The 55323-nt window shown below is 71.3% G+C and carries 55 protein-coding genes (1 of these 55 only partly in view); 23 read left to right on the forward strand and 32 right to left on the reverse strand.

Going from position 1 to position 55323, the window contains the following annotated elements:
* The 5 genes from MKK69_RS03475 to mutL all read left to right on the forward strand — a co-directional run.
* Positions 1–525, forward strand: a 525-nt coding sequence (locus tag MKK69_RS03475; protein ID WP_243965479.1) for an ABC transporter substrate-binding protein, incomplete at its 5' end; no start/stop codon positions are given.
* A 28-nt stretch (positions 526–553) separates the two neighbouring features.
* Positions 554–1441, forward strand: a complete 888-nt coding sequence (locus tag MKK69_RS03480) for a branched-chain amino acid ABC transporter permease (RefSeq protein ID WP_243965487.1) — start codon at positions 554–556, stop codon at positions 1439–1441.
* A 21-nt stretch (positions 1442–1462) separates the two neighbouring features.
* Positions 1463–2449, forward strand: a complete 987-nt coding sequence (locus MKK69_RS03485; RefSeq protein ID WP_243965489.1) for a branched-chain amino acid ABC transporter permease — start codon at positions 1463–1465, stop codon at positions 2447–2449.
* A gap of 73 nt (positions 2450–2522) precedes the next feature.
* Complete coding sequence (locus MKK69_RS03490; protein WP_243965498.1) at positions 2523–2873, forward strand: hypothetical protein; 351 nt, start codon at positions 2523–2525, stop codon at positions 2871–2873.
* Positions 2874–2961: 88 nt separating this feature from the next.
* Positions 2962–4923: a DNA mismatch repair endonuclease MutL gene (gene mutL / locus MKK69_RS03495; RefSeq protein ID WP_243965502.1), complete on the forward strand. Its 1962-nt coding sequence runs from the start codon at positions 2962–2964 to the stop codon at positions 4921–4923.
* A 3-nt stretch (positions 4924–4926) separates the two neighbouring features.
* Here the strand turns inward: mutL and MKK69_RS03500 are convergent, their stop codons facing one another.
* The 6 genes from MKK69_RS03500 to MKK69_RS03525 form a co-directional block, all read right to left on the reverse strand.
* Complete coding sequence (locus tag MKK69_RS03500; protein WP_243965505.1) at positions 4927–5250, reverse strand: DUF6285 domain-containing protein; 324 nt, start codon at positions 5248–5250, stop codon at positions 4927–4929.
* 2 nt (positions 5251–5252) lie between these two features.
* Positions 5253–6263 (reverse strand): phosphotransferase family protein, encoded by a 1011-nt coding sequence (locus tag MKK69_RS03505; protein ID WP_243965507.1) that lies wholly within the window; start codon positions 6261–6263, stop codon positions 5253–5255.
* 3 nt (positions 6264–6266) lie between these two features.
* Positions 6267–7034: an SDR family NAD(P)-dependent oxidoreductase gene (locus tag MKK69_RS03510; protein ID WP_243965512.1), complete on the reverse strand. Its 768-nt coding sequence runs from the start codon at positions 7032–7034 to the stop codon at positions 6267–6269.
* A gap of 1 nt (position 7035) precedes the next feature.
* On the reverse strand, positions 7036–8214 hold the full coding sequence (gene bktB, locus MKK69_RS03515; protein WP_243965514.1) for a beta-ketothiolase BktB: 1179 nt from the start codon (positions 8212–8214) through the stop codon (positions 7036–7038).
* Between the two features lie 16 nt (positions 8215–8230).
* On the reverse strand, positions 8231–9436 hold the full coding sequence (locus MKK69_RS03520; RefSeq protein WP_243965516.1) for an acyl-CoA dehydrogenase family protein: 1206 nt from the start codon (positions 9434–9436) through the stop codon (positions 8231–8233).
* 344 nt (positions 9437–9780) lie between these two features.
* Positions 9781–11433 (reverse strand): AMP-binding protein, encoded by a 1653-nt coding sequence (locus tag MKK69_RS03525; protein ID WP_243965522.1) that lies wholly within the window; start codon positions 11431–11433, stop codon positions 9781–9783.
* Between the two features lie 221 nt (positions 11434–11654).
* On the opposite strand from MKK69_RS03525, the gene MKK69_RS03530 reads away from it, so the two are divergent.
* The 3 genes from MKK69_RS03530 to MKK69_RS03540 all read left to right on the forward strand — a co-directional run bounded on the left by MKK69_RS03530 (position 11655) and on the right by MKK69_RS03540 (position 13967).
* Complete coding sequence (locus MKK69_RS03530) at positions 11655–12194, forward strand: phasin family protein (protein WP_243965535.1); 540 nt, start codon at positions 11655–11657, stop codon at positions 12192–12194.
* A complete protein-coding gene (locus MKK69_RS03535) occupies positions 12191–13129 on the forward strand; it encodes an alpha/beta fold hydrolase (RefSeq protein WP_243965544.1) in 939 nt (312 codons plus the stop codon). Before MKK69_RS03530 ends, MKK69_RS03535 begins: the two co-directional genes overlap by 4 nt.
* 391 nt (positions 13130–13520) lie before the next feature.
* On the forward strand, positions 13521–13967 hold the full coding sequence (locus tag MKK69_RS03540) for a helix-turn-helix domain-containing protein (RefSeq protein WP_243965546.1): 447 nt from the start codon (positions 13521–13523) through the stop codon (positions 13965–13967).
* 228 nt (positions 13968–14195) lie between these two features.
* On the opposite strand, the gene rsmD is transcribed toward MKK69_RS03540, so the two are convergent.
* The 4 genes from rsmD to MKK69_RS03560 all read right to left on the reverse strand — a co-directional run bounded on the left by rsmD (position 14196) and on the right by MKK69_RS03560 (position 17314).
* On the reverse strand, positions 14196–14753 hold the full coding sequence (rsmD, locus tag MKK69_RS03545; protein WP_243965563.1) for a 16S rRNA (guanine(966)-N(2))-methyltransferase RsmD: 558 nt from the start codon (positions 14751–14753) through the stop codon (positions 14196–14198).
* Positions 14750–16663 (reverse strand): pseudouridine synthase, encoded by a 1914-nt coding sequence (locus tag MKK69_RS03550; RefSeq protein ID WP_243965576.1) that lies wholly within the window; start codon positions 16661–16663, stop codon positions 14750–14752. Before MKK69_RS03550 ends, rsmD begins: the two co-directional genes overlap by 4 nt.
* 204 nt (positions 16664–16867) lie before the next feature.
* Positions 16868–17044, reverse strand: coding sequence for a DUF1328 domain-containing protein (locus MKK69_RS03555; protein ID WP_243965578.1), 177 nt, complete (start codon positions 17042–17044; stop codon positions 16868–16870).
* A gap of 78 nt (positions 17045–17122) precedes the next feature.
* Positions 17123–17314, reverse strand: a complete 192-nt coding sequence (locus MKK69_RS03560; protein ID WP_243965580.1) for a CsbD family protein — start codon at positions 17312–17314, stop codon at positions 17123–17125.
* Between the two features lie 150 nt (positions 17315–17464).
* Between MKK69_RS03560 and MKK69_RS03565 the strand changes: the two genes are divergently transcribed.
* Positions 17465–17944, forward strand: a complete 480-nt coding sequence (locus tag MKK69_RS03565) for a nucleoside deaminase (RefSeq protein ID WP_243965582.1) — start codon at positions 17465–17467, stop codon at positions 17942–17944.
* A gap of 70 nt (positions 17945–18014) precedes the next feature.
* Here the strand turns inward: MKK69_RS03565 and MKK69_RS03570 are convergent, their stop codons facing one another.
* Positions 18015–19817 (reverse strand): outer membrane beta-barrel protein, encoded by a 1803-nt coding sequence (locus MKK69_RS03570; protein ID WP_409564774.1) that lies wholly within the window; start codon positions 19815–19817, stop codon positions 18015–18017.
* Positions 19818–20138: 321 nt separating this feature from the next.
* Between MKK69_RS03570 and MKK69_RS03575 the strand changes: the two genes are divergently transcribed.
* Complete coding sequence (locus MKK69_RS03575) at positions 20139–20642, forward strand: MucR family transcriptional regulator (protein ID WP_243965586.1); 504 nt, start codon at positions 20139–20141, stop codon at positions 20640–20642.
* Between the two features lie 287 nt (positions 20643–20929).
* The gene (locus MKK69_RS03580; protein ID WP_243965588.1) at positions 20930–22105 is read left to right on the forward strand and encodes an MFS transporter; all 1176 of its coding nucleotides are present in this window, start codon (positions 20930–20932) and stop codon (positions 22103–22105) included.
* 71 nt (positions 22106–22176) lie between these two features.
* Here the strand turns inward: MKK69_RS03580 and MKK69_RS03585 are convergent, their stop codons facing one another.
* On the reverse strand, positions 22177–27021 hold the full coding sequence (locus tag MKK69_RS03585) for an NAD-glutamate dehydrogenase (RefSeq protein ID WP_243965590.1): 4845 nt from the start codon (positions 27019–27021) through the stop codon (positions 22177–22179).
* A 260-nt stretch (positions 27022–27281) separates the two neighbouring features.
* Here MKK69_RS03585 and MKK69_RS03590 point away from each other — a divergent pair, with 260 nt between their 5' ends.
* The 4 genes from MKK69_RS03590 (at position 27282) to MKK69_RS03605 (ending at position 30961) form a co-directional block, all read left to right on the forward strand.
* Complete coding sequence (locus tag MKK69_RS03590; protein WP_243965593.1) at positions 27282–27698, forward strand: MarR family winged helix-turn-helix transcriptional regulator; 417 nt, start codon at positions 27282–27284, stop codon at positions 27696–27698.
* 29 nt (positions 27699–27727) lie between these two features.
* Entirely contained in the window at positions 27728–29014 is a 1287-nt protein-coding gene (locus MKK69_RS03595; protein ID WP_243965601.1) for an MFS transporter, read from the forward strand.
* A gap of 192 nt (positions 29015–29206) precedes the next feature.
* A complete protein-coding gene (locus MKK69_RS03600; protein WP_243965971.1) occupies positions 29207–30373 on the forward strand; it encodes a multidrug effflux MFS transporter in 1167 nt (388 codons plus the stop codon).
* 72 nt (positions 30374–30445) lie between these two features.
* Positions 30446–30961: a DoxX family protein gene (locus MKK69_RS03605; RefSeq protein ID WP_243965610.1), complete on the forward strand. Its 516-nt coding sequence runs from the start codon at positions 30446–30448 to the stop codon at positions 30959–30961.
* Between the two features lie 7 nt (positions 30962–30968).
* Here MKK69_RS03605 and MKK69_RS03610 read toward each other — a convergent pair whose 3' ends face one another.
* The gene (locus tag MKK69_RS03610) at positions 30969–32429 is read right to left on the reverse strand and encodes an MFS transporter (RefSeq protein ID WP_243965973.1); all 1461 of its coding nucleotides are present in this window, start codon (positions 32427–32429) and stop codon (positions 30969–30971) included.
* 207 nt (positions 32430–32636) lie between these two features.
* On the opposite strand from MKK69_RS03610, the gene MKK69_RS03615 reads away from it, so the two are divergent.
* Positions 32637–33524 carry a DUF3313 domain-containing protein gene (locus tag MKK69_RS03615; RefSeq protein WP_243965612.1) on the forward strand — a complete coding sequence of 296 codons (888 nt, stop codon included), beginning with the start codon at positions 32637–32639 and terminating at the stop codon, positions 33522–33524.
* A gap of 164 nt (positions 33525–33688) precedes the next feature.
* Complete coding sequence (gene guaB, locus MKK69_RS03620) at positions 33689–35182, forward strand: IMP dehydrogenase (protein ID WP_243965620.1); 1494 nt, start codon at positions 33689–33691, stop codon at positions 35180–35182.
* Between the two features lie 30 nt (positions 35183–35212).
* Here the strand turns inward: guaB and MKK69_RS03625 are convergent, their stop codons facing one another.
* Positions 35213–35374 carry a hypothetical protein gene (locus MKK69_RS03625; protein WP_243965622.1) on the reverse strand — a complete coding sequence of 54 codons (162 nt, stop codon included), beginning with the start codon at positions 35372–35374 and terminating at the stop codon, positions 35213–35215.
* 59 nt (positions 35375–35433) lie between these two features.
* Between MKK69_RS03625 and MKK69_RS03630 the strand changes: the two genes are divergently transcribed.
* Positions 35434–35811, forward strand: a complete 378-nt coding sequence (locus MKK69_RS03630) for a type II toxin-antitoxin system VapC family toxin (RefSeq protein ID WP_243965631.1) — start codon at positions 35434–35436, stop codon at positions 35809–35811.
* Between the two features lie 93 nt (positions 35812–35904).
* Positions 35905–36849, forward strand: coding sequence for a 2-dehydropantoate 2-reductase (gene panE / locus MKK69_RS03635; RefSeq protein WP_243965638.1), 945 nt, complete (start codon positions 35905–35907; stop codon positions 36847–36849).
* 12 nt (positions 36850–36861) lie between these two features.
* On the opposite strand, the gene MKK69_RS03640 is transcribed toward panE, so the two are convergent.
* On the reverse strand, positions 36862–37035 hold the full coding sequence (locus MKK69_RS03640) for a hypothetical protein (RefSeq protein WP_243965640.1): 174 nt from the start codon (positions 37033–37035) through the stop codon (positions 36862–36864).
* Between the two features lie 211 nt (positions 37036–37246).
* Here MKK69_RS03640 and MKK69_RS03645 point away from each other — a divergent pair, with 211 nt between their 5' ends.
* Both MKK69_RS03645 and MKK69_RS03650 read left to right on the forward strand, forming a co-directional pair.
* Complete coding sequence (locus tag MKK69_RS03645) at positions 37247–38548, forward strand: RsmB/NOP family class I SAM-dependent RNA methyltransferase (RefSeq protein ID WP_243965975.1); 1302 nt, start codon at positions 37247–37249, stop codon at positions 38546–38548.
* A 104-nt stretch (positions 38549–38652) separates the two neighbouring features.
* A complete protein-coding gene (locus MKK69_RS03650; RefSeq protein WP_243965642.1) occupies positions 38653–39660 on the forward strand; it encodes an alpha/beta hydrolase in 1008 nt (335 codons plus the stop codon).
* Positions 39661–39663: 3 nt separating this feature from the next.
* Here the strand turns inward: MKK69_RS03650 and MKK69_RS03655 are convergent, their stop codons facing one another.
* The 4 genes from MKK69_RS03655 to MKK69_RS03670 all read right to left on the reverse strand — a co-directional run bounded on the left by MKK69_RS03655 (position 39664) and on the right by MKK69_RS03670 (position 43268).
* Complete coding sequence (locus MKK69_RS03655; RefSeq protein WP_243965644.1) at positions 39664–40902, reverse strand: peptide ABC transporter permease; 1239 nt, start codon at positions 40900–40902, stop codon at positions 39664–39666.
* 105 nt (positions 40903–41007) lie between these two features.
* Entirely contained in the window at positions 41008–41532 is a 525-nt protein-coding gene (locus tag MKK69_RS03660; protein ID WP_243965646.1) for a DUF2937 family protein, read from the reverse strand.
* 51 nt (positions 41533–41583) lie between these two features.
* Positions 41584–42597 carry a WD40 repeat domain-containing protein gene (locus tag MKK69_RS03665; protein ID WP_243965650.1) on the reverse strand — a complete coding sequence of 338 codons (1014 nt, stop codon included), beginning with the start codon at positions 42595–42597 and terminating at the stop codon, positions 41584–41586.
* Positions 42594–43268 (reverse strand): YoaK family protein, encoded by a 675-nt coding sequence (locus tag MKK69_RS03670; protein WP_243965652.1) that lies wholly within the window; start codon positions 43266–43268, stop codon positions 42594–42596. The genes MKK69_RS03665 and MKK69_RS03670 overlap by 4 nt, the downstream gene beginning before the upstream one ends.
* A gap of 207 nt (positions 43269–43475) precedes the next feature.
* On the opposite strand from MKK69_RS03670, the gene MKK69_RS03675 reads away from it, so the two are divergent.
* A complete protein-coding gene (locus MKK69_RS03675) occupies positions 43476–43907 on the forward strand; it encodes a response regulator (RefSeq protein ID WP_409564771.1) in 432 nt (143 codons plus the stop codon).
* 24 nt (positions 43908–43931) lie between these two features.
* Entirely contained in the window at positions 43932–44291 is a 360-nt protein-coding gene (locus tag MKK69_RS03680) for a photosystem reaction center subunit H (RefSeq protein WP_243965654.1), read from the forward strand.
* Between the two features lie 114 nt (positions 44292–44405).
* Here MKK69_RS03680 and MKK69_RS03685 read toward each other — a convergent pair whose 3' ends face one another.
* The 13 genes from MKK69_RS03685 to obgE all read right to left on the reverse strand — a co-directional run.
* The gene (locus MKK69_RS03685) at positions 44406–45035 is read right to left on the reverse strand and encodes a DUF2939 domain-containing protein (protein WP_243965657.1); all 630 of its coding nucleotides are present in this window, start codon (positions 45033–45035) and stop codon (positions 44406–44408) included.
* Positions 45036–45059: 24 nt separating this feature from the next.
* Positions 45060–45614 (reverse strand): RNA pyrophosphohydrolase, encoded by a 555-nt coding sequence (locus tag MKK69_RS03690; RefSeq protein WP_243965659.1) that lies wholly within the window; start codon positions 45612–45614, stop codon positions 45060–45062.
* A 95-nt stretch (positions 45615–45709) separates the two neighbouring features.
* A complete protein-coding gene (locus MKK69_RS03695) occupies positions 45710–46945 on the reverse strand; it encodes a divergent polysaccharide deacetylase family protein (protein ID WP_243965660.1) in 1236 nt (411 codons plus the stop codon).
* Between the two features lie 170 nt (positions 46946–47115).
* Positions 47116–48456, reverse strand: coding sequence for a S41 family peptidase (locus tag MKK69_RS03700; protein WP_243965662.1), 1341 nt, complete (start codon positions 48454–48456; stop codon positions 47116–47118).
* Positions 48456–49853 carry a murein hydrolase activator EnvC family protein gene (locus MKK69_RS03705; RefSeq protein WP_243965664.1) on the reverse strand — a complete coding sequence of 466 codons (1398 nt, stop codon included), beginning with the start codon at positions 49851–49853 and terminating at the stop codon, positions 48456–48458. Before MKK69_RS03705 ends, MKK69_RS03700 begins: the two co-directional genes overlap by 1 nt.
* 12 nt (positions 49854–49865) lie before the next feature.
* Positions 49866–50360 carry a 23S rRNA (pseudouridine(1915)-N(3))-methyltransferase RlmH gene (gene rlmH / locus MKK69_RS03710; protein ID WP_243965666.1) on the reverse strand — a complete coding sequence of 165 codons (495 nt, stop codon included), beginning with the start codon at positions 50358–50360 and terminating at the stop codon, positions 49866–49868.
* A 14-nt stretch (positions 50361–50374) separates the two neighbouring features.
* Positions 50375–50824: a ribosome silencing factor gene (rsfS, locus tag MKK69_RS03715; protein WP_409564772.1), complete on the reverse strand. Its 450-nt coding sequence runs from the start codon at positions 50822–50824 to the stop codon at positions 50375–50377.
* The gene (locus MKK69_RS03720) at positions 50821–51495 is read right to left on the reverse strand and encodes a nicotinate-nucleotide adenylyltransferase (RefSeq protein WP_313900823.1); all 675 of its coding nucleotides are present in this window, start codon (positions 51493–51495) and stop codon (positions 50821–50823) included. The genes rsfS and MKK69_RS03720 overlap by 4 nt, the downstream gene beginning before the upstream one ends.
* A 19-nt stretch (positions 51496–51514) precedes the next feature.
* Positions 51515–52813 (reverse strand): glutamate-5-semialdehyde dehydrogenase, encoded by a 1299-nt coding sequence (locus MKK69_RS03725; RefSeq protein ID WP_243965668.1) that lies wholly within the window; start codon positions 52811–52813, stop codon positions 51515–51517.
* Positions 52814–52972: 159 nt separating this feature from the next.
* The gene (proB, locus tag MKK69_RS03730; protein WP_243965686.1) at positions 52973–54088 is read right to left on the reverse strand and encodes a glutamate 5-kinase; all 1116 of its coding nucleotides are present in this window, start codon (positions 54086–54088) and stop codon (positions 52973–52975) included.
* 104 nt (positions 54089–54192) lie between these two features.
* Positions 54193–54597, reverse strand: a complete 405-nt coding sequence (locus tag MKK69_RS03735; protein WP_243965688.1) for a type II toxin-antitoxin system VapC family toxin — start codon at positions 54595–54597, stop codon at positions 54193–54195.
* Positions 54594–54860, reverse strand: coding sequence for a type II toxin-antitoxin system VapB family antitoxin (locus tag MKK69_RS03740; RefSeq protein ID WP_243965690.1), 267 nt, complete (start codon positions 54858–54860; stop codon positions 54594–54596). Before MKK69_RS03740 ends, MKK69_RS03735 begins: the two co-directional genes overlap by 4 nt.
* A gap of 47 nt (positions 54861–54907) precedes the next feature.
* Positions 54908–55323: the 3' end of a GTPase ObgE gene (gene obgE, locus MKK69_RS03745; RefSeq protein WP_243965692.1), read on the reverse strand. The gene runs 613 nt beyond the window's last position; 416 of the gene's 1029 nt are visible here — the last part of the coding sequence; the start codon falls outside the window, past its right edge; it ends in the stop codon at positions 54908–54910.

Raw genomic sequence — 55323 nt, forward strand, 5'->3', positions numbered from 1 at the left:
ACGATCAATTCGATCAAGCAGGCCGGCGAGTTCGGCATCACCGAGGGCGGGCAGGCTCTGGCCGGCCTCCTGGTGTTCTCCTCCGACGTGCACTCGCTCGGCACCAAGGTCGCGCAGGGGCTGGTGCTCACCGAGCCGTTCTACTGGGACCTGAACGACCGTACCCGCGCCTTCTCCGACCGCTTCGCCAAGCAGATGAAGGGCGGCTCGAAGCCCACCGCCAACCATGCCGGCGTCTACTCGGACGTGCTCCATTACCTGAAGGCGGTGGCCGAGCTGAAGTCGACCGCCGACGGCGCCGCCACGGTCGCCAAGATGAAGGCGATGCCCACCGACGATCCGCTGTTCGGCAAGGGCATCGTCCGGGCGGACGGGCGCAAGATCCACGACATGTACCTGTTCGAGGTCAAGAAGCCCGCCGAGTCCAAGGGCGAGTGGGACCTCTACAAGACGCTCGAGACCATCCCCGGCGATCAGGTCTTCCGCCCGCTCAACGAGGGCAACTGCCCCCTCGTGAAGGGTTGAGGCACGGTCGCGGCGCGGAGGGGAGCCCATGACCACGATCTTCGGCGTTCCAATGCAGGCCCTGTTCGGGCAATTGCTCCTCGGCCTGATCAACGGCTCGTTCTACGCGATCCTGTCGCTGGGGCTGGCGATCATCTTCGGGCTCCTGAACATCATCAACTTCGCCCACGGCGCGCTCTACATGATGGGCGCGTTCGTGGCCTGGATGCTGCTCACCTACGTGGGCTTGGGCTACTGGTGGGCGCTGGGGTTGGCGCCTCTGGTGGTGGGTGCCTTCGGCATCGTTCTGGAGCGCGTGCTGATCGCCCGGCTCTACAAGCTCGACCACCTCTACGGCCTGCTCCTGACCTTCGGCCTCGCGCTGATCATCCAGGGCCTGTTCCGCAACCAGTACGGCGTCTCGGGCCTCCCCTACGCGATACCGCCCGAACTCTCGGGCGGCCAGCGCCTGCCGTTCATGTTCCTGCCGAACTACCGGGCCTGGGTGGTTGTCGCCTCGCTCACCGTCTGCATCGCCACCTGGCTCGTCATCGAGAAGACCAAGCTCGGCGCCTATCTCCGCGCCGCCACCGAGAACCCGACCCTGGTCCAGGCCTTCGGGGTGAACGTGCCGCTGTTCCTGACCCTGACCTACGGGTTCGGCGTCGCCCTTGCCGGTTTCGCCGGAGTGCTCGCGGCACCGATCTACTCGGTCAATCCGAACATGGGCGCCGACATCATCATCGTGGTCTTCGCCGTGGTGGTGATCGGCGGCATGGGCTCGATCATCGGCTCGGTGATCACCGGCTTCGCCCTCGGTCTGGTCGAGGGGCTGACCAAGGTCTTCTATCCGGAGGCGTCGGCCACCGTGATCTTCGTGATCATGGTGCTGGTGCTGCTCGTCAAACCCGCCGGCCTGTTCGGGCGCACGGCCTGACCGCGAACTGAGGCTCCACCCATGGCCGACACCGCCGCCATCGACGCCCCCCCGATCGCCGCCGCGCTGCCGGTGCGCCGGGACGACAAGGCGCTCCATCGCCTGATCTTCGTGGGCATCGCCCTGCTGCTGATCGGGGCACCGATGCTGCTGTATCCGGTCTACCTGATGAAGGTGCTGTGCTTCGCGCTGTTCGCGCTGGCCTTCAACCTGCTGCTCGGCTACGGCGGCCTGCTCTCCTTCGGCCACGCCGCCTATTTCGGCATGGCGAGCTATCTTTGCGCCTATACGGCCAAGAGCCTCGGCTTCACGCCGGAATTGGCGATCCTGTCGGGCACCGCCACGGCGGCGCTGCTCGGGCTCGTCTTCGGTTCGCTGGCGATCCGGCGGCAGGGCATCTACTTCTCGATGATCACCCTGGCGCTCGCCCAGATGGCGTTCTTCTTCGCGCTCCAGGCGAAGTTCACCGGCGGCGAGGACGGCATCCAGGCGGTGCCCCGGGGCAATCTGTTCGGAATGATCAGCCTCGCGGACGACCGGGCGATGTACGGCCTCGTCTGCGTGATCTTCATGGCCGGGATGCTGCTGATCTACCGCATCGTCCACTCGCCCTTCGGCCAGGTGCTGAAGGCGATCCGCGACAACGAGCCGAGGGCGATCTCCCTGGGTTACCGGGCCAGCCAGTACAAGCTCGCGGTGTTCGTGCTCTCGGCGACGCTGGCGGGGCTTGCGGGCTCCACCAAGGCGATCGTCTTCCAGCTCGCGTCGCTGACTGACATCCACTGGTCGATGTCGGGGGAGGTGGTGCTGATGACCCTGGTGGGCGGCATGGGCACGGTGTTCGGGCCGATCGTCGGCGCGTTGGTGATCGTCACCATGGAGACCTACCTCGCCCAGTTCGGCGCCTGGGTGACGATCATCCAGGGCTGCGTGTTCGTGCTCTGCGTCCTGCTGTTCCGGGAGGGGATCGTCGGCCTGATCGCCCGGGTCACGCGCAGGCCGCTCTGACCATGCCCGTGGTGACGGTTCGTTAACCAAGAACGGCACAACCTGCAGTTCCAAAGCTGTCAGGTTCGCCATCATGAAGGCCCGCTCCCTGAGCATCGACGATCCGGCGCTCGATTGCCCGATCCCGCCTGAGACGGTCGGACGCCTGATCAAGGCGGATCCGGACGGCGCCGCCTCCCTCCTCGACGGTATCCCCGAGGCGACCCGGGCCCGTCTGGCGGTCTGGCTCTACGGCCGCAGCCACACGCACGAGATCGGCGTCCGGGTGGCGGCGACCTGCGACGGGGCGACCCTGCGCCGGGCTGCCGGCATCGTCGGCAACGCCCTCTACGACCTGTCCCGGCGCCCCTACGCGGCGCCGAGCCACGGGACGCGGGCCGGCACGGGCCGCATCACCCTGGGCGGGGCGCAAAGGCGCGCCTGAGCGCCGCTGTCGCGGATCGGGGCTGCAACGCGTCGAACGTGGGCAGCCGCCTTCCGGGACGATGCGCCAGGGTCTATCCTCGCGGCCGATGTCCACCCCCGCACCCTCCGTCCGACGCCTCGACCCCGTGCTCGTCGACCGCATTGCGGCGGGCGAGGTGGTGGAGCGCCCGGCCTCGGCCGTGAAGGAACTGGTCGAGAACGCCATCGACGCCGGCGCCCGCGCCATTGAGGTCACTGTGGAGGCGGGGGGCCGCCGGCTGATCCGGGTGGTCGACGACGGCCGCGGCATGAGCCCGGACGACCTCGAACTCGCCGTCGAGCGCCACGCCACCTCCAAGCTCCCCGGCGGCGATCTCACGGCGATCGACACGCTGGGCTTCCGCGGCGAGGCGCTGCCGTCGATCGGCGCGGTGTCGCGGCTGACCCTCGTCACCCGGACCCCGGAGGCCGAGGCGGGGGCGAGCCTGACCGTGGCGGCGGGCCTCAAGGGTCCGGTCCGCCCGGCGCCGGCGCAACGCGGCACGCGGATCGAGGTGACCGAGCTGTTCGCCGCGACCCCGGCCCGGCTGAAATTCCTGAAATCCGACCGGGCCGAGAACGCCGCCATCGCCGATAGCCTACGCCGGCTCGCCGTGACGCAGCCCGGCATCCGCTTCACCCTCCGGGCCGATGCCGGCCAGCCCCTGGTGCTGCCGGCCGAGACCGGGCCGGAGGCGGAGCTGCGCCGCCTCGCCGCGGTGCTGGGGCCGGATTTCGCCGCCAACGCCCTGCCGGTCTCGCTGGCCCGGGAGGGTTTTTCGGTGACCGGCCATGTCGGCCTGCCGACCTATCACCGGGGGGCGGCCAACCACATCCACCTCGCGGTCAACGGCCGCCCGGTCCGCGACCGGCTGCTGCTCGGGGCGGTGCGCGGCGCCTACGCCGACACCCTGGCGTCCGATCGCCACCCGGTGCTGGGCCTCACCATCCTGTGCGATCCCGAGCATGTCGACGTGAACGTCCACCCGGCGAAGACCGAGGTCCGCTTCCGCGAGCCGGGCCTCGTACGGGCCCTGGTGGTGAGCGCGATCCACGACGCCCTGCGCCGCGGCGGTGTCCGCTCGGCCACGACCGGTGCGGCCCGGACCCTCGACGTTCTGCGCCCGGCCGGGCCGGGCCTGGCGATCCATACGGGCGCGGCCGTGCCGAGCCTGTTCCAGCCGTCGCGTCCGAGCTCCTTCGCGGTCGGCGCACCCTCGGTGGCGGCGCCGCCGGGCTACCGGCGGTCGGATTCCTGGAGGCCGGCGCCGGTTCCGGACGTGGCGGCCTTCGACCCGATCGGGGAGGGTGGCTTCGGCGAGGCGGCCCAGGCCGTGTTCGAGCGGTCCGGATCGAGGTCCGACGCGGCGGCCCCGCCGCAGGCGGATGTCCGCCCCCTCGCCGAGGCTGCCGAGGCGCTCGACCATCCGCTCGGGGCGGCGCGGGCGCAGATCCACGGGACCTACATCCTCGCCCAGACCCGCGACGGCCTCGTGATCGTCGATCAGCACGCCGCCCACGAGCGCCTCGTCTACGAGCGGATGAAGGCCGAGCGCGCCGCTGGCGGCATCGCCCGCCAGGGCCTGCTCATCCCCGACGTGGTCGAGATGAACCCGGACGAGGCCGACCGGCTGGTCGCCGCCGCGCCCGACCTCGACCGGCTCGGCCTCGCCGTCGAGGCGTTCGGGCCCGGCGCCGTGCTGGTGCGCGAGGTGCCGGCCGCGCTCGTCGGCGCCTCGGTGAGCGATCTCGTGACCGACATCCTCGACGCCCTCGCATCGAGCGGCGACGAGGAGGGGGGCGCCCCCGCCGCGGAGGGCGGCCCGCTGGGGCGCCGCCTCGACGCGGTCCTGTCGCGGATGAGCTGCCACGGGTCGGTCCGCGCCGGCCGCCGCCTGCGGCCCGAGGAGATGAATGCGCTCCTGCGCGCCATGGAGGCGACGCCGAATTCCGGCCAGTGCAACCACGGCCGCCCGACCTCGATCGAATTAAAACTCTCCGACATCGAGCGCTTGTTCGGCCGCCGGTGACGCTCAACCGCCCGGCGCGGGCGGCTTCCAGATCTGCGCCGCCACCTCCGCGGCCGCGCTCAGGGCGGCGTGGAGATCGGGATCGGCATCGCGCGCGCCGGCGCGGATCGCCCGGACCAGGGCCTCGACCGGCACGCCGGAGAGGACGTTTTCGCCGGCCGCGTGCAGGCGGTCGGCCTCGGCGATCTCGCGGGCCGCGATGCCGATCGCGTTGGCCACCATCAGGGCGACGTAGCGCGGGCGCCCGGTCAGGCCGGGGACCACCTCCTCGGTCAGCGCCCGGCGGGCGGCGTCGAGGAGGGCCGCGCCGGAGGGATCGTCCCGCATGCTCATCTCCACGCCCCGGGGGCCGTCGCCCGCAGGATCGCCCGTTCGAGATCCGGCACCATCCGGCCGGTCAGCGCCAGTTCCAGGGAGAATTCCCGGCCGGAGACGTGCCGCGCGCCCTGCTCCAGGGCGATCACCGCCCAGCGCAGATGCGCCATCACCTCCCAGTAGGCGACGCGCGCCGGATCGATGGCGCGCCCCCCGGCCTCCGCGTAGCCCCGGTAGAAGGCCGCGCGGGATCCGATGCCGCCGGCCTCCAGATCGGGGCGACCGAATCGCCAGCAGGCGGCGCAGAACCAGCCGAGATCCTGGGCCGGATCGCCCCAGCCGGCGAATTCCCAGTCCAGCACCGCGGTGAGCCCGGCGGCGTCGACCATGTAGTTGCCGGTGCGGAAGTCCCGGTGCACCAGGGTCGAGGCGGCGCAGTCCGGCGCGCAAACCTCGCCCCAGCGCAGGCCCCACTCGATCGCCGGCCTCGAGGCCCCGATCCCGTCGAGGCTGGCCCGCAGCCGCGCGATCTCGGCCCGTGCCGGGTCCGGTTCGGGCGCGCCCAGGAAGGCCAGCGCGGCGGGGGGCGCCCGCGGGTCGAGGGCCGCGTGGATCCGGGCGAGTTCCCCGCCCAGGGTCTCGGTGAGGCGTTCGCGGTCGCCGCCCAGGGTCAGGTCCTTGGCGATGCGCGGCCCCAGCCCGATCCCCTCGACCAGTCCCATCAGCGCGAACGGCGCGCCGATCACCCCGGGATCGTCGCAGACGCCGACCGGCTCGGGAACCTTCACCCCGGCGGCCCAGACCGCCTCCAGGATGTGGAACTCCTCGGCGCGGGACCGGCTCGACGCGATCGTCGCGGGGGCGTCCATGCGCAGCACGAAGGCCCGCGTCCCGCCGTCGAGCCGGCAGCGGACCAGGCGGTTCTCCTGGATCGAACCGCCGCCGAGGGGGCGGATGTCCTCGATCACCAGGTCCGGGCAGCCGAGATGCCCGGCGATCCAGGCGCGCAGCCGATCCTGATCCATCGGCTACAGGCCCGAGACGAGGTGGCCGCCGTCGACCGCGACGACGCTGCCGGTCATGTAGGCGCCGGCCTCGGAGGCGAGGAGCAGAAGCGGGCCGTCGAGCTCGGCCGCCTCGCCGAGCCGGCGCTGCGGCACGCGTTTGATCAGCGCCTTCCCGGCGTCGGACTCGAAGAACGCGTCGTTCAGCTCGGTCTTGATGTAGCCGGGCGCCAGGGCGTTCACCCGAATCCCGTGGCGCGCCCATTCCAGCGCCAGGCTCTTGGTGAGCTGCACCACCCCGGCCTTCGAGGCCGCGTAGGGCGTGAGACCGCCGGTGACGCGCAGGCCAAGGATCGAGGCGATGTTGACGATGCTCCCGCCGGTGCCGTGCATAACCATGCGCCGGCCCGTCGCCTGCGCGACCAGCCAGACGCCCTTCAGGTTCGTGTCGAGCACGGCGTCCCAATCGGCCTCGTCGAGGTCGAGGGCGGGCTTGGTCGCGGTGATCCCGGCATTGTTGACGAGCACCCGGACCGGGCCGAACCGTGCCTCGGCAACGTCCAGCGCCCGCTCGATGCTGCCGGCGTCGGTCACGTCCATGACGACGGCGTGGGCCTGACCGCCCGCGGCGGCGACCCGCGCGACGGTGTCGGCGAGGGCCTCCGCCCGCCGGGCGCAGAGGGTCAGCTGCGCCCCGGCGCGCGCGAGCGTCCCGGCGAAATGGCGGCCGAGGCCGCTGGAGGCGCCGGTGACCAGGACGTGCCGGCCGGCGAGATCGAAAAGGTTCGACATCTCAGTGCATCCGTTCGAGGGCGAGGGCGATGCCCTGGCCGCCGCCGATGCACATGGTCACGAGCCCGTAGCGGCCGCCCGTGCGGGCCAGCTCGTAGAGGGCCTTCACCGTGATGATCGCGCCCGAGGCGCCGATCGGGTGGCCCAGCGCGATGGCGCCGCCGTTCGGATTGACCTTGGCGGGGTCGAGATCGAGGGCGCGGGCGACCGCGCAGGCCTGGGCCGCAAAGGCCTCGTTCGACTCGATCACGTCGAAATCGGCGGCGCGCAGGCCGGTCCGGTCCAGAAGGCGCCGCACCGCGGGGACCGGGCCCATGCCCATCTCGGACGGGTCCACCCCCGCATGGGCATAGCCGACGATCCGGGCGAGCGGCGTCGCGCCCGTGCGCTCGGCCTGCGCGGCGCTCGACAGGACCAGGGCGGCGGCGCCATCGTTCAGGCCCGAGGCGTTGCCGGCGGTGACGCTGCCGGTCTTGGAGAAGGCCGGGCGCAGCTTGGCGAGGTCCTCGACGCCGGTGAGCTTCGGGTGCTCATCGGTGTCGAACGCCACGGTCTCGCGCTTGCGTTGGACCGGGACCGGCAGGATCTGCTCGCGGAACCGGCCCTCGCGGATCGCCCGGGCGGCCCGGGCCTGGCTCTCCGCGGCGAAGGCGTCTTGCTCGCCCCGGGAGACCGCGTAGCGCTCGGCCACGTTCTCAGCGGTGACGCCCATATGGCCGTGGCCGAACGGGTCGCTCAGCACACCGACCATGTAGTCGACGAGGCTGACATCGCCCATCCGCTGGCCGATGCGGCCGGAAGTCAGGAGATGCGGCGACCGGCTCATGCTCTCGGCGCCGCCGGCCAAGGCCGTGTCGGCGTCGCCCAGCAGGATGGATTGCGCGGCCGAAACGATCGCCTGCAGACCGCTGCCGCAGAGGCGGTTGACGGTGAGGGCCGGCACTTCCTTCGGTACCCCGCCCTCGATGGCGGCGACGCGGGCGATGTAGGCGTCCCGCGGCTCGGTGGGGATGACGTTGCCGAACACCACATGTCCGACGGTCTCCGGCGCCGTACCGGACCGCTTCAACGCCTCCGCCACGCAGAGCGCCGCCAGCTTGGAGGTTGGCGTGCCCGCGAGGCTACCCCCGAAGGTGCCGATCGCGGTCCGCACCGCGCCTGTGATCACGACATCGGTCATCGTTTCGCTTTCCGGCTCACGCCTCGACCGCCCAGCTCCAGAAGGCATCGCCTTCGGCTTCCAGGCTGCGGTTGAGCACCATTTTGTGGACCTCGTCAGCCCCGTCCACCAGCCGGGCCTGCCTGGCGTAGCGGTAGATCCATTCCAGCGGCGTGTCGGTGGAATAGCCCCGGGCGCCGTTGATCTGAATCGCGACATCGGCGGCCGCGTGCAGGAGGTTTGCCACGTGCACCTTGGCCATCGAGACCTCCTTGCGGGCGAAGCTCCCCTGATCCAGCGCCCAGGCGGCCTTCATCACCAGCAGGCGGCCGATCTCGATCTTCATGGCGAGGTCGCCGAGCATCAGCTGGATGCTCTCGCGGTCGGCGAGCCGGATCCCAAACCCGTGGCGCTCGGCGGCGTAGGCCCGGGCAACCTCGACGCAGCGCTTCGACAGGCCGAGCCAGCGCATGCAGTGGGTCAGCCGCGCCGGGCCCAGGCGGATCTGCGTCAGCTTCAGCCCGTCGCCCTCGTTCATCAAAACGTTCTGGGCCGGGATCTCGATCCCGTCGAAGAGCAATTCACAATGGCCGCCATGCTCCTCCGGGCCCATGATCGGGATGCGGCGCAGGATCTCCCAGCCGGGCTGGTCCCGGTGGAACAAGAAGGCGGTCAGGCCCTTGCGCGCGTCGTCCGAGGTCCGGGCCATCAGGATGAAGTGCGCCGCTTCCTCGGCGCCGGTGATGTACCATTTGCGGCCGGTGACCACGTAGGTGTCGCCCCGCCGCTCGGCCCGGGTCTGGATCATGCCCGGGTCGGAGCCGCCGCCGGGATGCGGCTCGGTCATGGCGAAGGCCGAGCGGACGGCGCCGCGCACGATCGGGGCGAGCCAGCGCTCTTTCTGGGCGGGCGTGGCGACCTTCTCCAGCACCATCATGTTGCCGTCGTCCGGCGCCGCCGAATTGAACACCACCGGCCCGAAGATCGAGCGGTTCATGGCCTCGTAGCAGACCGCCATGCCGACCTTGTCCAGGCCGGCGCCCCCGGTCTCCGGCCTGAGCTGGAGGCACCAGAGCCCCTCGGCCTGCGCCAGGCCGCGCAGCCGGGCGAGGTCCGGCAGGCCGATATTGCCGTGGCCGTCATAGGCGGAGGGGTCGGATTCCAGCGGCAGGATGTGGGTGTCCACGAAGGCCGCGATCCGGGCGCGGTAATCCTCCACGCGGGGGGAGATGGTGAAATCCATGTCGGGTCGCGGCCTCCGGCCGATGCCTCTAGCGCCGTGCGGACCGGTATTCTTACAGGATCGGCCGCCGTTATCTGCACCGCGACGAACACGAACCGGGTCGGTGAAACGTATCCCTTCGACGCGGCTCCCGCGCGGTTCATCCAGGACCCGGCCGGCTCGGTTCGGTCGCGGATCGATCCTGCGGGCTGGCGGCCGGGGTCGCGCCGGGAGAGTTGTCGGTCCAGCCGGTCGACATGTCGAGGCCGCAGCGGAGCGGCGGTCTGCGCTCATGACAACCCCGGTACGCCCGGGTGGCAGGCGGGACATCGACGGCATCCGACGCGGCGACGTTGCGGCTCCGGTCAGAAATCCCGCGCCCGGTCCCGGAGGACGAATTTCTGGATCTTCCCGGTCAAGGTCTTGGGCAGGGGACCGAAAACCACGGTCTTGGGCACCTTGAACCGCGCCATCCGCCCGCGGCAGAAGACGATCACGTCCTGCGCGCTCGGCGCTTCCGTGCCGGGCTTCACCTCCAGGAACGCGCAGGGGCTCTCGCCCCAGGTCGGGTCCGGCCGTGCCACCACGGCCGCCAGCATCACCGCGGGATGGCGCATCAGCACCTCCTCCACCTCCAGGCTGGAGATGTTCTCGCCCCCGGAGATGATGATGTCCTTCGCCCGGTCCTTGATCTCCACGGATCCGTCCGGATGCCAGACCGCGAGGTCGCCGGTCCGGTACCACCCGCCGGCGAGCGCCTGCGCGGTGGCATCGGGATTGCCGAGATAGCCCTTCATGATGGTGTTGCCGCGCAGACAGATCTCGCCCACCGCCGTTCCGTCCCGCTGCACCGGCCGGTCAGTGGCCGGGTCGATGACGGTCACGTCTTCGAGGGTCGCGAGCGGCACGCCCTGGCGCGCCATGCGGGCGTAGCGGTCGTCCTCGGACAGGTCCGCCCAGTCCGGCTGCGCCAGGCAGACGGTCGCCGGTCCGTAGCTCTCGGTCGCGCCGTAGAGATGCAGCACCTCGAAGCCCAGTTCCTCCATGGTGCGGATGATCGTCGAGGAGGGCGCCGCCCCGCCGACGGCGCACCGGACCCGCTGCGGGAAGGCGCGCCGGTCCGCGGCCGGGGCGTGCGCGATCATCGAGAGGACGATCGGGGCGCCGCAGAGATGCGTCACCCCGTGTTCGGCGATCAGGCGGAAGATCGCGGCCGGCTCGACCTTGCGCAGACAGATCTGGGTCGCGCAGGCGGCGACGCTGGCCCAGGGATAGGACCAGCCGCTGCAATGGAACATCGGCAGCGTCCAGAGATAGACGCTGTCGGCGGTCAACCCGAAGGTGACGGCGTTGCCAAGCGCCTGAAGATAGGCGCCGCGGTGGCTGTAGACCGCGCCCTTCGGATCCCCGGTCGTGCCGGAGGTGTAGAGCAGGCAGAGGGACTGCCATTCGTCGGCGGGTCCGGTCCAGGCGTGGTCCGGATCGCCGGCCGCGAGCAGCGCTTCGTAGGGGATCGCACCGGGTATGCCGGTCTCGCCGATCGCCACCACCAGGATCGGCTCGGGACAGGCGCTCAGGGCCTGGGCGGCCAGCGGGGCGCAGTCGGCCTCGACGAGCAGCACCCGGGCGCCACCATGGGCCAGCGAGAAGGCGATCGTCGCTGGATCGAGGCGGGTGTTCAGCGGGTTCAGCACGGCGCCGAGCATCGGCACGGCGAAATGGGCCTCGATCATCTCGGGGACGTTCGGGGCGAGGATCGCCACGGTGTCGAGGCGCCCGATCCCGTGCCCGGCCAGGCCCGAGGCCAGGCGGCGGCAGCGCGCGTAGAGTTCGGCATAGGTCAGGCGCCGGGCGCCGTCGATCACCGCAATCCGCCCGCCCGCCGCCGCCGCGGCGCGCGCCAGGAGGCTCACCGGGGTCAGGGGGACGTGATTGGCTGGAGTCCGGTCGAGGTCGGTCTCGAACGGGTGACGGCCGGCGGCGCCGGACCGTGCGGGGCGCGGATGGGACTCCGTCATCGTTGTGCCTTCTGGTCGGGCGCGAAATCGTTGTGGCGCGTGGCGTTCGCTCCGACGGAGGATGATTTCCCGCCCGACCCGGCTGTCAATCGCCGCCGCGTCCCGGGCCGGTGCCCCCGTCCGGTTCTGTCACCCCGCATGGTTGACGGCGGGGCGACCCTGGCCGATGCCCGTAACCTGGGGTCGGGCCGATCCGGGCCGGCGATGGAGGGAAGGCGACCGTGGGGAACGACAACGGGCCGATGGTCTCCACGCAGGCGGGACGGGCCATGGCCGAGGGCGGCGTGGCGCGGGCGCGCGAAGCCTACGAGCGCTTTGCCGAGGCCGGCGAGATGGCGTTGAACGCCTTCGAGGCCTCGATGGCCCAGACCTTCGAGGGGTGGCGCTCGGTGATGGGCTCCAGCCGCGAGACCGCCAACCACCTCAGCGAGAGCAACGCGGCGGGCGCCCGGCGGATGCGCGAGCAGTGGGAGGCCGCTGGTGCGCGCCTCTACAACGCCTTCGAGGACAACACCGTGCACACGCTGGCGGCGATGCGCGAGATCGGGCATCGCGTGCTCGTCGCCTCGGACACGAACGTCCGCGCCACCCTGGACTATGCCGAGCGCGTCGCGCAGGCGGCCGATGCCCGGGAGGCGGCGGCCCTGAACGCGGCCTTCCTGCAGGAGCAGGCGCGCCGGCTGACGGACCAGATGGTCGACATCCACCAGACCACCGGCCGGCTCGCCCGCGAGGCCGCGGCGCGCACGGAAAAACCGTGACGGCCGACCCGGCGGCGCGCGCGCTTCCGGTGACGGCGATGCCGCGGCTCGACGATCTCAGCCAGGCCGACGTTCCGTTCCGGACCGGCGATTTCCTCGCCTACGCGCCCCACGATTTCCACCGCATCGCCTATGTCGAGTGGGGCGACCCGGACAGCGCGCGCGTGGTCGTGTGCGTCCACGGACTGAGCCGCCAGGGCCGGGATTTCGATCCCCTCGGCTACAGGCTGGCGAAGATGGGCTACCGGGTCGTCTGCCCCGACCTGCCGGGGCGCGGGCTCAGCGGCTGGCTCAGGGATCCGGAACTCTACGGCCTGCCGCAATACGCCGCCGACATGGCGGCGCTCATCGCGCATCTGCGGATCCGCGGACCGATCGACTGGGTCGGCACGTCCCTCGGCGGCCTGACCGGCATGGTCCTGGCCGCGTCGGCCAACACGCCGATCCGCCGCATGGTGATCAACGATATCGGTCCGTTCCTGCCCTGGGCGCCGATCCGCCACATCGGCTCGCGCCTGCGCGACGCGCCGCGGCTGCACCACAACCTCGCCTCGGGCGAGTCGCGCCTGCGCACCGTCCTCGGATCCTTCGGGCCGCTGACCGACGAGCAGTGGCGCCACATCGCCAAATACAGCTTCTTCCGGGAGCCGAACGGAGGCTGGCGGCCCCATTACGATCCGGGCATCGGCGACGCGTTCAGGCCCGGACGGGTCTACAGCGTCAGCATGTGGCGCGACTGGGACGCGATCACCTGTCCGGTCCTGCTGTTGCGCGGGGCGCAATCGGAACTCCTCCTCGCCGCCACCGCCGACGAGATGACCCGGCGGGGGCCGCCGACGGAGCGCGTCGAGATTCCGGATTGCGGCCATGCCCCCGCCCTCCTGGACGATCGCCAACTCGCGATCGTGACGGATTGGCTCGGGCCGGCATCCTAGCCCTGCGACGACGGCGGGCATGATGCGGCGGGGCTGCGCCCAGCGGAATCGCGTCAGTCGAACTCTTGGGCGATGCCGGCGCGAATGTGCATCTCCGTCGCCGCTTCAAATATTCATCCGCCGATCCCTGCGTAGTTTAATCGGTGCACAATAAGTTCAATACAATGCGCGCGCCGAGGCGCGGACGGGCATTGCACAGATCGCGCAACCATCTTCGATATCTCAGATGTCGCCGCCGCGACCTTTCGTTGCGTGCTGGGCTTGGCTGTGGCATCTACTGATCGCAGGCCAGATTCCCGGCCGCACGATATGGCAGCTGTGTGTTGTGGTCGGCGGTTCGGGGTGCGGTTGTGCATGCCCGCCAACAGAGACGACGTTCGGACCCCGACCCATGGCCAAGTCCAGTCCAAAGCCGAAGCAGACGACGGCGATCGATCATGGCGTCGGCAGCCGCATCGCGTTCCTGCGCGCGGCGAACGGGCTGAGCCAGTCCGCCTTGGCCAGCGCGCTCGGGGTGAGCTTCCAGCAGGTCCAGAAATACGAGACGGGCAAGAACCGGGTCGGGGCTGGCCGCCTGCAGGCGATCGCCGAGCGGCTCGGCGTCCCGGTATCGAGCTTCTTCGAGCCGGAGGCCGAGAACGCGGCGGATAACGGTCCGGCCTTGCTGCGCGTGTCCGGGGCCGTGGAACTCCTGCGCGCCTACAATCAGATCGCCGACGATCAGATGCGCCGCGATGTTCTGAGCCTCGTGAAATCCGCGGCGCGGATCGGCCACCAGCGGGCCATCGAGGCCGCCGCCGCGGACAATGCCTCCCACAGTGCGGCTCCGGGCGCCTGAGGTCGACCGGCGCGCTCGGCCGAGACGGGCCCCGCAGACGCGATGGGACCCGGGTAGGGTCGTCGCGAAGCCTCACCATCGGCCGCTGTCGGGAAGGGTGCCTCGAAGCGACCGGTCCGTCGACCGTCCGGCTCCCGCATCGTCTGCTCCGAAAGCCGGAGGGTCACCCCGCGGGACGGTGTTGGCCCGATCCGGCGGGTGAGCTGACCGACGGCGCAGTTCGCGCGGTCAGGCGGCGAACCGCGCCAGGGCGACGGCGGTCTCGCCGTAGGCGCGCCGCTCCAGTTCGGCGAACCCGTCCGGCCAGTCGAAGCGCACGGTCTCGGCCTCCTCGACCACCACGAGGGCGCCCGGCGTGAGCCACCCACCCGCGGCTGCGCTCGCCAGAGCCCGGGGCGCGAGATCGCGATGATAGGGCGGATCGCAGAACAGGAGCGAGAACTGACCCGCCGTCCCGGCCGCGCCGAGCCGGGTCGCGTCGCGCCGGAACAGGCGCGTCACGCCCTCGGCGCCGAGGGCCTCGATGTTGGCGCGGATCACCGCCCGGGCCTCGGTCCCGTCATCGACTAGGAGCGCGTAGGCCGCACCCCGCGAGAGCGCCTCGAAGCCGAGCGCCCCGGTGCCGGCGAACAGGTCGAGCACCCGGGCTCCCGCGAAGGCGTCGTCGTAGGCGTGGGCCAGCACGTTGAACAGCGACTCCCGGAGGCGATCCGAGGTCGGCCGGATGGCGGAGGTGCGCGGCGCCGCGAGCCTGCGGCCGCGCCAGGCACCTCCGACAATCCTCATCGCGTCCCGCGCGGCGGCCGCCCACCGCCGGGCTTGCTGCCGAACCCGCCGGGCTTGCCGCCGCCCGGTCGTCCGCCGGGTCTTGCACCCCCGCCGGACCCGCCCCGGCCGGGAGCCTTTCCGGCGAACCCGCCGGGCTTGCCACCGAACCCGCCGGGCTTGCCACCGAAGCCGCCCGGTTTGCCGCCGAACCCGCCCGGCTTGCCCCCGGGCCGGGCACCACCCGGTTTCGGGCCGCCGAAGGCCGGCTTGCCGCCGTCCTGACCCCGCTTCTGGGTCCGAAAACCGCCCTTGCCGGCACCCGCGCCTTCCGCCGAGCCGGCGTTGAAGGGGCGCTCGCGCCGCTCATCCGTCCTGGGTCCCCGCCGGTCATCCGGCCTGGCATCGCCCCATGGGCGCTCGGCGGCGCGTGCCGGTGGCCGGTTCGGCCGCTCGCCGCCGCCGCGCTCGCCGCGGGATGCCGGGGCCCGCTCGCCATACGGTGCGGGGCCGCGCGCGCCCCCGGATCCACCCGCACGACCGGAACGCCCGCCGGCGTCCCGCTGCGGCCGCTCGGACGGGCCGTCATCGGCGTAGCGGCGACGCGGTTTCTCCTGGGGCGCAGGCTCGACCGGGGTCGCGGCGAGGCGCTCCACGACGACGCGGCGGTCCCCGGCCCGGATCGAGCCGACGCGTTCGCGTCCGCGTTCTGCGGCGGCGGCCTGCGCGGCCCGTGGATCGGCGCCGCGGCGGGGGATGCGCGTCCCGCGCGGCTTGGAATCGTCGTCGTCGCGCCAAGCGGCGTTGCGCGGTCCGGACCCGGATCCACCCGTCGAAACGCGCGGTGCGGGGGCGGGGCGCGCGGCGTTGCGCCGGCTCGCGGCGCCCCCCTGGGCGGTCTTCGCACCGCCATCCTCGGCCTTGGATCCGCCGAACGGCACGATCGGCTCGCGCACCGGGCTGTCGAAATCGACGCCGGCCTGCTCGGCGAGCGACTTGCCGAGCTGATCCTTGAGGACCCGGGTGCGGATCTCCTCGACGAGGCCGACCTCCAGATCGCCGAGCTGGAACGGCCCGAAGGACAGGCGGATCAGCCGGTTCACCGAGAGGCCGAGATGCTCGAGGATCCGCTTGACCTCGCGATTCTTGCCCTCGCGCAATCCCAGCGTCAGCCAGACATTGTCACCCTGCACGCGGTCGAGCATGGCCTCGATCGGGCCGTACTCCATCCCGTCGATCGTCACGCCCTTGGCGAGCTTGTCGAGCTGGGCCTGATCGGTATCGCCATGGGCGCGGACCCGGTAGCGGCGCAGCCAGCCGGTGTCGGGATGGGCGATCACCTTGGCGAGGCCGCCGTCGTTGGTGAGGAGCAGCAGCCCCTCGGTGTTGATGTCGAGGCGTCCCACCGCGACGACCCGGGGCAGATCCTCGGGGAGGACATCGAAGACGGTCTGCCGGCCCTCCGGATCGCGCGCGGTGGTCACGAGGCCCCTGGGCTTGTGGAAGATCCACAGGCGGCTGCGCTCCCGCAACGGCATCGGCTCGCCGTCGATCAGGATGCGATCGTCCTCGGTGACGTTGCGTGCCGGCGAACTCAACGTCTCGCCGTTGACGCTCACCCGGCCGGCGAGGATCATCGCCTCGGCATCGCGCCGCGACGCGATCCCGGCGCGCGCCATCGCCTTGGCGATCCGTTCCCCGGGGGGCGTCGGCGCCTCGGCGGGATCGGCCGACGGGTCCTCGGCCGCCGGCTCGGACGGGGGGCGCACGGGGCGTCGCTTTTCCGGACGCGGCTTGGCGGCGGATTCGGCAGGCGCCGGCTCGGCTGCGCTGCCGGCGTCGGTCGGCGGCGTCCAGCGCCCCACCCGCGCGGTCTCCGGGTCCGGACGGGCGGGACCCTCCGGCGTGTCGTCTTTCGGCATGTCGCTCATGCCCGGGCCTTAGCAGAGCCGATACCGACAGGCGAGACGGGTCTTTGAGTCTGGAACGCCGTCGGGTTCCCACACGAAAGGGCCGCTCCCTGGGGAACGGCCCTGAAATTCATCGCTGGCGCTCCGCGGAAGCGGACCCGGTGGCCGATACGGAACGGCACCGTTCCCGGGCGCCACCACCCTGATCGGGGACCGATACGCCGGTCAGAGCCTGGGAGAGCGGCCCCGCATCACGCCGAACACCGCGGAGATGAGGAATAGCGCGATCGCCACGAAGAAGATCACCTTGGCTGCTTCCATGGCCGTCCCGGCGATGCCGCCGAACCCGAGCAGTGCCGCGACGAGCGCGACGACGAGAAACGTGACAGCCCAACCGATCATGGCATCCTCGCGTTGTTCGAGCCGGTCCCTGGTGGGAACCCGCCCGTGGCGGGTCCCGTTCCGATCGTCCCGTGGCGATCAGAGCTTGTCGGTCGCCGACTTCACCGTGTCCTTCGCGTCGCCGACAGTGCTCTGGGTCTTGCCCTTGAGCTCCTGAGCCGCACCCTCGGTCTTGAGCTTGTCGTTGCCGGTCGCGTCGCCGATGCCCTGCTTGGCCTTGCCGAGAGCCTCGTTGGCGACGCCCTTGATCTTGTCGGTGGTGCTGCTCATGGCGTTACCCTTCCTGTATTCCTGCGGCGGCGCCGCACGAGATGCTTAGAACGGACACGGTCGCGCGTATGTTCCAGGCCTTAACATTGCTCTGGATCAATCCGCCGGGCCGCGGGCCCGCCCCATCCCGGGTGATGGAACGGCGGCACCATGGCGGATGATTCCCCCGGCCGCGCCGCGGCGCCGGCCGCGCGCGCGTTCGATCAGGCTTTCGCTGCGGCGCGGCGGGCGGAGGCGGCCGGCGAGGTTCCGGTGGGAGCCGTCGTGGTCCGGGACGGGGCCGTGCTGGCCGTCGCCCACAACCTGCCGCGAACGCTGCACGATCCGACCGCGCATGCGGAGATCCTGGCCATCCGGGCGGCCTGCGCGGCGATCGGCGACGAACGGCTCACCGGCTGCGACCTCTACGTGACGCTCGAACCCTGCCCGATGTGCGCGGGGGCGATTTCCTTCGCGCGGATCCGGCGGCTCTACTACGGGGCATCGGATCCGAAGGGCGGCGGCGTCGAAAACGGGCCGCGGGTCTTCAACCAGCCGACCTGCCATCACGCGCCGGAGGTCTATGGCGGCTTCCGAGAACGCGAGGCGGCGGCGCTCCTGCGGGACTTCTTCGCGTCGAAGCGCGGCTGACCACGGATACGCATGGACGCGCAATACCGGGCGGGGCCTGCGCCACCGGACGGCGCCGTTCCGGCCCGATCTACGGATTGACCCGCAAGCCGACCAGGAAGGTGTTGTCCTGGAAGCTCGCCCCGGTCACCGTGCTGTTGATCTGCTGGTAGATGTAGGTGCCCCGCAGGGTCAGCCACCGGGTCAGGTGATAGTCGAGCCGCGCGGTCGCCGAGACCCCGTTCTCCCGGATCGTGCTGCCCTGATAGTCGTTCCGCAGGAGCGAGCCGCCGATCACGATCGACAGGTTGCGCAGCAGGTCGTGCTGGATTTCGAGGGTGGCGACGTCGGTGAGGATGCCGCTCGACCCGACGATGGTCGTCTCGGTGACGCCCGTGGCCGCGGTGAGGCGAACGGTGGTGAGCGGGCTCATCGACCAGACCAGGGCCGCGTTGACAAGGGGGGCGTCGATGGCGCGCAGGGTCGGATCGACGTAGGTGCGGTGCTGGATGCCCGCCGAGATCTCGCCGGTGAGCGTGCGCAGCAGGCCGAAGCTGGCCCCGACCATCAGGGCAATCCCGTCCGAATCGCGTCGGATGCCGTTCTGGTCCTGCCGCAGGTCGTAGACGCGCGTATCGGCCAGGATGTCCACGAAGGGGCTGAAGTCCGGATTGACCTCGTAGGCGGTGCGCAACTGGAGACTGTATTGGTTCAGGTTCCGGTCGGCCTGATTGATGATCGTGCCGTCGGACAGCCGGGCGTTGTCGAATTCCGAGCGATCGATCGAGCCGCGCAGCGTCACCGACAGGCGGTTGAAGGTCTCGGTCGCGCCGAGGGACGCCCCATAGACGGCCAGCAGCGGCCGGCTCGTGGTCGCGGCGGCCTGGAGCCCGAGATTCGCGGCCTGGAGATTGGGGTTCGACGTGCGCTGCGTGTCGACGAGGAAGCGGCCTTCGGCGTCGATGTGCAGATCGCGGTCCGCATCGATGCGCAGGCGCACGACGCCGTCGGCGGCGGGCCGGCTCGCGGGTTCGTTCTGCGGCGTCTCCAGATAGGCGCCGCGCAGGGAGCCCTGGAGCGAACTCGACGACCAGTTGCTCTGGAAATCGACCGCCGCATCTGTGCGCAGGGCCACGGAGCCCTTGGCGAGCTGCCGGCTGGTCTGATCGGGGTTGGAATCGTATCCGAGGCTCTGCGCGAAGCTCGGCAGCACCGTGAACGATCCGACCTGATAGCCGAGAGGCGCGTAGGCGGGATCCATGGGGATCGGCCGGGCGAGATCGGTACCCAGGATGAAGCCCGGGGTCAGGAGGCCGAGGGCGGCTGAGCCCGGGATGAGCGGCAGGATCGGCCGAAGCTGCGTCGGCGCCTGCGGCAGCGGCACCCCGACCACCGGCTGCTGGATGATCGGCGTGAGCTTCAGCGCCGGGCTCGGAACCTGAGTAATGTCCTGGGTATACCTACGGGTCGCGGTGCCGAGCCGGCGCGGGGGCGCGGCGCGCGATCTGAGCAGGGCCGAGGGCGCCAGATTGGCCGGTGCCGTCGAACTGCCGCCGGTGCGCTGACCGCCTCCGGTCGCGCGGGTATCGAGCTGGGACTGGCCCGGCTGGACCTGCCCCTGCGTCGGGAGCGCGGGTGAGAGCGGCGAGCGCAGGCTGTCGCCGCCGATCTGGTCGCCCCCCGTCGTATCCCCGCTCGGCGAGCCGCGGCCGTCATCGCGCGACAGCCCGTCCGGGAGGCGCCGCCTCAGGGAGGGGAGGCCGTTCGGGGCCGTGTCCAGTCCGGTTCCGGGATTGTCGGGCTGCCCGGTGACGGGGCTGATCGCATCGAAGCGCTGCGCAGAGGTCGGCGACGCCGCGAGCGCGAGCGTCAGGGCTGCATACGCGAGCCGAATCTCGTGCCGGTCCCGCCGGTCAGACCGTGCCGTACGCACTTGATCTCGGTCTCCACCAATATCCCGAGTCCTGAACGCCGGGATTCACCGTCCACGCCGCGACCAAACGGGTCATCGGTATGGTTAATTGAGGCTAGCTCTACGTGGTTAATGTCGCGTCAACGGCGGGTTCGGCCAGCATTTCGAAATCGCGACGGCCTGTTTCCGTCTCGATTCCGATCCGATTGAGATTTGCGTGGAAATCCGTTAGGATCAGAAAGTTTTCGATCGCATCCGATATGGATTGGTCGATCCGGATATTTTGAATAACGGGGGTCGATCATGAACGAGAGCATAGCGAGCGAGCAGTCGGAGCGCATCGAACTGGCTGTCGATATCGTCGCGGCTTATGTGTCGAACAATTCGGTGCCTTCGACCGATCTTCCGGGCTTGATCGACATCGTTCACGGCGCTTTGAGCCATCTCGCGACTGCGGGCGAGGGCTCGACTGGGCCAACCGAAAAGTTGACGCCGGCGCAGATCCGAAAGTCGATTACGACTGATCACATCGTCAGCTTCGAGGACGGGAAGCCCTACAAGACTCTCCGCCGGCATCTGACGCTGCGCGGGCTGTCGCCTGAGGCGTACCGGGCGAAATGGGGGCTGCCGGTGGACTATCCCATGACCGCGGCGAGCTACTCCGCCCAGCGATCCGAGCTGGCGCGGGCCCTCGGGTTGGGGCAGCAACGCCGCAAGTATAACGGCCCCGTCCAGCCGATCGTGACGGAGGCGCCGGCCGCGGCGTCGCCGAAGCCGCGCAGCCGGAAGAACGCCCCGGCGGAGTGATCCGCTCGGCCGTTCCCGTCGCACGGTGAGGCGCGCGCGGACCGCGGAAGCGTGGGAACCCGGCAGCCGTCGATCGGCTACCGACCGGCATCGCCGGGCGATCCGGACCCGCGGTGCAGGCCGCGAGGCCTGGTGCGATGAGCGCGTGAACTCGGGCCGGACGGCGCGCTTGCGCGCCGCGCAACCGTGCGCCGCGCGTCCGCGGCTAGGCAGGCCGCGCGCCGCTGCCATCTTGCGCATGTTGCTTCGCACAAACGAGCGAACACCCCGCGCCGGAGAGCCCCGCCGTGCCGCCATTGCCGATACTTGCCCTCGCCGTCGCCTCCTTCGGGATCGGCACCACCGAATTCGTGATCATGGGCCTGCTCCCGGAGGTGGCCCAGAGCTTCGGCGTCACGATCCCGCAGGCGGGCTATCTCGTGTCCGGGTACGCCATGGGCGTGGTCGTGGGCGCGCCGGTCGTGGCCATCGCCACGGCGCGCATGCCGCGCAAGGCGGCCCTGCTCGCCCTGATGGGCGTGTTCCTGGCCGGTAACCTCGGTTGCGCGATGGCGCCGAGCTACACGCTGCTGATGGCCGCGCGGATCCTGACGGCCTTCGCGCACGGGGCCTTCTTCGGAATCGGCGCCGTGGTGGCGCGGGATCTGGTGCCGCGGGAGAAGCGGACCCAGGCCGTCGCCCTGATGTTCACCGGATTGACGCTGGCCAACGTCCTCGGCGTGCCCCTCGGCACCGCCCTCGGGCAGGTCGCGGGATGGCGTTCGACCTTCTGGGCGGTGGTGGGGATCGGCCTCGCGGCAGGCTTGGCGATCCAGCTCTGCGTGCCCACGGGGCTGCCCGGCACGCGCGGGCGCCTGATCAGCGAGTTCCGGGCGCTGGGCCGCTGGCCGGTGCTGCGGCCGATGCTGATCTCGACCCTGTCGTCGGTGAGCTTCTTCACGGTGTTCACCTACATCACGCCGTTCCTGACCGGGGTGACCAGGTTCTCGCCGCAGGGTGTGACCGGCGTGCTCTTCGCCGCCGGAACCGGACTGACCGTCGGCAATCTCGCGGGCGGACACTTCGCTGACCGGGGCCAGATGGCGACGATCGTCGGCAGCTTCCTCGGCATCGTGGTGTCTCTGCTGCTCCTGGCCGTCGTGGCACACCATCCGGCGATGACGGTCGCGGTTCTGGTCCTGTGGTCGGGGCTGGTCTTCGCCCTGGTCTCGCCGCTGCAGATCTGGGTGGTGGAGGCCGCCAGCGACGCGCCGAACCTCGCCTCGACGCTCAACCAGGGCGCCTTCAACCTCGGCAATGCCACGGGGGCCTGGATCGGCGGCGCCGCCCTGACGCTCGGCGTCGGCTACGGAGAGTTGCCGCTGATCGCGGCGGCGGTGTCGCTCGTCGGCCTCCTCCTCACCCTGACGGCCGTCAGCCGCGCGATGCGGCGGGTGTTTTCTCCCTCAGCGCCGGGGGCCTGAGCGCACGTCGCCGTCGCCGGCAGCATTCTCCCGGTTCCGGTGGCTCAGCCGATGCGCCCGGTGCCGGATTCTCAGCCCCCGCGCACGAGATCGCCGAGCAGGCTCGCCGCCACGGTCGCCTTGGAGACCGTCAGACCGGACGCGCGGATCGCGTCGACCGCATCGCGGATCCGGGCGAGCGACGGCCCCCGGGCCTTCGCCCAGGCCTCGACGGCCCCGGGCCCGGCGCCCAGATCGGACACGATCTCGGCGGTCAGCTTGCGATGGGCGGCGGCGATGCCGGCCACCGCGCGCTCCAGGGCGACGCGATCGAACGTGTCGGCGACCGGGACGGTGCGCGCGGCCGCGGCGAGTTCGTCGAGGCGGAAGGCGTGCTCCAGGGCGAAATGCGTAGCGGCCACTTCCTCCACCGGCCGACCGCCCGCTTCGGCGACCCGGACGATGTCGGGGGCGGAGACCAGGGCGGTGAGGGAGGCGAGCCGCCGGGCCTGCGCCGGTTCCATGCCGAGCTCTTCGAGCTCGGTCGCGCGTGCGTCGATCGCCGCCCGGGCCGCCGCGTCGAGCACCTTGGGCAGCGCCGCCTCCACCGCCGCGATGCCGTCCCGGTAGCGTCCCACAATCGGGGCGAGGCCGCCGGTCAGGTCGAGGTTGCGGATGAACCAGACGATGCGGTTCATCAGCAGATCCTGGACCTCGGCGTAGAGGCCGAGTTGATCCGCGCCGGTGATCCGGCCGGCGAGGCCGTCGATGGCGAGGTTGAGTTCCATCAGGCCGAAGGCGTCCCGGGTCGCCGCATAGGCCTTGGCGATGGTGGCCGCGTCGGCGCCGGTCCCGTCGACCAGGCGCGTGGTCAGGGACGGGCCGCCCCGGTTGACGATGATGTTGGCCAGCGCCGTGGCGATGATCTCGCGACGCAGCCGGTGTCCCTTCACGGCATCCGGGAACTGCTCGCGCAGGGCCTTCGGGAAGTAGCGCTGCAATTCGCGGTCGAAATACGGGTCGTTCGGTACGGCGCTGTCCAGGATCGCGTCGTGCAGCGATAGCTTCGCGTAGGCGAGCAGCACCGCGTATTCCGGCCGGGTCAGCCCCTCGTTCCGGCGCAGGCGCTCGGTGAGCGCGGCATCATCGGGCAGGAACTCCACCGCCCGGTCGAGGCGCCCCTCGGCCTCCAGCGCCTGCATGGTCCGCATGGCGAAGCCGGTCTCGCCGAGGCCGCCGCGCTGGGCGAGGGACAGGGCGAGCGTCTGCAATTCGTTGTTGCGCAGGACGAGGTGGCCGACCTCCTCGGTCATGGTGGCGAGCAGGGCGTTGCGGGCCTCGTAGCTCAGCCGCCCGTCACGCTCCGGCGTCATCAGGGCGATCTTGATGTTGACCTCGACGTCGGAGGTGTTCACGCCGGCCGAATTGTCGATGGCGTCGGTGTTGAGGCGGATGCCGGCGCGCGCGGCCTCGATGCGCCCGCGCTGGGTCAGGCCGAGATTGGCGCCCTCGGCGACGACCTTGGCCCGCAATTCCGGGCCGGTGATGCGCACGGCGTCGTTGGCGCGGTCGCCGGCATCGTCGTCGGTCTCGGTCGTGGCGCGGATATAGGTGCCGATGCCGCCGAACCACAGCAGGTCGGCCGGCGCTTTCAGGATCGCCTGCATCAGCTCCGTGGGCGTGGCCTCCGCGCGGTCGAAGCCCAGGGCCGCCCGCACCGGTTCAGAGAGCGGCACCGTCTTCAGGCTGCGGGAGAACACGCCACCGCCCGCCGAGATCAGGCTCCGGTCGTAATCCGCCCAGGACGAGCGCCCGAGATCGAACAGGCGGCGGCGCTCGGCGAAGCTCGCCGCCGCGTCCGGGTTCGGGTCGAGGAAGATGTCCCGGTGGTCGAAGGCCGCGCGCAGCCGGATGCTCTGCGACAGCAGCATGCCGTTGCCGAACACGTCGCCCGACATGTCGCCGACGCCGACCACAGTGATCGGATCGGTCTGGACGTCGATGTCGATCTCGCGGAAGTGGCGGCGCACCGCCTCCCAGGCGCCCCGGGCGGTGATGCCCATGCCCTTGTGGTCGTAGCCCTGGCTGCCGCCGGACGCGAAGGCATCGCCCAGCCAATGGCCCTTCTCCAGCGAGAGCGCGTTGGCGATGTCCGAGAAGGTGGCGGTGCCCTTGTCGGCGGCGACCACGAGATAGGCGTCGTCGGGATCGTGCCGGACCGTGTCGGGCGGGGGCACGATCGCGTCGCCGACGATGTTGTCGGTGAGTTCGAGCAGGGTGCGGATGAAGAGCTGGTAGCTCTCGGTACCCTCCCGCATCCAGGCGGCGCGGTCGGAAGCCGGCGGCAGGCGCTTGGGGAAGAATCCGCCCTTGGCGCCCACCGGCACGATAACGGCATTCTTGACCTGCTGGGCCTTCACCAGCCCGAGGATCTCCGTGCGGAAATCCTCCGGCCGGTCGGACCAGCGCAGGCCGCCCCGGGCGACATAGCCGAAGCGCAGGTGCACGCCCTCGACCCGGGGGGCGTAGACGAAGATCTCGAACAGCGGCCGGGGCAGGGGCATCGCCGCCACCTTCGCGCAGGCGAACTTGAAGCTGATCGTCTCCCGCGGCTTCCCGTCGGCCCCCGTCTGGAAGAAGTTGGTCCGCACCGCCGCCTCGACGAGGTTGACGAACCGGCGCAGGATCCGGTCGTCGTCGAGGCTGGTGACGTCGGCCAGCGCGTCCTCGATTCCGGCCCGGACATCCGCGGTCCCGGCGGCCCGGTCGCCCTCGGTGGCGGGCTCGAACCGGACGCGGAACAAGCTCACGATCGCCCGCGCGATCCCGGGATGCCGGCTCAGGGTCCCGGCGATGTAATCCTGACCGTAGCGGATGCGCAGCTGGCGCAGGTAGCGCCCGAGCGCCCGGAGCAGCGCCGCCTCGCGCCAGGCGAGGCCGGCCTCCAGCACCAAGCGGTTGTAGCCGTCCGATTCCGCCGTGCCCTCCGCGATGGCGAGCATCGCGTCTTCGAGGGGCTGCTCCAGATCCGTAAGTTCGATCGCGGCCCCGCTGGCGCGTTCGAGCAGCATGTCGTGCAGCCAGACCCGGTCCGCCTCGGCGGCACCCGCCGGCACGATCCGGTAGGTGCGCTCGTTGATGACGCGGAAGCCGAGATTCTCCAGGGCCGGCACGCGATCGGACAGCGCGATCGCGGTCATCCGTGAGAACACCTTCAGGCGGACCTGCGCAGCCGAATCCGACCCGCGGCGGCCGAGATGCACGGCTCGCGGCTGTTCCGCGCTGAGGCTGTCCAGGATCGCGACATCGCCGACGGCGACCTCCGGCTGGAAATTGTCCCGGTAGGCGGCCGAGAACGCGTCGGCGTACCGGGCGGCGAGCCGGCGTGCCCGGTCGCCGCCATGGCTCTCCGCGAGGGCCGCCCGCAGGGCGTCGCCCCAGGTCCGGACCAGGGCGGCGATGCCGGATTCGAGGCCGGTCGGATCGATCTCGGGGGCGCCCTGGTCGGGAAGGCCGACGATGTAGTGGGTGCGGGCGAGCGGCCCCTCGGGGTAGTCCGGGTAGGCGGCGCTGAGCCGCCCGCCATAGGCGTCGGCGAGGTAGGCGCCGATCCGCGCCCGGATGGTCGAATCGTAGCGCTCCTTCGGGACGTAGACGAGGAGCGAGACGAAGCGGCCGAAGCGGTCCGGCCGCGACAGGACGCGGATCCGCGGCCGGTCGGCGAGGTTGGCGATGGCCAGGGTGAATCGGTAGAGCCGCTCGACGTCGATCTGGAAAAGCTCGTCGCGCGGATAGCTCTCCAGCACCGCTAGGAGGCTGCGTCCGGCATGGCTGGTCGGGTCGAGGCCGGCGCGGGCGACGACGGCCTCGACCTTGCGGCGCAGGACTGGAACGTCGCGGGCCGGGCTGGTATAGGCGGTGGCGGTGAACAGGCCGACGATCCGCACCTCGCCCGAGAGCTTGCCGAGGCCGGAGAACAGCTTGACCCCGACATAGTCCAGGTAGGCGGACCGGTGGACGCGGGACTTCACGCTCGCCTTGGTGATGATCAGCGCCTGGGGTTCCTCCAGGAAGGTCAGGATCTCAGGGGTGTAGTCCACCGGCGTCCGGCCCCGGCGCAGCGGCGTGGCGCCGGGATCGCGCAGCACGCCGAGGCTCGACCCATCGACCAGGGGATGCGCCTCGCCGTCGATGCCGTGCTGCTGCATCCCTACGAGGAGGAACTGCCCGTCCGTCAGCCAGTCCAGGAAGGCCCGCGCCTCGGCGATCTCGCTCTCCGGCATGGGGGTCGGTGCCCGGCCCAGATTCTCCGCGAGATCGGTGAGCCGCGCCAGCATCGCGTCGTGATCGTCGGCCGCCAGGGCGACGTCCCGGTAGACGGCCGCCAGCGCCTCCCGCAGCCGCTCACCGGCCTCCGCGGCGAGGCGATCGAGATGGATGTGGATGAAGCTCTCGCGCGCCAGGCTGCCCTGGGCGTCGGCGGTCGTCTCGCCGACCACGCGGATCAGCGCCCCCCCGGCATCCCGCTCGACGCCCAGGATCGGGTGGGCGACGAGGTCCGGCGACAAGCCCTGCTCGGTGAGTTCGGCCAGCGTCGAATCCAGCAGGAACGGGCGGTTGTCGTTGATGACTTCGAGGATCGTCATCTCGCGGCGGCGGCCGTCGCGGACCAGATCGACATCGCTCAAACGCATCCGGGCCGGATCGCCGGGCCGACGCGGGTCGGCCAGGAACGCCCGGGCCCGGGCGGCGAGATCGGCCAGGGCATCGGCCTGGTAGGAGGCCAGATCCTCCGGGGTCACCCGCCCGAGCAGGTCGCGCACGAAACCGCCCGGGCCGCCCTGCTCGGTCACGAGGTCGGCGGCCGCTTCGATCAGCCCGGCACGGGCCGTCTTCTGCTCGGAGGAGGACAACGCCGTCGCGGTCTCGAGTGTCATCGCGCTTCTCCCGAACCGGGTTGCCGACCTTGAGCAGATCCCGATCCGGCAGTCGTCGGGAGCGGCGCGGCCTTCATCGTGATGCGCCCTCGTCCGCCGGAACCGGTGTCTCCTCCGGCGGCGCGCGTCCTAGGGATAGCAGCGTGGCCTGCCGTGTCGATGACACGCCCCGGCGGTTTGGGCACCGGTGCATGTCGAACGGTGCGAACCGTCAGGATCCGCTTGAGCACGCGCGGAAATGTGCATATACACGCATAGTGATGGATCACCCTTCGACCGAGCCCTGCACCTGCTCCGCCCTGCGCCGCGCCACGCGCGCCGTCACCACGGCCTATGACGCGGCCCTGCGGCCCTCCGGGCTGCGGGTGACGCAATTCGCGATCCTGCGCCTTCTGGACCGCCTGGGACCGACCCCGGTGACGCGGCTGGCCGCCGAGGCGGCGCTGGAGCGGACCACGATGGCGCGCAACCTCGACCCGCTGGAACGGCGGGGCCTCGTGCGGATCGCCGCCGGCGAGGCGGATGCGCGCGAGCGGGTGGTGGTGCTGACCGAGCCCGGCCGGGCCGCCATCGCGGCCGCGATGCCCCATTGGCGCGCGGCGCAGGCCCGCATCGCCGCCCGGGTCGAGCCCGGAGCCGTCGCCGCCCTGGCCGAAGCCCTGATCGCCGCCTCCTGACCGACCCGCCTTCGCCCCGGAGCCCGACCATGCCATCCCTCGCCGAGACGCGTCCCGCGCCGCGCCTGCACTACGCCTGGATCGTCGCCGCGGTGACCTTCTTGGTCCTGCTCGTCGGCGCGGGCGTGCGCGCCACGCCCAGCGTGCTGATCGTGCCCTGGGAGCGGGAATTCGGGTGGACCGCGTCCATGATCGGGGTCGGGATCGCGCTCAACATCTTCCTGTACGGGATGATCGGCCCCTTCGCGGTGGCGGTCATCGAGCGGTTCGGCCTGCGCCGCTCCGTCTGCACGGCGCTCCTCATCCTGGCGATCGGCACGGCCGCGACCAGCCTCATGACCGCGCCCTGGCAAATGGTGCTGCTCTGGGGCGTCGTGGTCGGCTCCGGCTCCGGCATGGTCGCCAACGTACTCGGGGCCACCGTGGCCGGGCGCTGGTTCGGCAAGCGTCGCGGGCTGGTGCTGGGAATGCTCACCGCGAGCAGCGCCACCGGACAACTCGTCTTCCTGCCGGTGCTGGCCTCCCTGGCCGTGGGGCAGGGCTGGCGCTCGGTCTCGCTGGTGGTCGCGGCCGCGACCCTCGCGCTCATCCCGCTGGCCGCCCTGCTGCTGCGCGACCGCCCGGCGGATCTCGGCCTGCCGCGCTACGGCGAGACCACGGTGACGCCGACGCCGGTCCTCACCGAGAACCCGGCGATGCGCGCCCTGCGCGGCCTGCGGGTGGGCCTGCGCTCCCGGGATTTCTGGCTGCTCGCCGGCACGTTCTTCATCTGCGGCGCCTCGACCAACGGGCTGGTCGGCACGCATCTGATCCCCGCCTGCATCGACCACGGCATCGCCGAGGTGACGGCGGCGGGGCTGCTCGCGCTGATGGGGATCTGCGACCTGATCGGCACCACAGCCTCGGGCTGGCTCACGGACCGGTTCGATTCGCGCAAGCTCCTGGCCTGGTATTACGGCCTGCGCGGCCTGTCCCTGATCTTCCTGCCCTATTCCTTCGACCTCAGCTTCTACGGCCTCTCGCTGTTCGCCGTGTTCTACGGGCTCGACTGGATCGCCACGGTGCCGCCCACCGTGCAGCTCGCGGGGAAATCCTTCGGCGAGGAGAACGCCGCGCTGATGTTCGGCTGGATCGCGGCCGCCCACCAGATCGGCGCCGCCTCGGCGGCTTGGCTCGCCGGCCTAGTCCGGACCGATACCGGCACCTATTTAGGCGCCTTCGTGTCGGCGGGGCTGCTCTGCCTCGTCGCGGCGCTGATGGCCGGCTTCGTCGGGCGCAGGCCCGCCGAACCGGCCCTGCACCCGCTGCCGGCCTGAGCTGCGCCGGGCGGGCGGGATCGTCATAAGTGTGCCGCGATGGGCGAGCCCTGATCGGCCCGTCCCCGCGCATCCCGTGAGCCCGCCTTGACAGTCGTGATCCGGCCCGTGCCGCCGGTCCAGGAGACCCGCGCCCCACGCCCCTGGTCGGGCCCGGGCTTCGTCGAGTTCGTCGCCATCATCGCGCTGATGATGGCGGTGACCGCGATCTCGATCGACAACCTGCTGCCGGCCTTCCCGGCGATCGAGGCGCGCTTCGCCGTGCCGGATCCCAACCGGCTGCAACTCCTCGTCTACGTCTACATGATCGGCTTCGGTTTCGCGCAGATCGTCTACGGGCCGGTCTCCGACGCCGTCGGGCGCCGGCCCGTCCTGCTGGTCAGCCTCGCGATCTACGTGGTCGGCTGTGGGCTCGCCATGATCGCCCCCAGCTTTGGCTGGCTGCTCGCGGCCCGAATCATCCAGGGCATCGGCGCGGCCGGCGGGCGCGTCCTCTCGGTGGCGATCGTGCGCGACCGCTTCTCGGGGCGCGAGATGGCAAGCGTGATGTCGCTCACCATGATGGTGTTTCTCATCGTCCCGATGGTCGCGCCGGCGATCGGCGGCATGATGCTGGCGCTGGGCTCCTGGGTCTACGTCTTCGTCTCGATGCTGGTGCTGGCCTTCTGGCTGACGCTCTGGTTCTCGATGCGCATGCCCGAGACGCTGCACCCGGAATACCGCCGGCCGCTCTCGCCGGCCTCCACCTGGGAGGCGATCCGCCTGACGCTCCGGACCCGCGTCGCCGTCGGCTACGCCACCGCCCTCGGGCTGATGACCGGCTGCATCATGGGCTATGTCGGCTCGGCCCAGCAGGTGTTCGATACCGGTCTGTACCATCTCGGCCCGCTGTTTCCCCTGGCCTTCGGGCTGGTGGCGGGCGCCATGGGGACGGCGACGCTGATCAACGCCCGGGTCGTCCGGCGGCTCGGGATGCGGGCGCTGTCCCATGGCGGCGTCATCGCCTTCACGGCGGTCGGCCTGCTCCAGGTCGGCGTCGGGCTCGCCTATCACGGCCAGCCGCCGCTGGCCCTGTTCCTCTCGATCCTGGCGCTGAACCAGTTCCTGATCAGCTTTGCCATGCCGAACTTCAACGCGCTCGCCCTGGAGCCGCTGGGTGCGATCGCCGGCACCGCCTCCTCGTTCCTCGGTTTCTACACCACCCTCCTCGGCGCCCTCTGCGGCTTCCTGATCGGGCAGTCCTTCGACGGGACGGTGGTGCCGGTGGGCCTCGGCTATGCCGGCCTCGGCGGGCTGGCGCTGGCCGTCGTCGCCTGGACCGAGCGCGGGCGCCTGTTCCGCGGCGGCGTCTCCGGCTGAGGCGGCGGCTTAACCCGGTCTTCAGCGGACCGGGCCAAGCTCCGGTCAGCTTCGCCGCCGACCGGACCTCCCATGATCGCCCGCGCCCAGGACGGAACGCTTCTCGCCGCGCGGCTGCTCCTGGCCGCCGCGCTCCTGCCCACCGGGATCGCCCGGGCCCTCAACGTCTCGGGCTTCGCGCTGACGCTCGCCGGCTCCGGCATGCCGTTCCCGAATGCCGTCGCCACGGCCGCGGTGGTCGTGCAGGTCTTCGGGCCGCTCGCGCTGATCCTGGGCGTGCTGCCGCGGCTCACGGGGCTGGCGCTCGCCGTCTTCGCGGCCCTGACCGCCTTCGTGCTCCACGCCTTCTGGCATTACATCGGCCCGGCGGCCGTCGCCGAGCGCACGCTCCTCCTGGCCGATCTCGGCCTCGCCGGCGGATTCCTGATGTACGCCCTGACGGGCCCCGGCGCCTGGAGCTGGCAGGGCTGGCGTTCCGGTGCGGCGCCGAAGGGCGCGAAGCCAACCGGGAAGACCGCCGGCAAGGCCCCCGCGGCCAGGGGCGCCAAGCGGCCGCCCGGCCGTTCCCCCGCCCGCGCGGCGGCCTGAGCGGCATCTAGCCGTGCCGCGGCCGCATCTCGGCGGCGGTGGCGGCCGGAGGGGGAGCGGCGGCGGCGATCGCGTGGCGTCCCGAGATTTCCGACCCGGCATCCGGCGTCAGGCGGCGGAAGGCCAGCGCCGAGACCGCCGAGATCACCGCCACGGCGAAGAAGGCCGGCCCGAAATCGGCCGCCTCGATCTGGGTCCGGCCGTGGAGGCCCGCGGTCCCCTCCAGCGCCAGGGCGCCGAGGGTGACGCCGAGGCTCAATGACAGCTGCTGGCAGACGCTGGCAAAACTCGTGGCCGCGCTCATCTCGCGGGATTCGAGATCGGCATACGCGATGGCGTTGACGCAGGTGAACTGGATCGAGCGCGCGCAGCCGCCGACGAACAGCAGCGTCACCATGATCCAATGGGACGTCTGCGCGGTGTAGAGCCCGTTCACCGCCAGGAAGACGGAGGCGAGCAGCGCGTTCCACGTCATCAGGGTCCGGAAGCCGGTGCGGCGCAGGATCTTCGGCGCGAGGGTCTTCACGAACATCGCGCCGGCCGCTGCCGCGAAGGTGATCAGGCCGGAATGCAGGGCGTCGAGCCCGAACCCGACCTGCAGCATCAGCGGCAGCAAAAACGGGATCGCCCCGGTGCCGATCCGGAACAGGCTGCCGCCGAGCACCGCGACCCGGAAGGTCGAGCGGCGCATCAGGTCGAGCCGGACGATCGGGTGGGCGACCCGCCTCGCATGGGCCCAGTAGAGCGGAAGCAGCACCGCGCCGCCGGCGAGGCAGCCCCAGGAGACGGCGGGCGGCAGCAGGTGGCGTCCCATCGAGGCGAGGCCCAGCATCAGCGCGGCGAGCCCCGTCCCGAGCAGCAGGAAACCCAGGATGTCGAGGGGCGGCCGTTCGGGCTCGCGGACATCCTCGAAGAACAGGGTCGCCAGCACGATCCCGGCGCAGCCGATCGGCAGATTGATGAAGAAGATCCAACGCCAGTCGAACCAAGTGGTGATCAGGCCCCCGACCGGCGGGCCGAGCACCGGTCCGACGAGGGCCGGGAAGGTCAGGTAGGCCAGCGCCGTGACGAGCTGCGATTTCGGCACGCTGCGCAGCACGACCAGCCGTCCGACCGGGACCATCATGGCCCCGCCCATGCCCTGGAGGAACCGCGCCGCGACGAACCACGCCAGCCCGTTGGCGGCCGCGCAGGCGAGGGAGCCGGCCATGAACACCACGAGCGCCGCGCGGAAGACGGTGCGCGAGCCATAGCGGTCGGCCATCCAGCCACTCACCGGGATGAAGATCGCCAAGCTGACCAGATAGGAGGTCAGGGCGAGCTTCAGCGCGATCGGGTCCTCGCTGAGGCTCGCGGCGATGCTCGGAAGCGCCGTGGCGATCACCGTCGAATCGGTGTTCTCCATGAACAACGCGGTGGCGACCGTCAGGGGGACGATCCAGAGCGGTCTTTGGGTGGCGGAGGGCATCGGGGGGCAGACGCGCGGCACGCCGCGCCGGTTGCACGGCAGGGCGGCCACCTCGCATCCTCGTGTTTCGCTTATGTATCCATCCTGCAACAGATGTTGCGCAGCGGGCGCCGTTACCTGTTTTGCGCGAAGCTCGATCGCTATGTCTCGATCACGCGGCCGTGATGTCGGCGCAATTCGGCACGGCGCCGGGTCACGAGGAGTTCGATGCAGCCCAGCCCCAGCCCGGCCCGCACCCTGCCGCGGATCGCCGCCGGCGTCGCCCTTCTCTCGATGGTGGCGGCCTGCGGCACCGTCCTCCTCAACGATCGCGGCTCGCTGACCCGCTACGATCGCCTCAAGGCGAGCGATCAGGTCGCGTCCGCCGCCCGGATCTACGTGGACCGGCCGGCGCTGGCCAAAGCCCGCACCGTGCGCATCATCCCGACGGCGTTCCACGCCGATGTGGCGGGTGCCGTGCCGCTGACCGCAGCCGAGCGCCGCCTGATCGCCAACGCCGCCGACCGGGCGCTCTGCTACGACCTGTCGCTGAGATACGATGTCGTGACCGGGCGCAACGCGGACCTGACCGTGCGGGCCCAGGTCACCCGCGTCGATCCAACGGACCTCCTTGGCGCCGGCGCGACCATCGCGGGTTCGGCCGGGGTCACGGTCGCTTCCCAGTTCGGGCTCAGCGCCGCCGAGGGCATCGGGCGCGTGCCGATCCCGCGGGTGCCGATCGGGCTGGGCAGCCTCACCGTGGAGGCCGAGGCTTTGGACCGGAGGCGCGAGCAGCGCGCCGCCATGGTCTGGGGCGGGGCCGCGAACTCCTTCACCAGCCAGCCGCGCTTCTCCCGGGCGAGCGACGCCTACGACCTCGCCGGGGATTTCGGCCAGGATTTCGGCTACCTGCTGGCGACCGGCACGGACCCGTTCACGGCTCCCAACACCCTGCCGACCTGGGACCGTATCCGCGTCACCACCCTGGGCGAGGCGCCCCTGGACCCGGATTGCGAGGCCTATGGCCGGGCCCCGGGGATCGACGGCATCCTGGGCGACTATATCGGCCTGCCGCCCGAATACACCGATCAGGGACCCGCGAAGGCGAGGCGCTGACCGCGCCGATCGGAGTGCGAAAAAGCGGGGGAGCCATGCGTGTTTTCCCGCTGCGGCGCGGCGACGGCGCATTGGCGCCACCGCGGACCCCGTGATACTGCCACTTGCCAACCCGATCCCGCTGCGCGAGCCCACAGGCGCGGCCGTCCGAGGAAAGTTGGCACATGGCCCGAGTAGACTCCGCATCGATCATCGAAGGGCTGACCTTCGACGACGTGCTCCTGCGGCCCGCCGCCTCCTCGGTGATGCCGACCGAGGTCAACGTCGCCTCGCGCCTCACCCGGTCGATCCCCCTGAATCTGCCGATCCTCGCCTCGGCGATGGACACCGTGACCGAGGCGCCGATGGCCATCGCCATGGCGGCCAGCGGCGGCATGGGCGTGATCCACCGCAACCTCGAGCCGCCGGAGCAGGCCGAGCAGGTCCGGCTCGTGAAGAAATACGAGTCCGGCATGGTGATGAACCCGATCACCATCCATCCGGACGAGACCCTGGCCGACGCCTTCGAGGTGATGAAGCGCAACCGCATCTCCGGAATCCCGGTGGTGGAGCGGGGTCCGAATGGGTCGCGCGGCAAGCTCGTCGGCATCCTGACCAATAGGGACGTGCGCTTCGCCACGAATTCGGCGCAGCCGGTCGCCGAGTTGATGACCCGCGACCGCCTGATCACCGTCCGCGAGGGCGTGACCCAGGACGAGGCCAAGCGCCTGCTGCACCAGTTCCGCATCGAGAAGCTGCTGGTCGTCGACGACCATTACCGCTGCATCGGCCTGATCACCGTCAAGGACATCGAGAAGCGCATCACCTACCCGTTCGCCGTCAAGGACGAGCAGGGGCGCCTGCGGGTCGCGGCCGCCACCACCACCGGCGACAGCGGCTTCGAGCGGGCCGAGCGCCTGATCGATGCCGGCTGCGACGTGATCGTGGTCGATACGGCGCATGGCCACTCGATCAAGGTGCTCGATGCCGTCGCCCGGGTGAAGCAGCTCTCGAACGCCGTGCAGGTGGTGGCCGGCAACGTCGCCACCCGCGAGGGTGCGCAGGCGCTGATCGATGCCGGGGCGGACGCGATCAAGGTCGGCATCGGCCCCGGTTCGATCTGCACGACCCGGATCGTGGCGGGGGTGGGCGTGCCGCAGCTCACCGCGCTGATGGAGGCCGTGGAAGCCGCTGCCGAGGCCGACATCCCGGTGATCGCCGACGGCGGCATCAAGTATTCCGGCGACCTCGCCAAGGCGATCGCCGCGGGCGCCTCGGTGGCGATGCTGGGCTCCCTGCTCGCCGGCACCGACGAGGCCCCGGGCGAGGTCTTTCTGTATCAAGGCCGCTCGTACAAGTCGTATCGCGGCATGGGCTCGGTCGGCGCCATGGCGCGGGGCTCGGCCGACCGCTACTTCCAGGCCGAGGTCAACGACACCCACAAGCTCGTCCCCGAGGGGATCGAGGGGCAGGTGCCCTACAAGGGGCCGGTCGGCAACGTCCTGCACCAGCTCGCCGGAGGCCTGCGCGCAGCCATGGGCTATGTCGGCGGCGCGACCATCCCGGAGTTTCAGGAGCGGGCGCGCTTCATCCGCATCACCAATGCCGGCCTGCGCGAGAGCCACGTCCACGACGTGACGATCACCCGCGAGAGCCCGAACTATCCGTCGCGGACCTGACAGGGAGGTTCCATGACCGATCCACATTGGTCAACGCTCGCAAGGCACCGGCCTGTCTTCGATGTGCCGCACGACGATGCCGGCGGCCGTGCGGAAGGCGGCCGGCGTCATCGAAACGAGGATGGCCTGAAGGACAGTAACGACCTTCAGGCTATCGAAGCCCTTGCTCTCGTTCGCAGGATCAGGGCTCAAGCCCTTCGTGGGCCGCTCCCCGACAGCACGCCGTTGATCAGGGCGGACCGCGAAGGACGATGAGCGTCATTGATGCCTGCGTAGCCGTGAAGTGGTTTCTGCCGGAGTCGCAGAGCGATTTGGCAGAGACGGTGCTGCGCGAGGACGATGTCCGGATCGCTCCCGAGCACCTCTTGGTCGAGGTCGGGAATACGCTCCTGCGAGCCCATCGCGCCGATGCCATTACGCTCGATCAGGCACGCGCGTCGGTCTCGGCCCTAGGCACGCTGATCCAGCTCCGTCCCATTCATGAGATCGCAGACGCTGCACTCCAGATCGCCAGCATCGTCGGTTGCACGCACTACGATGCACTCTACGTGGTCGCGGCTGAACGCTGGGATGCCGCGCTCGTGACCGCGGATGCCAGGTTGGTTCGGCAGCTTCAAACCGCCCAGTAGACAGGCGGTCTCCGTCTTCTCGGGTCTTGATTTGATTCCGGCCGGCGCTCACGAAACTGGATACCGACACTCGTCCCGGTACGGAGAGAGCAGATGCGCACGCTGATCGTCGGGGCCGGAGCGACCGGCGGCTATTACGGGGCGCGCCTCGCCGAGTCCGGCGCCGACGTGACCTTCCTGGTCCGGCCGGCCCGGGCGGAGAAGCTCGCCGCGAACGGCCTCGTCCTGCACTCGCCGCTCGGGGATTTGCACATCCCGAATCCGCCGACCGTCACCGCCGACCGGCTGGCGGAGGCGGGCGCGTTCGACCTGATCGTCCTGTCCTGCAAGGCCTACGACCTCGCCAGCGCGCTGGCGGATCTCGCCCCGGCGGTGGGGGCGGAGACGGCGATCCTGCCCCTGCTGAACGGCCTGTCGCATCTCGATGCCCTCGACGCCCGCTTCGGCGCGGAGCGCGTGCTCGGCGGCTCCTGCGCCATCGCCGCGACCCTCGCGCCGGACGGCGCGATCCGCCACATGAGCGAATTGTGCAGCATCACCTACGGCGAGCGGGACGGAGCGCGCACGGCCCGGATCGAGGCGGTCGACACCCTCATGCGCGGCCTGAAGTTCCAGCCGCGCCTGAGCGACGCGATCCTGCTGGAGATGTGGGAGAAGTGGGTGTTCCTCGCGACGCTGGCCGGGGCGACGACCCTGATGCGCGCCGCCGTCGGCGACATCGTGGCGGCGCCCGGCGGCGCCGATTTTATGGCGGCGCTGCACGGGGAATGCACGGTCGTGGCCGCGGCGAGCGGCTTCCCGCCGCGGACCGTGGTGGCCGAGCGGGCGCGGGGGCAGCTCACCGCCGCGGGCTCGACCTTCACGGCCTCGATGCTGCGCGACATCGAGAATGGCGGGCGGATCGAGGCGGATCACGTGATCGGCGACCTGATCGCCCGCGGCCGGCGGCTTGCCCCGGCGGCGGCCTTCCCGCTGCTCACGCAGGTCTATACGGGGCTGAAGGCCTACGAGGCGCGGAAGGGGCGGGAGGCGGCCTGAGCCGCCGCCAACTCAGTAGCGGCCGGGCGGGGGCGCCGGCGGCGCGCCGTATTCGAGCTGCGTCTTGGCGTCGACCGGCCGGCGCGGCGGCGGCGTCAGATCCGGCTGGGCGGCCGGTGCGCTCGCGCAGGCGGCGAGGGAGGCGGCTACCAGGGCCGCGAGGGCGATGCGAACGGCTGACGACATGCGCTGAGAGACTCCCGGTGTCCGCCCGGTCTCGGACCGCCCTGGTCCGCGACGGGTGGATGCCATACGACACGCGGCGATCCGCGCGGCGGACCACCCGGACGCGTTCTGAGCCGCGATCGTGCTCGAAGCTCGGCCGTATCGTGGCGGCATCGTGGGACAAGCGTGGCCGTTTCGCGCCTTGTTCGACTCATTCTGAAGGAACAGACCCCTGACGCCCGCCGCCCGCTGCTCCGCCGCCATCGAGGTGCTCACCGACATCGTAGACCGGCGCCGGCCGGCGGCCGATGCGCTGAAGGATTGGGGCCTCGCCCACCGTTTCGCCGGCTCCGGCGACCGGGCCGGTATCGCCAGCCTGGTCTACGACGCCCTGCGCCGACGGTCGTCCGCGGCCTGGATCATGGGCTCGGATACCCCGCGCGCGGTCCTGATCGGCGCGCTGCGGCTCCAGCAAGGCCTGGCCGCGGCCTCGGTGGCCGCCCTGTTCTCCGGGGACCGCTTCGCGCCGCCGCCGCTGACCGCCGAGGAGCAAGCCCGCCTCGACAGCGGCACGCTGAACGACGCCCCGCCCGAGGTGGCGGGGGACGCCCCGGCCTTCGTGCTGCCGGACCTCGCGGCGGCTCTGGGCGACGACCTCATCCCGGAACTGAAGGCCCTGGCCCGGCGCGCGCCCCTCGACATCCGGGTCAACGCCCTGCGCGGCCGCCGCGCGGACGTGCTGCCGGCGCTCGCCGCCTTCGACGCGGCCCCGACGCCGCACGCCCCCCAGGGCCTGCGCGTGCCGATCGGTGCGGACGGGCGCGGCCCGGCGCTCCATGTCGAGGCCGAGTTCCTCGACGGCTGGTACGAGATCCAGGACGAGGGTTCCCAGCTCGCGGCGCTCCTGGCCGATCCGCGGACCGGCGAGACCATCGTCGATCTCTGCGCCGGCGGCGGTGGTAAGACCCTGGCGCTCGCGGCCGAGACCGGAAACGGGGCCCGCCTGATCGCCACCGACGGCGACCCGCGCCGGCTCGCGCCGATCCACGAGCGTTTGCGCCGGTCCGGGGCCGTGGCGGAGATCCGGACGCCGCGGGGCGGCAAGGCGCGGGCCGACGTGCTGGAGGATCTGGACGGTACGGTCGACCGGGTTCTGGTCGATGCGCCCTGCACCGGCTCAGGCACCTGGCGGCGCAATCCGGACGCCAAGTGGCGCCTGCGCCCCGGCAGCCTCGCCCTGCGGACCGCCGAGCAGGCCCAGGTCCTCGACCGGGCGGCGCGGCTGGTCAGGCCGGGCGGCCGCATCGTCTATGTGACCTGCTCGCTGCTGGCCGCGGAGAACGACGCTGCCGTGGACGGGTTGCTGTCGCGCTGGCGCGGGCGCTTCGACGTGGTCGCGGCCGCCGATGTGCTCGCAGCAGGCCCGGCCTCGCTGCCGGCGGCGGTGCGGACCACGCTCCACGGCATCCAGATGACCCCGCATCGCACCGGCACCGACGGGTTCTACGTCGCGGTGATCGCACGGCGCGGCTGAGGTCCGGGACCCCCGGGGCCCTCCGCGGCGTTGGACCGGCGCGCCTTCGGGAGCCGGCCGCACCACGAGCCGGTCCCGACCTATTGCTTTTCCGGGAGACGCCCTTGCGCCTGGACCGCCGCCTGCTGCTCGCCGGATTCGGGACTGCCTTCGGCCTGCGCTCGGCGCGGGCCGCCAGCGACGGGCCGCCGGAACCGGCCTCGCACGAATCGATCCGGGCGCTGCCGCGCTCCCTGCCGGGGGCGGACCTGCAGGTGATCGATCTCTGGCCGGGCGAGGCGCCAGGCGGCGGCAGCGGGCCCGACGCGGACGGCTACCGCTACGTCGAGGGTGTCGTCGGCGACATCACCCGGGTGGCGCGGCCCTGCCTGCTGGTCATGCGGCCGGCCAATGCCAACGGTGCCGCGATGATCGTCGCGGCCGGGGGCGGCTACGAGTTCATCGCCCTCGGCAACGAGGGCGTCCCGGTGGGGCGGGTCCTGAATGCGGCCGGCATCACGGTCTTCCTGCTGGTCTATCGCTTGCCGGCGGAGGGCTGGGGCTCGGGCCCCGACGCGCCGCGCCAGGACGCCCAGCGCGCCGTCCGGCTGGTCCGGGCCCGGGGGACGGAGTTCGGCATCGACCCGGCTCGGGTCGGCGTGCTCGGCTTCTCGGCCGGCGGCCACCTGATGGGCGAGACCGCGGTCGGCAGCGCCCTGGATCTCTACGCCGCGGTGGATTCCGTCGACGCGCAGCCCGTGCGGCCGGCGCTGGCCGGATTGATCTATCCGGTCATCACGATGCGAAAGCCCTTCGACCGGACCCATACACGCCGGATCCTCGTGGGCGACGACGTGACCCCGGCCGAGATGAAGACCTATTCGGTCGACCTGCAGGTCGGCCCGGACACGCCGCCGACCTTCCTGGCCCAGGCGATCGACGACCCCGTGGCGGTGGCCGATCATCCGCTGCTGATGTTCTCGGCCCTGCGCAAGGCGCGGGTGCCGGCCGAACTGCACCTGTTCGAGCGCGGCGGCCACGGCTTCGGCCTCGGTGCCCCCGGCACGCCGGCGGCGGCCTGGCCCGGGCTGTTCCTGGCCTGGATCCGCCTCCACGGCTTCCAGCGGCGCTGACCCTTAGCCCTGGCCGGCGATCACGCGGTGCAGCTTGGCGACCTTCGGCCGATTGGTGCGGAACTGGCCCCGCTCCACGGACACGAACACCACGGTCGCGATGGCGAGCGTCGTCAGCCACCAGATCGCCGTCAGCCCGACGCCCAGGCAGGCCACCGTGAAGGCCGCCGCGAAGCACCCCATCGCCCCGGGAACCAGGGCGGGACCTTCGCGCCCGGCCCGGCGGATCGAGGCGTAGAGCGCGAAGGCTGCGGCGAGGGCCCCGACGATTCCGAGCTCGTACCAGAACTCGAACAGAGCGGTCGTGGGCGCATTCAGCGGCAGCAGCCCGACCAGGCGGCCGCGCAGGGCCGTCTCGAAACCGTGGCCGGTGATCAGCCGCACCGGATCGGTGGTCACCACCTTCTGCCAGCTCTTCAGCGACAGCACCGCCGGTGCCAATGGACCGAGTACGGCGGCGCCCACGGGCCGCGCCAGGAACGGCAGCAGCGGCGCCACGGCGAGCAGGACGGCGGACAGGGTGGCGGTGAGCGTCACGCCGAGCTTCGGCCGGTAGCTCGTCACAGCGAAGGCCACGGAACCGACCGCCAGGGCGGCGATCTGGGTCGCGTCCGGCTGAACGGTGAGCGCCAGGGCGACCAGCAGGGCGACCCCCAGGGCTTCGCGGTCGCGGCGCCGGGACCGGAGCCATGCCAGCGCCGGCCAGACCAGCAGGATGAGCAGCACGAGGCCGCGATCGAGCGCGCCATCATCCTCGGTCCCGGCCGGCGCCATATGGGCGCCGAACAGCCCGAGCATGATCGCCACGATCGCGCCCGCGACGATTCCGAGGGGCAGCAGGTAGAGGTTCGCGGACCGCATCCGGTCGGGCAGGGCGAGATAGCCGAGCAGGGCCAGCCCGATCGTGGCCGCGAGGTTGACGAGGCGCTCCAGGGCCGGCCCGAGGAACGGCGTCCAGGTCAGGGACAGCGCCGACCAGAGCACCACGAGCATCCCCGCCAGGAAGGCCGGCGCCGTCAGCAGCCGGTAGGCGGAGGGGCGCACCGGCCGCTGCCGCCGGTCGATCACGCTGGCGATGATCAGCAGGATGACGGCGATCGGCGCGAGGATCACCGAGGCGCGGCGGGCGACCTGCGCCAGGACGGGGAGCACCACGAACAGGCCGAAGAAGCCGATGCGCCGCAGGAGTGCGGCGGCGTCGAGCGCCGGGTCAGCGGTGGTGGGAGTCGACGCGCGGGGCATCAGGCGCCTTCTTCCGGACCGGAACGGCCGGATCCCTGCTCGATACGCAAGCCTCGCGCAAGCCGCTGTAGACGCAGCGCCACACCTTCCGCCGCGCGCATCGCCTCAGGCCACGGTGGCGGGCTCGCGCGGGCGCCGCCGCACCGCGCGCCGGCCGAGATCCGACACCACCCGCCAGCCGCCCCAAGCGGCGAAGAAGCCGATCAGTCCGGCGGCCAGGCCGTCGGCGCTGGTTGGGATCGCCGGGCTGAAGTCGCGATAGGCGGCTGCGGCGACCGGCATGTCGGGATCGCGCAGCATCGCGACGACGCGGCCGAGCGGGCTCGTGGCCGAGGCCAGGGCCTGCTGCTGCGCGCTCAGCCGGGCGAGCCGGGCGATGTCCGCCTGCGCGGCCGCACCGCGCCGGGCCACAAGCTCGTCAGGGTTGCTGCGCAGCCGGTCGACCGCGCCCTCGCGGGTGGTGCCGGAGGCTTGGGCGTCCGATTCGAGCACCGCCACCTGCCGCCGCAATTCATCCGCGGCGCCGCCGATGCGCTGCGCGTATTGCTGCGCGAATTCGGGGGCCTGCGCGGCCACCGCGCCGCCGAGGAGACCGAGGGCGATGCCGAGGGTGCGGAGCACGCGGAACATGTCAGGCCTCCGGCGCGGGGAATCGCGCATCGACACAGAGCATGCCGGGCCTCACGCTGGAAGCGTCAGCAGGCCGGCCTGCCCATCGCCGCAGCCGAACAGCAAACGGCTCCCGCGCCCGTCCCAGGCGAGCGCGGTCACGCCGCTGCCCGCGACGGACGGCCGCACCAGGAGTTCCGCGGCGTCGGTGAACCGGACCAGCAGGATGCAGCCGTCCTCGTAGCCGACGGCCAGGACCGGCGCCTTGGGGTGGAACGACACGCGCGACACCCGGGCGGGACGGACCCCGCATTCGCGGGGGGCCTTCCCGGTCGGGCCCTCCTTCGAGTCGAACGGCCACACGATCGCGGCCTCGGCGCCGCTGGTGGCGAGCCAGTGCCCGTCCGACGACCACGCCACCGAGCGGACCTTGCCGGGATAACCCGACATCCGCATGTGGCCGCGATCCGGCTGGAGCCGCCACCCGTGCAGGGCATTCTCCTGCATGGTCGTCACCACGAAACGGCCGTCCGGCGACCAGGTCACGTCGATGTGGGAGCCCTTCCAGTCGATCACCTCCGCCGGGGTTTCGAGGTTCGGGTACCAGAGGCTGACGCCGTTGTAGTGGGCGATCCCGAGACGGTAGCCCTTCGGGGCGAAGACGAGGCCACGGCCGGTCGAGGGGGCCTGGAAGCTGCGCTCGCGGCCCTTGGCGTCCCGGGCCACGACATTGCGCCCGGCCGACCAAGCCACGGCGCCGTCCGGATGGAGCGCCAGGGCGTCGATCCAGGCGCCGCCCTTGGCGGATCCCACCTGTTCCACGGTGCCGTCCGCCCGGACCTCGACCACCCGGCCGTCGTCGCCGCCGGTGAGCAGGCGTGCGCCGATCCCGGCCGCCACCAGGATCCCGCCCTCGGGATGGGCGACGAGCCGCGTCAGGCCCGCCGCCTGCGCCAGCGCGACGGTGCCGTCGCTGAGCGCCAGGGCCGGCACGTCCTTCAGGAAATGGGCCGCGACCACGTGCGCGCCGGGCTCCAGCGCGGCGACGTGACTGGTGAGGGTGAGATTGCTGACGGGACTGCTCATGGTGCGGGGACCTTCGCGGCAGGCGGTGCCGTGCGCAAGACCAGGATCGCCGTCAGCAGCGCCAGGCCGCCCGAGAGGGCCGCGGGTGCGACCAACGCGTAGAGGGCGAAATGCCCGTAGGCCTGCGCACCGAGATACGCGCCGAACAACAGGGACAGCCAGACCAGGCCGTCGCCGATCCAGCCCAGCGGATCGCCGGTCCGGGTCAGCGCCTGGGCAATCTTCTGTCCCAGGCTGAAGAGGGCGCCGGTGACGAAGGTCGTGCCGGCGCGGAAGCCCTTCACCTGCGCCAGGACCGCGTTCTGCGAGCCCATCGCCACGGCGACGAAGAAGGCGGCGAGGCCGAGTTCCGGTGATTCGAGGCCCAGCCCGAGGCCGCCGAGGATCAGGAGGGACTCGTAGGCGAGGACCACCGGCGTGGTCCAACGGGCCGGGACCAGGATCGCGAGGCCGCTGCCGAGCACCGAGCCGATCAGGAAGGCGAGGATGAGCGTCGCGGGCAGCACCAGCCGGTGGAGGTCGGCGGCCGCGCCGAAGACAGCGAGCTGCGTGGTGTTGCCGCTCATGAACGAGGTGTAGAGCCCGCCCAGGCGCACGAAGCCCAGGGCATCCACGTATCCGGCCAGACCCGTGAGGAGCAGGCCGAGGCCGAGCTGCAGGAGCCGGCTCACGCGTCGGCCCCCCGGTATGGCCCCGGTAACCTTCCGTTAACCACTTGGATCGCTTCGTTCACCGGCGTGAGAGGTCGGTTAAGACGGCGCTCACCAAACGCGTGCAATTCGATGGAAACAGGGTGAACGCCGTGTCGAGAGGGGCCGTTGCCCCAGCGATCCGACCGGGGGACACCGAGCCCCCGCCGGGTGAGTGGGAGTTGCGTCATGGTTCCGTTCGCTGCCGCTTTCGTCTGCCCGTCCATGCCCGTTCTGGACTCGGCCACCGCCACGATCCTCGTGGTCGAGGATGAGCCGAGCGTCTGCGAACTGGCTGCCGAAACGCTCCTCGACGCGGGCTATCGGGTGCTCACCGCCGCGGATGCCTGGCAGGCCGAGGCGATCCTCGCCAGCCAGAGCGTGGACATGCTCTTCACCGATATCGATCTCGCTCGCAACACGAACGGCCTCGCGCTGGCCCGCCGGGCCCGGGGCCTCTGCCCGGACCTCCCGATCGTCTACACCTCCGGTGGCCGCGCCGACGTGTCGGCCCGCGACGCCGTCTCCGGCTCGGTCTTCGTGCCGAAACCCTATCGCCCAAGCCAGCTCGTGGCGCTGACCCGCGACGTGCTGAACGCCGCGCTCCCCCATCACGCCTGACCCGGACCTCCGAGGACACACGCCATGTGGCGCTCCCTTTCCGCACTCGGCCTCGCCCTGGCGCTGTCGGCCACGCCGGCGAACGCCGCCTGCGACGTGACCGGCGCGAAGATCGAGGAAGCGATCGCCGCCAAGGGCGAATTGCGCGCGGATGCCAATGCTCAGCTGGTGCGCGACCTGCGGACCCTGCGCGACGCCGCCATCGTGCTGGACACGTACAAGTTTCCCGGTGAGTGCGAGGTTCTGCTTGGGATCGCCAAGTCGTTGCTGTCCAACCCCGGCAAGACCATCGAGCAGGGCGGCGACACCGACGAGGACAAGGCCGAGAGCCTGATTGAGGCCCGCGAGCCCAAGGATGCCGCCGGCACGCCGAAGGCGAAGTGACCTCCGGGCACGGCGGGACGCGCAGCCTGCCTTGACCGGGCTTCCGAACGTCCGGTCCGCTCCGCCGTCTTCCGAACGGCGCCGACCGCCGCTCGGGACGCCGCCCCGCTCGGTTTAGGGCTCCTGCCCGCCGGTCGCCCCGATCTTCGCCCGGGCCATTGCCCGGCCGAGCTTCGCGGCGATCTGGTCGCGCAGCATGTCGGCCATCTCGATGTCGACCAGGCGCCAGGTCAGACCGCGCAGCCGCAACCGGATGCGGGTGCGCGCGCCGCGGGGCGCCTCGGGCGGGATCGGGATCACCACCGCGCGGAAGCCCCGCATTTCGAGGGCCGTATAATAGGGCAGGAGACGCCCGACGCTGCGGATCGCGAGGCCTTCGGGTCGCGTGTCGGACGGCCGTTCGAGATCGAGCTTGTCGGGCCAGCCATTGGCGAGCAGGTCGATCACCGTCTCCGGGGTGACCATCGACTCGGACAGGGCCAGGGCCAGCCCGTAGGCGGCATCGCCGAGGCGCTGGCGATCACGGGCCTCCAGGTCCGAATCGGCCTCCGCGGCAACCCGCATCGCCGCCGTGATCTGACGCACCAGGGAGAGGCGGAGCGTCCGGAAGTTCACGTGGCTCTCGATATAGGCCGCGTCGTGCCGGCGCACCGCCTGCGAGAGATCGTAGAGCGACCAGAGCGGGCTCATCGTGAACGCGACCCAGGCGAGGGCCAGGCCGAGCGGGACCATGAGCCAGCGCACGGTCTCAGACCCCCGGCCGCAGCGTCACGAAGCGTCCGCCCAGCGATCGAGACCCGAGAAGGCCGCCACCACGCGCTCGTAGACCGGGCGTTTGAACGGCACGATCAGGTCCGGCAGCTCGGCGAAACCGGCCCAGCGCCACGCGTCGAACTCGGCCTTGTGGGCGCCGCCCCCCGGACGCAGCACGTCGATCGACGACTCGTCGCCCAGGAAGCCGTAGGCGAACCATCTCTGGGTCTGCCCCCGGTAGCGCCCCTGCCACGCCTGCTTCATCACGTCGGGCGGCAGGTTGTAGGCGAGCCAGTCCGGGATCTCGGCGAGCAAGCGGAGCGCCTCCGGCGGGACGTTGGTCTCCTCGTAGAGTTCGCGGCGCGCGGCCGCCTCGGGATCCTCGCCCGGATCGACGCCGCCCTGCGGCATCTGCCACATGTACGGGCCTGAGACGTGCTCGGGCCCCGCATCCTTGGTCCGGCGTCCGACGAAGACGCCGCCTCCGGGCGCGATCAGCGCGACGCCCACGCAGGGGCGGTAGGGCAGGGCGCTGCCGGGATCCGAATCCGTCGTCATCGGCCGGACCATAGGTCAGGCCCGCGGGGCGCGGCAACGCCGATCGGGGACGCGGCCCTCCCGTTGCGCCCGGAGACTATCGGTGCGGGAGCGTTTCGCGAACTCACTCAATCGGCCGTAGTAACCCGCTTCTCACGGGCGCCGCGCAGGGCGACGCTGGCCGGGACGAGCCGCAGCCCCCGGGCATCGAGATCCCGCGCCCAGCGGGCGATTCGGTCGACACTGAGGGCCGCACCGCTCGCCGAGACCAGGGCGAAGCCGTTGGCCCGGGCCCGGGCCTCGGCCTGTGTCAGGGCGGCGTCGATGGCGTCGGCGCGCGGTGTGGCGTCGAGGACGATCTCGGCACGGGCGATCGGCGTGCAAGCCTTGTTGGCCGGCGCGGCCGGGGGTTTCGGATTCGTGCCGTCGTCGAGGAAGCCGAGGCCGCGGGCGCCGATCTCGCGCAGGATCGGCTCGAAGGCGGAATCCGCCATCAGCTTGGAGCCCATGTAGTTCACGACGCCGACATAGCCCGGGAAGCGCGCGAGCGCCCAGGCGAGGCGGTCGACATTCTCGGGGCCCTTCAGGGCGGTGAGCAGGCCCTGGGGGCCCGGGTCGCTGTCGGGATAGTCGAACGGCTCCATGGGCAGCTGGAGGAAGACCTCGTGGCCGGCATCGCGCGCCCGGGCGGCGGCGCGCTCGACCTCGCCGCCATAGGGCAGGAAGGCGAGGCTGACGGCTGCCGGCAGGCGCGCGGTGGCACCCGCGGTGGCGGCCTGGCCGACACCGAGCCCGGTCACCACGATGGCGATGCGCGGACCGGTTCCGGGCTCCTCGGGCCGGGCGTAGACGTCGAGGGCGCGTACGCGGCCCTCGCCGAGCTTCGGGATCAGGCCGTGCCGGCCGGTCTCGCTGATGCGCGGGTCCGGCGCGGGGGCGAGTCGCGGCGCGTTGGGGGGCGGGACCCGGATCACCACGGCATCGGTCGGCGCCGAGCCGAGGGGACGCACCACCGTGACGCCGGATGCGGACTCGATCTCCTCCGCGCTGCGCTGGAGCTGGGTCGGTCCGGGGGTGGTCATGGCGACCGGCGGCTCGGCCACCGGCACTGGGACGGCCGGCCGCGCCGCGGGCTCGCGGAACGCGATCATCGCCTCGGCGCGGGGCTCCCCGCCCTGGGGATCGCCGAGGGCGACGACGAGGCCGACCGACAGGGCGAGCGCGGCCGCGATGGCCCCCGCCGCGACCCTCGGCCGACGCAGGACCGCGAGGTGCCGTCCGAACCGCCCGCTGGGCTGCTCCGGCACCTGCGCCTCCGGCACGCCGAGGGGGCGCGTGAGGATATCGTCCGTGGACTCGGTCAAGCGGCTCTCGACACGGAATCGGTCCCGCCGCGCCGGACGCGGCACGGATCCCGGACGCCATTGCCGACCGGTATGGTTAACGATCCCCTAAGGACCGGCCTGGGATACGAAAATCCCGCCCGGCAGGTCGGCCGGGCGGGAGCGGATAGCGCCGTTCGTGGTCTGGGCGATCAGTTCGGGAGGCTGGGCTTCTGCTGCTGGGCGTTCGGCGTGCCGTTGGCCGCGCCCTTCTGGATGCCGTGCAGGAAGTCGACTGCCGCGATCAGCTGCTTGTCCTTGGCCGGGTCCGACGGCATGTAGGCGGAGGAGCCGCCGCGCTCGTCGGTGTCCTTCTGCTTCAGGTGGCCCTTCAGCCCGGCCTCGCCCTTGGTCTCGTCCTTGCCCTTCAGCTCGTCCGGCACGTCCTGCAGGACCTCGACATCGGGCTCGATGCCCTTCGCCTGGATCGAGCGGCCCGACGGCGTGTAGTAGCGCGCCGTGGTCAGCCGCAGGGCGCCGGATCCGCCGAGCGGGATGATCGACTGCACCGAGCCCTTGCCGAAGGAGCGCGTGCCCATGATGGTCGCGCGCTTGTGATCCTGCAGGGCGCCGGCCACGATCTCCGAGGCCGAGGCGGAGCCGCCGTTCACGAGGACCACCACGGGCTTGCCCTTGGTCAGGTCGCCGGACTTTGCGGAGAAGCGCTGCGTCTCGTCGGGGTTGCGGCCGCGGGTCGAGACGATCTCGCCGCGGTCCAGGAAGGCGTCCGAGACCATCACCGCCTGGTCGAGCAGGCCGCCCGGGTTGTTGCGCAGGTCGATGACGTAGCCCTTGATCTTGTCAGGCCCGATGTCGCTCGACAGCTTGTCGATCGCGGCGCGCATGCCGTCGAAGGTCTGCTCGTTGAACTGCGTCAGGCGGATATAGGCGACGTCGCCGCCCTCGACCTTGGAGCGGACCGGTTTGATCTTGATCACGTCGCGGGTCAGCGTGACGTCGATCGGGTCCTTCGACTCCTTGCGGCTGATCTTGAGCTTCACGCTCGAATTGACCGGGCCGCGCATCTTGTCGACCGCCTGGTTCAGGGTGAGGCCCTGGACCTGATCGTCGTCGATCTGGGTGATGACGTCGTTGGCGAGCAGGCCCGCCTTGGCGGCGGGGGTGTCGTCGATCGGGGTGACGACCTTGATCAGGCCGTCCTCCATGGTGACCTCGATGCCCAGCCCGCCGAACTCGCCGCGGGTGGTGGTCTGCATGTCGCGGAACGCCTTGGCGTCCATGTAGCTCGAATGCGGGTCGAGCGAGGCCAGCATGCCGTTGACGGCCGACTCGATCATCTTCGACTCGTCCGGCTTCTCGACGTAGTCGGTCCGGACCTTCTCGAACACGTCGCCGAACAGGCTCAGCTGGCGATAGGTTTCGGCCGAGGCGGCCACCGCCCGGGGACCCGACAGGAAGTCGGTCTGGGTGGCCACCATGGAGGTGCCGGCACCCAGGAAGGCGCCGAGCATGATCAGAGACGTCTTGCGCATCAGCCGCGAACCTTCTCGCCAAGTACCGTATTAGCCGGGCTTCTCGCCCACCACGGCTCCGGATCGATGGAGCCGCCGTCCTTCTTGAACTCGACGTACAGGGTGGGATCGCCGTCGGACCCAGTCGGGCCCGGGCCTTTCTCGCCCATGCTGCCGACCGGTTCGCCCGCGAGCACGAACTGGCCGACCTCGACGCTGATCTGTTCCATCCCCGCGAGCAGGAGATAGTAGCCGTCGCCCGCGTTGATGATCAAGAGTTGCCCGTAGGACCGGAACGGCCCGGCGAACTGCACCCAACCGTCGGCCGGGGATGAGACCGTCGCCTTCGGACGCGTCGCGAAGGATACGCCACGGCTGGTTCCACCGTTGCCGTCGGGCTGGTTGAAGCCCCGCGCCAGCCGACCGCTGACAGGCCGCGGCACTTCGCCCCGCGCCTCCGAAAAATGCACTTTCGGTGCCAGCCGCGCGGGATCGCGGAAGCCGGCCGCGGCAAATCGTTCCTGCGTCACGCGGATCTCGCGTTCGGCCGCCGCCTTCGCCTCCTCGGCGGAGCGTTTGGCCGCCACGGCCTCGGCTTCGGTCCGGTCCAGGAGATCCTTCAGGGTCTTCGCCTGGGCACCGAGCTCGGCAGCCCGGCGGCGCTCGGCAGTGAGACCGCTCTCGACCTCCGCCTGGCGGGCACGGCGGGCCGCCACCAGGGCCTCGAGGCGCTGGCGCTCCCGCGCCCACCCGGTCAGGTCGCTGGTGAGGCCTTCCTTGTCCTGTGCGATCAAGCCGCGCAGGCGGATCATTTCCGCGAGATCGGCCGCCAGGGTGTCGACCTCCCCGCGCAACTCCGGCACCACGGCACCGAGCAGCATCGAGGTGCGGATGGCCGCGAGCACGTCCTCCGGGCTTACAAGCACCGCCGGTGGCGGGCGACGTCCCATCCGCTGGAGCGCGGCCAGGATCTCGGCGACCACGCCCCGGCGGGCCTGGAGCGAGCGCCGGATCGCGGCCTCGCTCTCGCTCATCGCCTTCAGCCGCTCCTCCAGGCGGCTCAGCCGGTCCTCGGTCGCCTGCGCCTGACGGCCGGCGTCGAGGAGGGCGGAGTCGAGCTTGGACCGGTCCGTACCGATGGCGGCGATCTCGGCCTCGAACTGCGCCCGCTGGCCGTTGCTGGCGGCCAGGGCATCCTGCACGCGCTTGATGTTCTCGGCGCGACGGTCGCGCTCCGCATTGTCCCGCTGCGCCGCCTCGGAGTCCGGGGGCGCCGGGGTCTCGGCATGCGCGGGCCACGCGACATGAGCCGCGGCCAGCAGGACCAGAGCGGTCAGGAGGCGGCGGGAGGCGCGACCGGACGACGACGGGCCGATGGGGGTATCGGCCCGCGCCCGGACGGCATCGATTTCGGCCATGGCCACCGCCGGTCAGCCCGCCTCGCCCCGATGATAGGGATGGCCGGCCAGGATGGTCAGGCTGCGGTAGATCTGTTCCAGGGCGAGCACGCGCACGAGTCCGTGGGGCAAGGTGGCCGCCCCGAAGGACAGGATCAGCTCCGCCTTCGTCCGAATTGAGGCGTCCAGACCATCTGGCCCGCCGATGACGACGGTCAGCGCCGGCCGCCCGACATCACGCCAGCCGGCCAACCGCTCGGCCAGGGCCTCGCTCGGGATATCGGCACGGCCGCGCTCGTCATACGCCACCAGGACACCGCCGGGCGGCAGATGGGCGGCGAGCAGGGCCGCCTCCTCGGTGCAGCGGTCTAGGGCGCGTCGTGCGCGCGCTTCCGGGATCTCCACGCTGTCGCAGGCCGAAAAGCCGAGCCCGCGCCCCAATTGGGCGGCGCGGTCGCGATATCGTGACGCGAGGTCCCGCTCCGGACCGGCCTTCAACCGTCCGATCGCCGCCAGGACGAGTCGCAAGCGGTCGGTCCGGCCTAGCCGAGGGCGAGCCCGACCGGACGATCGGCGCCCCACATCTTCTCGAGATTGTAGAAGCCGCGCACTTCCGGACGGAAGATGTGCACGAGCACGTCGCCGGCGTCGATCAGAACCCAGTCGCAGGCGGGCAGGCCCTCGACCCGGGCGTTGCCGAAGCCGCGGTTCTTCATCTCCTGGATGATCTTGTCGGCGATCGAGCCCACGTGCCGCTGCGAGCGACCCGACGTGATGATCATCGTGTCGGCCAGCGACGTCTTCCCGGCGAGGTCGATGGCGATCGTCTCCTCGGCCTTCATCTCGTCGAGGCAGTCGAGGGCGAGGGCTTTGAGATCGTCCGAGCGCGCCTGGCCGGGCTCGTCCGGGGCGAGAACGGCGGTGCGGATCGTCTCCGTATGAATGGTTTCGGGCAGAGTCCTGGTTCCTCGTGGTGCCGCGGGCGGCGTCACCCCTCGCGGGGTGCCATGAAATTGGCGGTATCGGGCGGCGATTGCAACCGCGCCGTCTCCGAACCCCCGCCACGTCTCGGCATACCGTTACGGATCTCCGTCGAGGACAGGCTCGACCGCGGCCCGTGGAGGAAGGTCCAGGCCGGCGGCCGGCGCAGCGCGAGCGTCGAGGCCGCGGCTTCGGGGATGCGCGCCTGCGCCAGCCGCTGGGCGGCGCGGGCGCTCAGCGGGGTCATGGTCCAGCCGGGCCGGTCGATGACCGCGATCGGCACGAGTCGCGCGATCTCGGCGGAGCCTTTCCAGCGGTGGAAGGTGCCGAGCGAATCAGCGCCCATGATCCAGACGAAATGGACGCCGGGGCAGCGACGCGTGAGGAAGCACAGGGTCTGCACGGTGAAGCGGACGCCGAGGGCCGCCTCGACGCCGGTCACGGCGATGCGCGGATGCCGGGCGACCCGGTGCGCCTGGGCGCACCGCTCCGCGACGGTCGGGAGCGTTTTGCGGCTCTTCAGGGGGTTGCCGGGGCTGACCAGCCACCAGACGCGGTCCAGCCCCAGCCGACGCATCGCCAGCACGGAGACGTGGCGATGGCCGAGATGCGCGGGGTTGAAGGATCCGCCGTAGAGGCCGATCCGCATGCCGGGCGCGCTCGGCGGCAAACTCAGCCGCACGCCGGACCCTCGGCCGATGTCACGCACGGATCTGGCCGCTGCCGTGGACGCGATACTTGAAGGTCGTGAGCTGCTCGACGCCCACCGGGCCGCGGGCATGCATCCGCCCGGTGGCGATCCCGATCTCGGCGCCGAACCCGAACTCGCCGCCATCGGCGAACTGCGTCGAGGCGTTGTGGGTCACGATCGCCGAATCGACCTCCGCTAGGAATCGGGCCGCCTCGGCCTCATCCTCGGTGATGATCGCGTCGGTGTGGTGCGAGCCGTAGGTCTCGATATGCTCGATCGCCGCGGCGATCCCGTCGACCACCCGGACCGCGATGACCGCGTCGAGGTACTCGGTGTGCCAATCCTGCTCCGCGGCGGCGGTCACCCGGGGATCGACCGCCCGCGTCTCGGCGTCGCCGCGGACGGCGCAGCCGGCATCGAGCAGGGCGCCGACCAGGGGGGCGAGATGCGTCGCCGCGCAGGCACGGTCGACCAGGAGGGTCTCGGCGGCGCCGCAGACGCTGGTCCGGCGCATCTTGCTGTTGAGCAGCACGGTGCGGGCCATGGCGAGATCGGCCGCGGCGGCCACGTAGACGTGATTGATGCCGTCGAGATGGGCGAAGACCGGCACCCGCGCCTCGGCCTGAACGCGGGTGACGAGACCGCGCCCGCCCCGGGGCACGATCACGTCGACGCAGCCGTCGAGGCCGGCGAGCATCAAGCCCACCGCCGTGCGGTCGCGGGTCGGTACCAGCTGGATCGCGTCTTCCGGCAGGCCGGCATCGGCCAGCCCCCGGCTCATCGCCCGGGCGATGGCCATGGCGCTGCGGTGGCTGTCCGAGCCCGCCCGCAGGATCGCGGCGTTGCCGGCCTTCAGGCACAGCGCACCGGCATCCGCGGTGACGTTGGGGCGGCTCTCGAAGATCACCCCGATCACCCCGAGCGGCACCGCGATGCGCTCGATCAGCAGGCCGTTCGGCCGCTCGATGGCGGCGAGCTGGCGGCCCACCGGGTCGGCCAGCAATCCGATCTTCTCGACGGCGTCCGCCATCGCCGCCAGGCGTCCGGGATCGAGGGTGAGCCGGTCGATCAGGGCGGCGGTCTGACCGGCGCTGCGCGCGGCAGCCACGTCGCGGGCGTTCTCCGCCAGGATCTCGTCGCGGTTCGCCCGCAGGCGCTCGGCGATCGCCTTCAGAGCGAGATCCTTGGTCTGCGCCGAGGCCAGCGCCATCCGCCGGGCGGCCGCACGGGCGCGCCGGCCGATCGCCGCCATCTGCTCCGGCAGGGCGTCGGCCTCAGCGAAGTCCGATCTCAGATTCAGGACGGGCACGCTGGCGTCCTCAGTTCGCGACGGCCGTTCACCGGCTCGACGGGGAAGGGCGCTGTCTTCGCACATCGTGCGGCGCACCGACAAGTGTGCTGTGTCACAGTCGCCAACAATACTTAATCAGACGCGTTCGACATCAATGCTGCTCCGTCACGGCATTCTTCAGAACAGGGCCAAGTCATCGCGATGCACCATCCAGGCGCGGCCGGGATAGTTGAGCAAATCCGGGATCCGTGCGCTGGGATGCCCGATGATCAGTGCGGCCTCGGCATCGTCGTAGGCGACGAGGCCGCGCCCCAGCGCCCGGCCCTCGGGATCGCGGATCTCCACGGCATCGCCGCGGGAGAAGCTGCCGTCGATCGCCCGGACACCCACGGGCAACAGGCTGGCGCCGCCCCGGAGGGCCTGCACGGCACCGGAATCGATCGTGAGCGACCCCCTGGGTTCGAGGGACCCCGCGATCCAGGTCTTCCGCGCCGCGGTCGGCGTGGAGCCGGACAGGAACCACGAGCAGCGCGCACCCTCCCGCAGCGCCTTCAGCGGGTTCTTCCCGCGCCCGTCCGCGATCACCAGATGGGTGCCCCCGGATACGGCGATCTTGGCCGCCTCGACCTTGGTGCGCATGCCGCCCCGCGACAGCTCGGAGGCCGGCCCGCCCGCCATCGCCTCGATCTCCGGGGTGATGCGTTCGATGACCGCCAGGTGGCGCGCGTCCGGGTCGCTGTTCGGCGGTGCGGTGTAGAGGCCGTCGATATCCGAGAACAGCACCAGCACGTCGGCATCGATCATCGTGGCGACCCGCGCGGCGAGGCGGTCGTTGTCGCCGTAGCGGATCTCCGAGGTCGCCACCGTATCGTTCTCGTTGACGACCGGCACGGCGCGCATCTCGAGGAGCTTCAGCACGGTTGCCCGGGCGTTAAGGTAGCGGCGCCGCTCCTCTGTGTCCTGCGGCGTCACCAGGATCTGGCCGGCCACGATGCCGTGATGGCCCAGCGCCTCGGCCCAGTGCCGGGCGAGGGTGATCTGCCCCACCGAGGCCGCCCCCTGGCTCTCCTCCAGCCGCAGGGGCCCCGGCGGCAGGCCCAGCACCGTCCGGCCCAGGGCGATGCTGCCGGAGGACACGACCAGCACGTCGACCCCGCGCCCGTGCAGCTCGGCGATGTCCTCGGCCAGGGCCGCGAGCCAGGCATGTCGGAGGCGGCCGGCATTGCGGTCGACCAGCAAAGCCGACCCGACCTTGATCACGACGCGGCGGAAATCTTCGAGGGCGGGGATCATGATTCTTCGCGGACGGGCGGTACGGGGCGGTTTGGACGACGGCTGCGGTCTTGGACAGCCTTATGCGAAGGCTGAAGGGGCGGATCGGAACCGGGGTGGCGCGCTCAAGCTGCCGGGCTGTAGGCGGGCACCAAATCGGTATGGATGAAATCGTTGCCTTTGAAGAGGAGCGGTACGGCGTGGACCTTGGCGACGGCATAAGACAGGCAGTCGCCGAAGTTCAGGCAGGCGGCATGACCTTGACCCTTGCCGTAGTGGCCGAAGGCGTGAGCAGCAGCTCGGTAGGCTTCCAAGTCAAAATCGACGGTCCGGATGCTGGGCGTGGCGATCAGGCGATCGAGAAACGCATCGGCGAAGGTTGGCATCAGAGAGCCGAGCACCATTCGTGTTTCGAGGAGGGTCGGCGGTCCCACGAGCGCGCGATGACGAACGATGATCTCGTCAAAGATCTGCCCCTCGGGTTCGCCGAGCGCGATCGTGACGAGAGCGGAACTGTCCAGTGCGATCACGCCGGTAGACCGTTCCAATCGTAGAGCCAGCCGTGATCGTTGAGGGCTCCTGGTACGATGTGCGGGCGCGCTTCGGCCACGAGCGCCCGGATCGCCGCGAGTTCGGCCTGTTGGCCAGGATCGAACCCGCCCTCGGCGGACGTATTCCGATCCAGGTCCCGAAGGGCCGTCGCGACGGCCTCGTCGAGTGACGTGCCGAGGCGACTGGCAAGATTGCGCGCGCGCTGAAAGTCCTCGTCGCGAATCGTCAGCAGCTTGGGCATCGGGCTGTCTCCGGCGCCAGCTTATCGCGCAGGCGCCGCGCCGCCAATCACGGCTCCCAGGCCGCCACAGGCTCCCTGTCCGCCTCCACGCTGGCGTCGATCTCAGCCTGGAGTGCGCGCAGCGCCTCCGGCACGCCCTTCCGGCTCGCGGAGGACAGGACCAGCGGTGCCCGTCCGGCCGCGCGCTTCAGCTTGGCCACCTGGCTCTTGAGCGTCTCGGCGTCGAGCGCGTCGGCCTTGGACAGCGCCACGATCTCGGGCTTCTCGGCGAGGCCGTTGCCGTAGGCCTCGATCTCACCGCGGACCAGCTTATAGGTCTTGCCGGCGTGCTCGGTGGTGCCGTCCACGAGGTGCAGCAGCACCCGGCAGCGCTCGACATGGGCCAGGAACTTGTCGCCGAGCCCGACACCTTCGTGCGCGCCCTCGATCAGGCCGGGAATGTCGGCGAGCACGAATTCGCGCC

It is taken from the genome of Methylobacterium sp. J-026, from assembly GCF_022829585.1.
Taxonomy (GTDB): Bacteria; Pseudomonadota; Alphaproteobacteria; order Rhizobiales; family Beijerinckiaceae; genus Methylobacterium.

Excerpts from the sequence above, each read along its gene's own strand:
- MKK69_RS03480 (WP_243965487.1), top strand. The coding sequence starts at position 554 with ATGACCACGATCTTCGGCGTTCCAATGCAGGCCCTGTTCGGGCAATTG.
- MKK69_RS03485 (WP_243965489.1), top strand. The coding sequence starts at position 1,463 with ATGGCCGACACCGCCGCCATCGACGCCCCCCCGATCGCCGCCGCGCTG.
- MKK69_RS03490 (WP_243965498.1), top strand. The coding sequence starts at position 2,523 with ATGAAGGCCCGCTCCCTGAGCATCGACGATCCGGCGCTCGATTGCCCG.
- mutL (WP_243965502.1), top strand. The coding sequence starts at position 2,962 with ATGTCCACCCCCGCACCCTCCGTCCGACGCCTCGACCCCGTGCTCGTC.
- MKK69_RS03500 (WP_243965505.1), bottom strand. The coding sequence starts at position 5,250 with ATGCGGGACGATCCCTCCGGCGCGGCCCTCCTCGACGCCGCCCGCCGG.
- MKK69_RS03505 (WP_243965507.1), bottom strand. The coding sequence starts at position 6,263 with ATGGATCAGGATCGGCTGCGCGCCTGGATCGCCGGGCATCTCGGCTGC.
- MKK69_RS03510 (WP_243965512.1), bottom strand. The coding sequence starts at position 7,034 with ATGTCGAACCTTTTCGATCTCGCCGGCCGGCACGTCCTGGTCACCGGC.
- bktB (WP_243965514.1), bottom strand. The coding sequence starts at position 8,214 with ATGACCGATGTCGTGATCACAGGCGCGGTGCGGACCGCGATCGGCACC.
- MKK69_RS03520 (WP_243965516.1), bottom strand. The coding sequence starts at position 9,436 with ATGGATTTCACCATCTCCCCCCGCGTGGAGGATTACCGCGCCCGGATC.
- MKK69_RS03525 (WP_243965522.1), bottom strand. The coding sequence starts at position 11,433 with ATGACGGAGTCCCATCCGCGCCCCGCACGGTCCGGCGCCGCCGGCCGT.
- MKK69_RS03540 (WP_243965546.1), top strand. The coding sequence starts at position 13,521 with ATGGCCAAGTCCAGTCCAAAGCCGAAGCAGACGACGGCGATCGATCAT.
- rsmD (WP_243965563.1), bottom strand. The coding sequence starts at position 14,753 with ATGAGGATTGTCGGAGGTGCCTGGCGCGGCCGCAGGCTCGCGGCGCCG.
- MKK69_RS03550 (WP_243965576.1), bottom strand. The coding sequence starts at position 16,663 with ATGAGCGACATGCCGAAAGACGACACGCCGGAGGGTCCCGCCCGTCCG.
- MKK69_RS03555 (WP_243965578.1), bottom strand. The coding sequence starts at position 17,044 with ATGATCGGTTGGGCTGTCACGTTTCTCGTCGTCGCGCTCGTCGCGGCA.
- MKK69_RS03560 (WP_243965580.1), bottom strand. The coding sequence starts at position 17,314 with ATGAGCAGCACCACCGACAAGATCAAGGGCGTCGCCAACGAGGCTCTC.
- MKK69_RS03565 (WP_243965582.1), top strand. The coding sequence starts at position 17,465 with ATGGCGGATGATTCCCCCGGCCGCGCCGCGGCGCCGGCCGCGCGCGCG.
- MKK69_RS03575 (WP_243965586.1), top strand. The coding sequence starts at position 20,139 with ATGAACGAGAGCATAGCGAGCGAGCAGTCGGAGCGCATCGAACTGGCT.
- MKK69_RS03585 (WP_243965590.1), bottom strand. The coding sequence starts at position 27,021 with ATGACACTCGAGACCGCGACGGCGTTGTCCTCCTCCGAGCAGAAGACG.
- MKK69_RS03590 (WP_243965593.1), top strand. The coding sequence starts at position 27,282 with ATGGATCACCCTTCGACCGAGCCCTGCACCTGCTCCGCCCTGCGCCGC.
- MKK69_RS03595 (WP_243965601.1), top strand. The coding sequence starts at position 27,728 with ATGCCATCCCTCGCCGAGACGCGTCCCGCGCCGCGCCTGCACTACGCC.
- MKK69_RS03600 (WP_243965971.1), top strand. The coding sequence starts at position 29,207 with ATGGCGGTGACCGCGATCTCGATCGACAACCTGCTGCCGGCCTTCCCG.
- MKK69_RS03605 (WP_243965610.1), top strand. The coding sequence starts at position 30,446 with ATGATCGCCCGCGCCCAGGACGGAACGCTTCTCGCCGCGCGGCTGCTC.
- MKK69_RS03610 (WP_243965973.1), bottom strand. The coding sequence starts at position 32,429 with ATGCCCTCCGCCACCCAAAGACCGCTCTGGATCGTCCCCCTGACGGTC.
- MKK69_RS03615 (WP_243965612.1), top strand. The coding sequence starts at position 32,637 with ATGCAGCCCAGCCCCAGCCCGGCCCGCACCCTGCCGCGGATCGCCGCC.
- guaB (WP_243965620.1), top strand. The coding sequence starts at position 33,689 with ATGGCCCGAGTAGACTCCGCATCGATCATCGAAGGGCTGACCTTCGAC.
- MKK69_RS03630 (WP_243965631.1), top strand. The coding sequence starts at position 35,434 with ATGAGCGTCATTGATGCCTGCGTAGCCGTGAAGTGGTTTCTGCCGGAG.
- panE (WP_243965638.1), top strand. The coding sequence starts at position 35,905 with ATGCGCACGCTGATCGTCGGGGCCGGAGCGACCGGCGGCTATTACGGG.
- MKK69_RS03640 (WP_243965640.1), bottom strand. The coding sequence starts at position 37,035 with ATGTCGTCAGCCGTTCGCATCGCCCTCGCGGCCCTGGTAGCCGCCTCC.
- MKK69_RS03655 (WP_243965644.1), bottom strand. The coding sequence starts at position 40,902 with ATGCCCCGCGCGTCGACTCCCACCACCGCTGACCCGGCGCTCGACGCC.
- MKK69_RS03660 (WP_243965646.1), bottom strand. The coding sequence starts at position 41,532 with ATGTTCCGCGTGCTCCGCACCCTCGGCATCGCCCTCGGTCTCCTCGGC.
- MKK69_RS03665 (WP_243965650.1), bottom strand. The coding sequence starts at position 42,597 with ATGAGCAGTCCCGTCAGCAATCTCACCCTCACCAGTCACGTCGCCGCG.
- MKK69_RS03675 (WP_409564771.1), top strand. The coding sequence starts at position 43,476 with ATGGTTCCGTTCGCTGCCGCTTTCGTCTGCCCGTCCATGCCCGTTCTG.
- MKK69_RS03680 (WP_243965654.1), top strand. The coding sequence starts at position 43,932 with ATGTGGCGCTCCCTTTCCGCACTCGGCCTCGCCCTGGCGCTGTCGGCC.
- MKK69_RS03690 (WP_243965659.1), bottom strand. The coding sequence starts at position 45,614 with ATGGTCCGGCCGATGACGACGGATTCGGATCCCGGCAGCGCCCTGCCC.
- MKK69_RS03700 (WP_243965662.1), bottom strand. The coding sequence starts at position 48,456 with ATGCGCAAGACGTCTCTGATCATGCTCGGCGCCTTCCTGGGTGCCGGC.
- MKK69_RS03705 (WP_243965664.1), bottom strand. The coding sequence starts at position 49,853 with ATGGCCGAAATCGATGCCGTCCGGGCGCGGGCCGATACCCCCATCGGC.
- proB (WP_243965686.1), bottom strand. The coding sequence starts at position 54,088 with ATGATCCCCGCCCTCGAAGATTTCCGCCGCGTCGTGATCAAGGTCGGG.
- MKK69_RS03740 (WP_243965690.1), bottom strand. The coding sequence starts at position 54,860 with ATGCCCAAGCTGCTGACGATTCGCGACGAGGACTTTCAGCGCGCGCGC.